Genomic DNA, 42,158 nt, shown 5'->3' on the forward strand with positions numbered 1-42,158 from the left:
TACCAGGGCGTACCTCGTCCTCTCGGCGCGCGACGTTCTCGCCATCATCGAGAAGTAAGCAGCACCGAGAAGTATCAGTCGTTCCAGCCCGCCCCGGATCCGTGTCCCAGTGACAGGGGCCCGGGGCGTGGTTGTTGGTTCACGTAGTCCGGCGGCCGGCGTGCCGTCCGCAGCCCCGAGGGAATAGGGAACATGGCGAAGATCCTGCAGTTCGACGAGGACGCCCGCCGCTCGCTGGAGCGCGGTGTCAACAAGCTGGCCGACACCGTCAAGGTGACCATCGGCCCCAAGGGCCGCAACGTCGTCATCGACAAGAAGTTCGGCGCGCCGACCATCACCAACGACGGTGTCACCATCGCGCGTGAGGTCGAGCTGGACGACCCGTACGAGAACCTTGGCGCGCAGCTCGTCAAGGAGGTCGCCACCAAGACCAACGACGTCGCGGGTGACGGCACCACCACCGCCACCGTGCTGGCCCAGGCCCTGGTCAACGAGGGTCTGCGCAACGTCGCCGCCGGCGCCGGCCCGGCCGCCCTGAAGAAGGGCATCGACAAGGCCGTCGCCGCGGTCTCCGAGCACCTGCTGTCCATCGCCCGCGAGATCGAGGGCAAGGACGACGTCGCCGCCGTCGCGTCCCTCTCCGCGCAGGACACCCAGGTCGGCGAGCTGATCGCCGAGGCGATCGACAAGGTCGGCAAGGACGGTGTCATCACCGTCGAGGAGTCCAACACCTTCGGCGTGGAGCTGGACTTCACCGAGGGCATGCAGTTCGACAAGGGCTACCTCTCGCCGTACTTCGTCACCGACGCGGAGCGTCAGGAGGCGGTCCTGGAGGACCCGTACATCCTGATCAACCAGGGCAAGATCTCCTCCATCCAGGAGCTGCTGCCGCTGCTGGAGAAGATCCTGCAGGGCGGCGCCTCGAAGCCGCTGCTGATCATCGCCGAGGACGTCGACGGCGAGGCGCTGTCCACCCTCGTGGTGAACAAGATCCGCGGCACCTTCAACGCGGTCGCCGTCAAGGCCCCGGGCTTCGGTGACCGCCGCAAGGCGATCCTCGGCGACCTGGCCACCCTGACCGGTGCCACCGTCATCTCCGAGGAGGTCGGCCTCAAGCTCGACCAGGCCGGTCTGGACGTGCTGGGCACTGCCCGCCGCGTGACCATCACCAAGGACGAGACCACCGTCGTCGACGGCGCCGGCGACGCCGAGGCCGTGGCCGGCCGCGTTGCCCAGATCAAGGGCGAGATCGCCAACACGGACTCCGACTGGGACCGCGAGAAGCTGCAGGAGCGCCTGGCCAAGCTGGCCGGCGGCGTCTGCGTCATCAAGGTCGGCGCCGCTACCGAGGTGGAGCTGAAGGAGCGCAAGCACCGCCTGGAGGACGCCATCTCGGCGACCCGCGCCGCGGTCGAGGAGGGCATCGTCGCCGGTGGTGGCGCCTCCCTCGTCCACGCCGCCAAGGTGCTGGAGGACGGCCTGGGCCTGTCGGGTGACGAGGCGACCGGTGTCGCGGTCGTCCGCAAGGCGCTCGCCGAGCCGCTGCGCTGGATCGCCCAGAACGCCGGCCTTGAGGGCTACGTCATCACCCACAAGGTCGCCGAGCTGGAGGCCGGTCACGGCTTCAACGCGGCCACCGGCGAGTACGGCGACCTGCTGAAGGCCGGCGTCATCGACCCGGTCAAGGTCACCCGTTCCGCGCTGGAGAACGCCGCCTCGATCGCCTCCCTGCTGCTCACCACCGAAACCCTCGTGGTGGAGAAGAAGGAAGAGGAGGCCGACAACGGCCACTCGCACGGCGGTCACGGCCACTCCCACTGACGCCTGATCAGTGACCGGAGGCCCGGTCCCTGCTCCTTCGGGAGCCGGGCCGGGCCTCCGGCGTTGGGCGTGTTTCAGCGTTCAACTATCAGGAGAATTTTGCATATGGCAAAGCTTGGCTTATAACTGAGGCATGATCGAGGCCCGCCATCTGCGCGTCCTGCGTGCCGTCGCCCGCACCGGCTCCTTCTCCGCCGCCGCCCGCGAGCTGGGCTGTACGCAGCCCGCCATCAGCCAGCAGATGAAGGCCCTGGAGAAGTCCGTGGACACGCCGCTGGTGGTCCGCTCCGGGCGCGGCATGCAGCTGAGCGAGGCCGGGCGGGTGCTGCTCAAGCATGCCACCGGAATCCTGGCCGGGCTCTGTGCCGCGGAGGAGGAGGTCGCGGCGATCGCCGGACTGCGGGCCGGGCGGGTGCGGCTGGTCTCCTTCCCGACCGCCAGCTCCACCCTGGTGCCGCCGGCCGTCGCCCGGCTGCGGGACGGCCATCCGGGGGTCCGCGTGTCGCTGGTCGAGGCGGAGCCGCCGGAGTCGCTGGCGATGCTGCGCGGCGGCGAGTGCGAGGTCGCGCTGGCCTTCCGCTACCCGCAGGCCCCCGGCGGCGCCCCGGCGCCGGCCGCCGCCCCCGCGCACGGCACGCCGCGCGAGGCGCGGGCCGAGGCCAATCTGGAGGCCCAGCAGCTCAGTGCGGGGACCGACTGGTCCGACCTGGTGGTCACTCCGCTGCTGGACGACCCGCTGGTCGGACTGCTGCCCGCCGCGCACCCGCTGGCCGGGCGGGGCGACGGGCCGGTGGAGCTGGCCGAGCTGGCCGGGGAGCAGTGGATCGCCGGCTGCCCGCAGTGCCGGGGGCACCTGGTGGAGCTCTGTGCGGGGGCGGGCTTCGAGCCCCGGATCGACTTCGCGACCGACGACTACCCGGCGGTGGTCGGCCTGGTGGCGGCCGGGCTCGGGGTTGCGGTGCTGCCGGGGCTGGCGCTGGAGTCGGTGCGCCCTGACGGCGTGTCGGCGGTGCCGGTGCGGACCGCCTCGGGGGCGCCCGCGGTGCGGCAGGTGGTCGCCCTGACCCTGCCGGACCTCGCCGAGGTGCCGGCCGTGGCGCTGATGCTGGAGCGGCTGGCGGGCGCGGCCGCCGGGCGCTGACCCCGGCTCACGCGGCCGTGTGCGTCCCGCCGCGGAGCGGCCGCCCGGGCGGCGTGAAGCGCCGCGAAGAAACGTTTCTCCACGGCGCGTCGCGGGCGAGCGTCTAGCGCTGCAGCCCCGTCGGCGCGGCCAGCGGCACCTCCACCAGACGGTTGCGCGAGCGTCCCATCATCTCCTCGCGCTCGTCCTCGGTCAGGCCTCCCCAGACGCCGTACGGCTCCCGGACCGCCAGTGCGTGCGCCGCGCACTCGGTGCGTACCGGGCAGCGCATGCAGACCTCCTTGGCGCTGGCCTCGCGCGAACTGCGCGCGGCGCCGCGCTCGCCCTCGGGGTGGAAGAAGAGCGAGCTGTCCACGCCGCGGCAGGCTGCGGAGAGCTGCCAGTCCCAGAGATCGGCGTTGGGGCCGGGGAGGCGGGAGAAATCTGCCATGGCTCATTCCCTTCAGAGGCTCGTCGGCCACGGGCCGGCCACCGGCGGGCTGGGCGGTGCGGCACGGCGAGGCTTCGATGCGCTGGTGTGGACACCTGGAAATATGACTTAAGGCAACTCCATGGACAAGTCACCCACAGAGTGGCACAACAGTCAATGACCATACGAAAGCTATAAAAACGGGCAAAGTGGGCATGGACTTCGGCGGGCGCAGGCGTGGCAATCGGGTGGCCGACGGGCGCACGGCACCGGGCGTCGGCGTGCGGGTCGTGCGCCGACCGCGCGCGAGCTGCACAAAAGTGCGGCGTGTGCACCGCGATGCAGCCGATCGGTAACGGGTTGGCCACGTACAGTGGTGGAGATGGCCCTGAAAGCCGTAACTCATTCGAGTGACGGTCGTTGGAAGTGCGGAGGCGGTTAGCGGGCGCCGGACGTCGGGAACGATCGCGGGGAAGTTCAGGCGATCGGCACGGAGTCCGTCGCCAATCGGCCGTGTCGGAGAGATTCGTACCAGCCAGGAGGCTCAACGTGACGCGGATCAGCTGCGGAGGACGACGGTCATGACTTCCGTTCTCGTTTGCGACGATTCCCCGCTCGCCCGCGAGGCGCTTCGCCGCGCGGTCGCGACCGTACCCGGTGTCGACCGGGTCACCACCGCGACGAACGGGGAGGAGGTCCTCCGCCGCTGGGTGGCCGACCGCTCCGATCTCGTTCTGATGGACGTCCGGATGCCCGGCCTCGGCGGGGTCGAGACGGTCCGGCGGCTGCTGTCCGCCGACCCGGGCGCGCGGATCATCATGCTCACCGTCGCCGAGGACCTCGACGGCGTCGCCCTCGCGGTGGCCGCCGGAGCCCGCGGGTACCTGCACAAGGACGCCTCGCGCGCCGAGCTGCGGGCCACCGTCACCCAGGCCCTCGCCGACCCGACCTGGCGGCTCGCCCCGCGCCGGCTGCGCAGCCCCGACATGGGTGCCGCGCCGACGCTGACGGCACGTGAGATCCAGGTGCTGGAGGGCATGAGCCACGGCCGCAGCAACGCCGAGATCGGCCGTGAGCTGTTCCTCTCCGAGGACACCGTGAAGACCCACGCCCGACGGCTGTTCAAGAAGCTCGGCGCCTCGGACCGCGCGCACGCGGTGGCCCTGGGCTTCCGCTGGGGCCTGGTCCGCTGACCACGGGCGGCGCCGCCGGGCGCGGCGCGCTGCTGGAGGTTCCTCCCGCCGGGACGTGTGACGTTACGGTCCCGAGGTTGCACCATGGAGTAGTGGAGCACCTCGGGGACCAGCGGACAGGCGCTGCGGCGGACCACGCGGCCGCAGGACACTCGGCGGACGGCGCGACGGACGGGACCGCCGACGGCGGCGGGGCGGGAGGCACGGTGCAGGAGGGGCCGGTGGTGCGCGGCGGCGCGGTGCCCGGCGCCGCACCGCATAACGTTCCGGTGCACAACTCCGGACGCGGTGCCGCGTTTTCCCGTTCGACCAGGCACCATGGACCGATGCGTGACGACGTTGCCGGTGCTGCCGGCGAGGCGGACCCGGTGGAGGCCGAGCCCTCCGGCCCGGGCGGCGCTCCGTCGTACGCGGATTCCGGCGACGGCGAGCCTGGCCACGGGTCCGACCACGGCGTCGGCGAGGACGTGACCGCCGGCGGAGCGGGCGTCGGGGGCGGGATCGGCCGGGCGCCGGTACTCGGCACCGGCGGCTCCCCCCTGGTCGGTGAGCTGGTCGCGGCGGCCGTCCGTGGCGAGGGCCCGGCGATCGACGCGCTGCTCGCCTACGTCCACCCGCTGGCACTGCGCTACTGCCGCGGACGGCTGGTGCGGCTGCCCGGCGGGGCCCGCCACCACGTGGACGACGTCGCCCAGGAGGTCTGCGTGGCGGTGCTCTGCGCGCTGCCCCGCTACCGGGACCAGGGCCGGCCGTTCGAGGCCTTCGTCTACGGCATCGCCGCCCACAAGATCGCCGACCTCCAGCGGGCCGCGATGCGCGGGCCCGGTTCGACCGTCGTCCCGCAGGACGACCTGCCGGAGGTGCCGGACGAGGCGCTCGGCCCGGAGGAGCGGGCGCTGCTCAGCAGCGACGCGGCCTGGGCCAAGGAGCTGCTCTCCAACCTGCCGGCCCGTCAGCGCGAGCTGGTGCTGCTGCGGGTGGCCGCCGGGCTGTCGGCGGAGGAGACCGGCGAGGTGCTCGGGATGTCGCCCGGCGCGGTCCGGGTCGCCCAGCACCGGGCGCTCAGCCGGCTGCGGGCGCTCGCGGAGGAGTCCTCCTGAGTCCGGCGCCCGGCCGGCCCCGCCGGAATGGTCCACGGGCGCCGGGTGTTGTCAAGGGCACACGAGTCCACATTCGCGGTGCCAGTACCATGGGGTATCGGCGCCTGGGCGGGTTGCCAAAGTTTCGCGGGTGCGAGCGGGGTTCCCCTGGAGGTTCCTCCGAAGACACCGAGCTTTCGGCGGCCTGAGCGAGTGAGCGATGACAGCGCCCCCACCCTCAGGGCGCGAGCGGAATAGGCCGGCCACGGAAGGTACCCCCAAATGTCCTACAACGCCGCAGGCGTACCCGAGAAGTTCGCGATGCTCGGGCTCACGTACGACGACGTGCTGCTGCTGCCCGGGGCTTCCGAGGTGCTGCCGAACCAGGTCGACACCTCCTCGCGGGTCTCCCGGAACGTGCGCGTCAACATCCCGCTGCTCTCCGCGGCGATGGACAAGGTCACCGAGGCGCGGATGGCGATCGCGATGGCCCGCCAGGGCGGCGTCGGCGTGCTGCACCGCAACCTGTCCGTCGAGGACCAGGCCAACCAGGTCGACCTGGTGAAGCGCTCCGAGTCCGGCATGGTCACCGACCCGATCACCGTCGGCCCGGAGACCACCCTGGCCGAGGCCGACGCGCTCTGCGCCAAGTTCCGGATCAGCGGCGTGCCGATCGCGGACGAGGCGGGCAAGCTGCTCGGCATCGTCACCAACCGCGACATGGCCTTCGAGTCGGACCGCAGCCGCCAGGTCCGCGAGATCATGACCCCGATGCCGCTGATCACCGGCAAGGTCGGCATCTCCGGCGAGGACGCGATCGGCCTGCTCCGCCGGCACAAGATCGAGAAGCTCCCGCTGGTCGACGACGAGGGCCGGATCAAGGGCCTGATCACCGTCAAGGACTTCGTCAAGGCCGAGAAGTACCCGAACGCCGCCAAGGACGCCGAGGGCCGCCTGCTGGTCGGTGCCGCCGTGGGCGCCAGCGCCGAGGCGTTCGACCGGGCCCAGGCCCTGGTCGAGGCGGGCGTCGACTTCCTGGTCGTGGACACCTCGCACGGCCACAGCCACAACGCCCTGGCCTGGATCGCCAAGATCAAGGCGGCCGTCGGCGTCGACGTGGTCGGCGGCAACGTCGCCACCCGCGACGGTGCCCAGGCGCTGATCGACGCCGGCGTGGACGGCGTCAAGGTCGGCGTCGGCCCCGGCTCGATCTGCACCACCCGCGTGGTCGCCGGCATCGGCGTCCCGCAGGTCACCGCCATCTACGAGGCCGCGCTCGCCTGCCAGGCGGCCGGCGTGCCGGTCATCGGCGACGGCGGCCTGCAGTACTCGGGCGACATCGGCAAGGCGCTCGCCGCCGGTGCCGACACCGTGATGCTGGGCTCGCTGCTGGCCGGCTGCGAGGAGTCGCCCGGTGAGCTGCTGTTCATCAACGGCAAGCAGTTCAAGTCCTACCGCGGCATGGGCTCGCTGGGTGCGATGCAGTCGCGCGGGCAGGCGAAGTCCTTCTCCAAGGACCGGTACTTCCAGGGCGAGGTCACGTCGGACGAGAAGCTGATCGCCGAGGGCATCGAGGGCCAGGTTCCCTACCGCGGCCCGCTCTCCGCCGTGCTGTACCAGCTGGTCGGCGGTCTGCGGCAGACCATGGGCTACGTCGGCGCGGCCACCGTGGCCGAGATGGAGAGCAAGGGCCGGTTCGTCCGGATCACCTCGGCGGGCCTCAAGGAGAGCCACCCGCACGACATCCAGATGACCGTCGAGGCGCCGAACTACACGAGCCGCTGACGCGCTGAACGCCGAGGGGTCCGTCGCTTCCGCAGCGGCGGGCCCCTTCCGCGTGTCCGGGAGGCGGGCCGTCGCGGCGCGCCGACGGGCCGGTGCGGGATACTGGGGGCGGCCGGGGTGACCCGGCGGGCATGAGCAACAAACCAGAAGGGCTCGAACGAAGTGACTGAGATCGAGATCGGGCGAGGCAAGCGCGGCCGCCGGGCGTACGCATTCGACGACATCGCCGTCGTCCCCAGCCGGCGTACGCGTGACCCGAAGGAGGTCTCGATCGCCTGGCAGATCGACGCCTACCGTTTCGAGCTGCCGTTCCTGGCCGCCCCCATGGACAGCGTGGTCTCCCCGCAGCAGGCGATCACGATCGGCCGCCTCGGCGGCCTGGGCGTGCTCAACCTGGAGGGTCTCTGGACCCGCTACGAGGACCCGCAGCCGCTGCTGGACGAGATCGCCGCGCTCGAGGACGAGGCCGCCGCGACCCGCCGCCTGCAGGAGATCTACGCCGCCCCGATCCGGGCCGAGCTGATCAAGCAGCGGATCCAGGAGGTCCGCGACTCCGGTGTGGTCACCGCCGCCGCGCTCTCCCCGCAGCGCACCGCCGAGTTCTCCAAGGCCGTCGTGGACGCCGGCGTCGACGTGTTCGTCATCCGCGGCACCACCGTCTCCGCCGAGCACGTCTCCGGCGCCGCCGAGCCGCTCAACCTCAAGCAGTTCATCTACGAGCTGGACGTCCCGGTCATCGTCGGCGGCTGCGCCACCTACACCGCCGCGCTGCACCTGATGCGCACCGGCGCGGCCGGTGTCCTGGTCGGCTTCGGCGGCGGCGCCGCCCACACCACCCGGAACGTCCTCGGCATCCAGGTGCCGATGGCCACCGCCGTCGCCGACGTGGCCGCCGCCCGCCGCGACTACATGGACGAGTCCGGCGGCCGCTACGTGCACGTGATCGCGGACGGCGGCGTCGGCTACAGCGGCGACATCCCGAAGGCCGTCGCCTGCGGCGCCGACGCGGTGATGATCGGTGCCGCGCTGGCCCGTGCCACCGACGCGCCGGGCCGGGGCTTCCACTGGGGCATGGAGGCCGTGCACGAGGAGCTGCCGCGCGGCAAGCGGGTGGACCTCGGCACCGTCGGCACCACCGAGGAGATCCTCACCGGGCCGTCGCACACCCCCGACGGCACCATGAACCTGTTCGGCGCGCTGCGCCGCGCGATGGCCACCACCGGCTACACGGAGCTCAAGGAGTTCCAGCGGGTCGAGGTCACGGTCAACCCGGCGCTCAACCACCGCTGAGCAGCCGTGCAGTGACGGAACGGGGCCCCGCCGGACGCGATCCGGCGGGGCCCCGTCGCGTCCGGGCCCGCCCTAGCTCGGGGTGGCCGTCCGCCGGGTGAGCAGGAAGCCGCCGATCAGGGCGATGCCGTAGAAGACGAGGTCCAGCGGGTGCCGGTCGGCGCGCCAGAGCCGCAGGGCGGCGCCGAGCAGTTCGCCGTACGGGGCGCCGGCCAGGTGGTGCAGGCGCAGCGTCTGGCCGAGCAGCTGGCCGAGGAAGAGCGCGCCGGCCGCCAGCAGTGCGCCGAGCGGGGGCAGCACGTGGCTGCGGCCGCCGAGCCGGCCGAGCGGCCAGGCGACGGCGGCGGCCAGGGCGATGGCCAGCCAGCCGATGCCGCCCTCGACCCGGGCCACGGCGGCGCCGTAGGCGAGCGCGCCGGCCAGCATCGCGACGACGGCGGCCGCGACGGCCGGACCGGTCCGCCGTCGGCGCGCGGGCCCGTCGGCGGGCGCGGGCCGGTAGCCGGTCACCGGGGCGCCGGGCATGCCGGGGGCGACGTAGCCCTCGGGGATCTCCGGCTCGGGCGCGACGGAGAAGTGCTGGGCGGTTCGCGGACGTCCCGACTGGCCGTCAGCGCCGGGTGCGGGTGCGGTCATGGGCGTCGAATCCCCCCGGAAAAGACTGTGAGCGGCCGAACGTTAGCAGCGCCCCGGGCCGGTCGGACAGAGTTTTCGATCACAGATCGGGCACGGAGCGCCGTGTTCGGCCGGGCCCGGACACGCGTGGCCGGGGGCCGGGTGGTCGCGGGCCCCCGGGACAGGGGATGATGGAGGCTTGGCGTTCGGGCCCGGCGTCGGGCCGACGCGCTGTCACCTCGACCGGCCAGCACCACATGGGGGAACGTTCCGAATGACCGAGGCGCAGGGTTCCACCGGCCGCCTTCTGGCCGGACGCTACCGGCTGGACGCGGTGCTCGGGCGCGGCGGCATGGGCACCGTCTGGCGCGCCCATGACGAGATGCTGGGCCGGATCGTCGCGGTCAAGGAACTGCGGATGCACGGCAGCGTCGACGAGGACGAGAAGCACCGGCTGATCGTCCGCACGCTGCGCGAGGCCAAGGCGACGGCCCGGATCCGGCACAACTCGGCGGTCACCGTCTTCGACGTGGTCGAGGAGGACGACCGGCCGTGGATCGTCATGGAGCTGGTCGAGTCCCGCTCGCTGGCGGACGTGATCAAGGAGGACGGGCCGCTCGCGCCCGCCCGGGCCGCCGAGATCGCGCTCGACGTGCTGGGCGTGCTGGTCGCCGCGCACGCGCTCGGCATCCTGCACCGCGACGTGAAGCCGTCCAACGTGCTGATCGGCGAGGACGGCCGGGTCGTGCTCACCGACTTCGGCATCGCCAGCGTGGAGGGGGACGCCTCGGTGACCTCCACCGGGATGTTGGTCGGCGCGCCCTCGTACATATCCCCGGAGCGGGCCCGCGGGCAGAAGCCCGGCCCGCCGGCCGACCTCTGGTCGCTGGGCGGCACGCTGTACGCGATGGTCGAGTGCCGGCCGCCGTACGACCGGGGTTCGGCGCTGGCCACCCTGACGGCGGTGATGACCGAGGAGCTCGGCGCGCCGCTGAACGCCGGGCCGCTGCGGCCGGTGATCGAGGGGCTGCTGGAGAAGGACCCGGCCGAGCGGCTGGACGCCTCGCAGACCCGGTCGATGCTGAAGCGGGTGGTGGCCGAGGCCACCGCGCGGGCGGAGTCGACCACCGAGCACGCGATGCCGGTGAAGCCGGCGGCACAGGACAAGGGCGCGGCGGAGACCGGGGACGGGGCCGCCGTGGCGGCGGAGAAGCCGGCCGCCGTGAAGCCCGCCGTGAAGCGGCCCATCGGCGGGCTGCTCGGTACCGTCCGGGTCGGCAGCCGGGCCAAGGACGCCGAGGCCGCCGAGACCGCCGGCGTCACCGGTACCACCGGTGACGCCGAGGGCGGCGCCGGGACTGCGGATAAGCCCGCGGCCGACACGGCCGGCGCGCCGGCGACCGAGCCGATCCGGCCGGTCACCAGCGAGTGGACCCTGGGCGCGACCCAGGCGGCCGGGGCCGACCCGCGCACGGGCCGGCGGCGGCTGGCCGTGGTCACCGTGGTGCTGGTCCTGGTGCTGATCGCCGGGGTGGTCGCGGTGCTCCAGGCCGTCGGCGGCTCGGACGACCGGTCGACCAAGGGCGCGGGCGGTACCGCCCCGGCGGTGGCGGTCACCACGTCCCCGACGGACAAGCCCACGTCGGCCGGCTCGGCCTCGTCGGCCACCTCGCCCACGTCCGCCTCGTCGGCCGCGACGGCCCCGGCGGGCGGCCCGGCGAGCCAGGCGGCGTCCGGCACCCCGGCGGCGTCCACCGGGACGGCGGCCCCGGTGCAGACCTCCGCCGCGCCGGTCACCCCGTCGGCCGCCCCGTCGGCCCCCACCACACCGGCCGGTCCGGCCGTGCCCGCCGGCCACCACGAGTACAAGGACCCGTCCGGCTTCTCGGTCGTGCTGCCGGACTGGCTCCAGCCGGCCGGCTCGGAGGCGACCCGCCGGACGTTCAAGGGCAACGGCAGCACCCTGAAGATCGAATGGACCACCACCCCCGGCGCGAGCGCCGTCGCGGACTGGCAGGAGTCCGAGCCCGGGCTGCGCGGCCAGGTCTCCAACTACCAGCGGGTTCAGCTCCAGACCGTCGCCTACCGCGAGTGGACCAACGCCGCCGACTGGGAGTGGATCAACGGCAACCCCCGGATGCACTCGCTCAACCGGGGTTTCGTCACCGGCACGCCTGCCAAGTACGGCTACGCGATCTACTGGACCACCCCGGACGCGGACTGGAACGCGCCGGCGAACACCCAGGCCCGCCAGGTCGCCTTCGACTCCTTCCAGCCCGCGCCGTAGCCGATCGCGGCCGGCTCAGCCGATCAGGCGCTGCTTGGCGCGGCTGAACTCCTCGGTGGTGAGCGCCCCGGCGGTGTGGAGGGCGGCGAGGCGCTCCAGCTGGTCCAGCAGCTCGGCGCCGGAGGCGGCGGGTGCCTCGGCGGGCGCGGCGGGCGCGGCGGGCAACTCCTGTGCGGCGGTCCGGGCCAGCCGGGCGGCGGCCTTGAGCTGCTCAGCGAACACCTCGGCCTTGACCACGTCCTCGAACCGGTGCGAGCCGGTCAGGGCGACCACCAGCAGCACCTCGCCGTTGAGCCGGGACCTGCTGACGGTCGCGTCGGTCACCGCGGAGAGCGGAACCGGGACGGGCGGCTTCCCGTCCTTCAGGAAGAGCAGCCGGTGTGTGGTGAGGACCAGTACGCCCTTGCGGAAATGGTCGGGGTGGCGCCCCGCGGTGGAGGCGACCGGCCTCTCGTCGCGCGCCACGTTCGCCTCCACGGTGCGCAAAGCCGCGGCCCGGGTGTCACTGTTGCTGTTGCCGGCCACGTCGAAGGCCGCGTCGATCAGATCGGTCCAGTCCATGTGATCGAGCGTAGACCGGCGGCCAACTAGGCTGGGGCGCGAGCGAGAGGAACACGCATGCGAGCGGGTCCGGTTCAGGTGCTGGCGGGGCGTTACCGGCTGACGGACCGTCCGGAGGAGCTGCGCGCCTTCGCGGTGGACGAGGCGACCGGGGGCGCGGTCCTGCTGCGCGGCCTGGAGCTGCCGGCGGTACTGACGGGCGGTCACGATCCGGACGAGATGGCGCCGGAGCAGGGCGAGCGGCTGGTCCGCCGGGTGGCGGCGGCCGGTTCGACGGCGCCCGCGCACCCCAGGCTGCTGCAGGGGGCCGGGGCGTTCGTCGAGGGCGAGCTGCTCTGGACGGTCGAGGAGCGGCCGGCCGGGGTGTCGCTGGCCGACCTGCTGGCGGCCGGGCCGGTGCCGCCGTACCGGGCGGCCGAGTTGGCGGCCGACCTGGCCGGCGCGCTGCGGGCGCTGCACGAGGCGGGGCTCGCGCACGGCAATCTGACCGCCGAGTCGGTGCTGGTCTGCGAGGACGGTGCGGCGCTGCTGGGCGGGCTGCTGCCCGGGGTGGCCGAGGAGGCGCTGGCCGAGGAGCTGGGCGGGCCCGGCGGGCGCCGCCGCTACGACGTGCGGGCCACGCTGGTCGGCCCGGTGGCGGAGCGCTGGCCGCTGGACGGCGGCCCGGCGGGCGACTGCTGGGCGCTGGGCGTGCTGGTGCAGCGGCTGGTGACCGGCCGTTCGCCGTTCCCGGACCGCGGCGTACCGGAGCTGGTCACGGCGGTGCGGGACGGCCGGCGGGAGCCGTCGGCGGTGTGCGGGCCGCTGGCGCCGGTGGTGGAGCGGCTGCTCCAGCCCGATCCGACGCTGCGGCCGACCGCGGTGGGCGTCCGGCAGGAGCTGGCGGACCTGCTGGCGGGTGCGCCGGAGCCGGCCGACGAGGAGCGGGCGGCGCGGGCCCTCGCGCTGCGGCCGGACGCCCCGCTGGTGCCGTTGACGCCGCGGCGGCGCGGCCGGGGCGGGCCGCCCGTGGAGCCGGTGGCGGCGGAGGCCGGGCCGGAGCCGGGCCGGCGGCCGCTGATACCGCCGGCGCTGCTCGGGCCGGTACTGGTGGGCGGGGTCTTCCTGTTGCTGCTGCTCGGGGTGGTGGCCGTCGTCGTGTTCGCGGGCTGATGTTCGCAGGCTGACGGTGTCCGCCGGGCCCGTGTGGACGACCGGGTGGGCGGGGGAGATTACCGGGGTGCGGTCGGTGCGCCTAATGTGTGCGTCAGATCTGTTCGAAAAGTGGTCTGCACGGGCCCTCCCGTCGAGGTGACGGCAGGTGGAAGAGGGGGAGCAGTCGCCGATGGGCGTGCAGGACCGGCCGGAGGCGGCCGAGGCGGAGCGGCTGCTGGCCGGACGCTACGAGCTGGGCGACCGGCTGGGCCGCGGCGGCATGGGCACGGTCTGGCGGGCCTGGGACCGGATGCTGGACCGCGAGGTCGCGGTCAAGGAGCTGACCGTCAGCCACCTCCCCGAGGAGGAGCTGCAGATCCTGCACGCCCGGATGAAGCGGGAGGCCAGCGCGGCCGCCCGGATCAAGCACCCCGGCGTGATCACCGTGCACGACGTCCTGGAACAGGACGGCCGGCCGTGGATCGTGATGGAGCTGGTCGACGGCCGGTCGCTGGCCGACGTGATCAGCCAGGACGGCACGCTCCAGCCGCGCGCCGCCGCCGAGGTGGGCGGCCAGGTGCTGGCCGCGCTGCACCGGGGCCACCAGCTGGGCGTGCTGCACCGGGACGTGAAGCCGGCCAACGTGCTGCTGGAGCGCGGCACCGGGCGGGTGGTGCTGCTGGACTTCGGCATCGCGACGTACGAGGGCTCGACCGAGCTGACCCGGCCGGGCGACCTGGTCGGCTCGCCGGACTACCTGGCGCCGGAGCGCGCCCAGGGCGACCGCCCGGGCCCGGCCTCCGACCTGTGGGGCCTCGGGGCGACGCTGTACGCGGCGGTCGAGGGCGAGTCGCCGTTCCGCCGGACGTCGCCGTTGACCACGCTGGCCGCAGTGGTCGGTGATCCCCTGCCGGAGCCGCGCCGGGCCGGGGCACTCGGGCCGGTGCTGGCCGCGCTGATGGCCAAGGATCCGGCCGACCGGCCCTCCGCGGACGAGGCGGCCCGGATGCTGGCCGAGGTGCAGGCCGGGCACACCATGGGCTTCAAGCCCGTCGCACCGGTGAAGACGCCGACCCAGTCGGTGCCGGTGGTGGACCGGACCGAGGTGCCGTCCGTACCGGCGCCCGCCGCCGAACCCGAGACCACGGCCGGGCCGCCCACGCCGCCGGCCACCGTGACGGACGCCGAGCCCGCCGTCGCGGGACCCGGCGCGTCCCCCTCCGTTGGGGCGCCCACCGGGCCGACCGCGCCGGTGGTGCACCCCGTCGCGCCCGCGCGCGGGCCGACCGGACGCCGCAACGCGCTGCGGCTCGCCGCGATCGGGCTGACCGTCGCCGTGGCGGCCGCAGGGGTGACCCTCCTGGCCACCCGGCACACCGGCACCCCGGTCGCCGACCCCGGTCCGACCGCCACCGGCGTGCCGCAGCCCACCGGGTCCGGCGACGCCGATCCCGCGCCCACGGGCTTCCGCTGGGTGGACGACCCGGCGGGCTTCCGCTTCCCGCTGCCGGTGGCCACCCCGCCCTGGCAGCGCAGCACCGACACCGCCAACCAGATCTTCTACAGCCCGGACAACAAGTCGCACTACCTCCAGTTCGCCGTCACCGTCGGCCAGTCGGTCAAGCCGCTGGAGCACATGCGGCAGATGGAGAGCACCGTCTCCAAGCTGAAGGAGTACCGCCAGCACAAGCTGACCAGCGTCGCGGTGAACGGCCACGACGCGGCGGTCTGGGAGTTCAGCTACGCGGCCAAGGAGGGCGGCCGCCGGCGGGCGATCGAGGCGGAGTTCATCGACGACGACGGGACCGGCTACGCCGTCTACCTGTCCTGCCCCGACACGGACAAGGACTGGCCGGAGGGCGAGCGGCGGTTCACCACGGTGCTCAACCACTTCACCCCGACCCGCTGACCCGCCGGCCTCCGACCCGCTGACCCGCCGGCCCCCGACCCGCTGGGCCCGGCCGACCCGCTGGGCCGAGCCGGCCGTCCGGCCCCCGGCCGTCCGACCCGCGGCACGGGCGGTTTCTTGTTACCCACGGGTACCGAACCGGCCGCCGAGCGCCTAGGCTGCGCCGTATGACGGACCTCACAGCAGATGACTCGGCCCTCCGGCACCCCGGTGCAGGGGCCGCGGACCGCAACCCCGCCGCCCCCGGGGGCGGTCGTACGGTCGCCGCGGCCGTCCCGTCGTCGCTGGTCGCCCGTCTCGCCGGCGGGATCACCGCGACCGGCGAGCCCAGCCTGGTGGAGACCGTCGCCCCGCTGACCGGCGAGCGGCTGGCCGCCCTGCCGCGGTCCACCCCGGCCGACGTCGAGGTCGCCTACGAGCTGGCCCGCCGCGCCCAGCCGGCCTGGGCCGCGTTGCCGGTACGCCGGCGCGCCGCCGTCCTGCTGCGCTTCCACGACCTGCTGCTCAGGCGCCAGGACGAGGTGCTCGACCTGATCCAGGCCGAGACCGGCAAGGCCCGGCTGCACGCCTTCGAGGAGGTGATGGCCGTGGCCGGGGCCGCCCGGCACTACGGCCGCGCCGCGCACGGCTACCTGCGCGACAAGCACCGCGCCGGCGCCCTGCCGCTGCTCACCCGGACGATCGAGGCCCGCCGGCCCAAGGGCGTGGTCGGGCACATCTCGCCCTGGAACTACCCGCTGGAGCTGTGCATCGGCGACGCGCTGCCCGCCTTCGTGGCCGGCAACGCCGTGGTCAACAAGCCGGACACGCAGACCGCGCTGACCGCGCTCTGGGCCCGCGAACTGCTCGTCGAGGCGGGCCTGCCGGCCGACCTCTGGCAGATCGTGATCGGCGACGGCCCGGTGATCGGCCCGGCCGTGGTCGAGGGCGCCGACTACGTCTCGTTCACGGGCTCCACCCGCACCGGCCGCGAGGTCGCCCAGCGCGCCGCCGCCCGGCTGGTCGGCGCCTCGCTCGAACTCGGCGGCAAGAACGCCATGCTGGTGCTGGCCGACGCCGACCTCGACCGGGCGGCCGAGGGCGCCGTCCGCGCCTGCTTCTCCTCGGCCGGCCAGCTCTGCATCTCGATCGAACGACTGCTGGTCCACCGCTCGGTGGCGGACGAGTTCCTGGCGAGGTTCGCCGAGCGCACCCGCGCGCTGCGCCTCGGCGGCGGCCTCGCGTACGGCGCCGACATGGGCTCGCTGGTCTCCGTCCGGCAGCTGGACGCCACCACCCGGCACGTGGAGGAGGCGGTCAAGGCGGGCGCCACCGTGGTGGCCGGCGGCCGGCCCCGGCCGGACCTCGGCCCGTTCTTCCACGAGCCGACCATCCTGGACGGCGTCACCCCCGAGATGGCGGTCTGCGCCGAGGAGACCTTCGGCCCGGTGGTCTCGGTCTACCGCTTCGACACCGAGGACGCGGCGGTGGACGCCGCCAACTCCACCCCGTACGGGCTCAACTCCAGCGTCTGGACGAAGGACCTGCGGCGCGGCCGGGCGGTCGCGGCCCGGCTGCGCACCGGCACGGTGAACATCAACGAGGCCTACGCGGCGGCGTACGGCTCGGTCGCCGCGCCGATGGGCGGCATGGGCGACTCCGGGCTCGGCCGGCGGCACGGCTCCGAGGGCATCCTGCGGTTCACCGAGGCGCAGACCATCGCCGGCCAGCGGCTGATGCCGCTCGCGCCCTCGTTCGGGCTGGACGACAAGCAGTTCGCCGCGGTGTTCACCGGCGGGCTGCGGGTGCTGAAGGCGCTGCGGTTCAAGTAGGCCGGTCCGGCTGTCGGTTCACATCTCTCCCGAAGGAGCAGTGGCACATGGTGGGGTCCCGCAATGAGGCCGGGTTCGACTACGACGTGGTCGTGATCGGCTCGGGCTTCGGTGGTTCGGTCTCCGCGCTGCGGCTGACCGAGAAGGGCTACCGGGTCGCCGTCCTGGAGGCCGGGCGGCGCTTCGAGCGCGACGAACTGCCCAAGAACTCCTGGGACCTCGCCAACTACCTGTGGGCGCCCAAGCTCGGCATGTACGGCATCCAGCGGATCCACCTGCTGGCCAACGTGCTGATCCTGGCCGGCGCCGGGGTCGGCGGCGGCTCGCTGAACTACGCCAACACCCTCTACGTGCCGCCGAAGCCGTTCTTCGAGGACCGCCAGTGGGCCCACATCACCGACTGGCAGGAGGAGCTGGCGCCGTTCTACGACCAGGCGCAGCGGATGCTGGGCGTCCGGATCAACCCGACCGTCACCCCCTCCGACGTCCACCTGCGGGCGGCCGCCGAGAAGATGGGCGTCGGGGACACCTTCCACATGGCGCCGGTCGGGGTCTTCTTCGGCGACGGCAAGGACTCCGACGGCGCGGCCAAGGCGGCGCCCGGCGACGAGATCGCGGACCCGTACTTCGGCGGCGCCGGCCCCACGCGGCGGGCCTGCGTGGAGTGCGGCGAGTGCATGACCGGCTGCCGGCACGGCGCCAAGAACATGCTCACCGAGAACTACCTCTACCTGGCCGAGCGCGCCGGCGCCGAGATCCACCCGCTCACCACGGTGGCCCGGATCCGCGAGTACGCCGACGCCGACGGGAACCAGGGCTTCAAGGTGGACGTCCGCCGGACCGACTCCCGCTCCACCACCGACCCGGTGAAGGCGGGGGCGCGGACCATCACGGCCGCCCGGGTGGTGGTCGCGGCCGGCACCTACGGCACCCAGTCGCTCCTGCACCGGATGCGCGACGGCGGCCACCTGCCCGGCATCTCCGCCCGGCTCGGCGAGCTGACCCGGACCAACTCCGAGGCGCTGGTCGGCGCGCAGACCACCGACCGGCGGTACGGCGCGAAGGCGGACTTCACCAAGGGCGTCGCGATCACCTCCTCGATCCACCCGGACGAGAACACCCACATCGAGCCGGTGCGCTACGGCAAGGGCTCCAACGCCATGGGCGCGCTGTCGATCGCCCAGGTCAGGGGCGGCGGCCAGGTGCCGCGCTGGCTGCGCTACGCGGGGACGACGGTGCGCCACCCGGTGACCTTCGCCCGCTCGATGAACAAGCACCGCTGGTCCGAGAAGACGATCATCGGCCTGGTGATGCAGTCGCTGGACAACTCGATCACCGTCTCGCTGAAGAAGAAGGGCCTCGGCAAGGGCCAGCTGACCTCCACCCAGGGCCACGGCGCGCCCAACCCGACCTGGATCCCCGCCGCCGAGAAGGGCGCCCAGGCGCTGGCCGAGGAGATCAACGGCTTCGCGGGCAGCGCGGTCGGCGAGATCTTCGACATCCCGATGACCGCCCACTTCCTCGGCGGCTGCCCGATCGGCGACTCCGCCGAGACCGGCGTGGTCGACCCTTACCACCGGCTCTACGGCCACCCCGGGATCAGCGTGGTGGACGGCTCGGCGGTCTCCGCCAACCTCGGGGTGAACCCCTCGCTGACGATCACCGCGCAGGCCGAGCGGGCCATGTCGATGTGGCCGAACAAGGGCGAGGACGACCGGCGCCCGGCCCCGGGCGAGGCGTACCGGCGGGTGGAGCCGGTGGCGCCGGTGCGCCCGGTGGTGCCGAAGGAGGCCTTCGGGGCGCTGCGGCTGCCGTTGCTGGCCGTCCCCGAGGTGCCGAAGAAGCGTGGTGCGCAAGCCTCCTGACCCCTCGCCGGGGCCGGCCGACGACGCGCCGCAGCCGGTTGACAGCGGTCCGCGCACGGTGGGATAAACGGGCTCCCTGGGGGACCAGGGGCTTGTTCTCACGGGGGGATCACAGTCCATGGCCATCTGCGCATCGTGCGGCGCGGCTTCGGCGGAGGGGGCGCTCGGCTGCGCCTCCTGCGGACGGCCGATGACGCCGCCCCCGCCCGCCACGGCACCGCCCGCGCCCCCCGCGGCACCGCCCGCCCCGCCCGTCGTGCCCCCGGCGCCGCCGTCCGCGCCGGGGTACCCGCCTCCGGCGGCGCCCGTCCCGCAGGCCCCGTCCGGCCGTCCGGCTCCCGTCCCGCCCGGTCACCCGGCGCCCGGGTACGCGCCGCCGGCCGTCCCGCCGGCGGTGGGCAGCTGGGGCACCGGCCGGCCGTACGACCCGGCCGTCGCGCAGCCCGCCGCACTGCGCTGGCTCACCGGCGAGGACTGGCGCCCGGCGCTCAAGGCGGTGGTCGCGCCGGTCGCGGTGCTGCTGCTGGCCGCGCTGATCGCGGCGATCCCGGGCGACTACGAACTCGGCTACGGCAACTCGCCCGAGTACGGCGATCGGTTCGGCACCGCTCTGGCGATGGCGCCGGCCGCCCTCGGCGCGCCGTTCAAGCTGGGCCTCACCGGCCGCGTGTTCCGGGGGGAGGGCGGCCCGTCGATCCTGGTGCGGACGGTGCCGATGACGGTCACCGCGCTGTGGCTGCTCGCGCTCTGGCTCGGCCTGCGGGCCGGCGTCCGCCTCCGCCAGGCCCGCACCGGTGAGCAGCAGACCCGGGCGCAGGCGGCCGGCGAGGCCGTCCGCACCGCCCTGGTCACGGCCGGCGCGACGCTGCTGGTCGGCCTGGTGGGCGGTGCCGACTGGAGCCCGTCGGGCGCCCGCGGACCGGACTTCGGGAGTTACTACGGGGACGTGCAGTACGGCTCGGACTCGGGCTGGCTGGAGGCGGTCGGCTGGAGCGCCCTGCTGGCCGGGCTGCTCGCCTTCACGGTGTACGGGACGGACGCGCTGCGCTGGGCGGCCTGGCGCAACCGCGCCGTGCGCGGCTGGGCGGTGGCCGGGCTGGCCGCGGGCCGGGCGGCGGCGGTGTCGACGGGGCTCGCCGCGCTGGTCGGGTTCGTGCTGATCGCGGTGCAGGACGAGGGCTGGGCGACCGGCACCTCGGTGGCCTTCCTGCCGAACGTCGGCCTGACCCTGCTCGGTCTGGGGTCGGGGGCGACCCTCCGGGCGGCCGACGGCACCGGCCGCTACGACGGCTACTACGAGGACGGGCCGGGCTTCGGCTCCGGCGGCCCGGGCGACGAGTTCTCGGTCTTCGACCTCCACGGCGAGACCGCCGACTGGCGGTGGACCCTGCTGCTCGCCCTGGCCGCGGCGGCCTACCTCGGCTGGACGGCCCACCGGCGCGGGCTCGACGCGGCCGACCGGATCCGGCTCGCCGTCGTGTACGCGGCCGGGCTCACCCTGCTGATGGCGGTCGCCGGTTTCGCGGCGACGTCGGGCAGCGGCTCGTTGAGCGGGCGCAAGGGCGGCGTCGGCGACTTCTCGGTCGGCCTGCTGTTCGGGAGCCAGCTGGCGGCCAACGTGGTCTGGGCGGCGCTGGGCGCGCTGGCCGTGCCGCCGCTGCTGGCGGCCATCCGCGGCGGCCGGACCGCCGGCCGGCCCGGTGCGGTGCCGCCGCAGGGCGGCCCGTACGACGGCGCGGTGCACCCGGACGTGGTCCAGGACGGCGGCGTGTTCGTGCCGGGCCAGGGCCAGGGCGGGGGCCAGGTGGCGGGAGTCGGCGAGGTGACCGGCTCGTACGAGGCGACGCCGCCGCCCGGCCCCGCCGCACCGGGGGCCGGCGGGGAGACCGTCGACCCGGGTGTCCGGCGCAAGCAGCCGTAGCGCGAGCCGGGGGCACGGGCCCTGACGGCCCGCGCCCCTCGCGCGGGCCCGGCGCCCGCCCGCCGCGACGGCGCGAGGCCGCGCCCTGGCCGCGGACAGCCGTGCGCAGGCCGCACGAAGCGGTGCGCAGGCCATCGGGCGGCCCGGGCGCGCCCGCACGGGGCCGGACAGGGCCGGACAGGGCAAAGGGCCCCGCGGGGGAACGGGGCCCTTTGTCGCTCAGCACGCGGCGCCAGGGCTGCGCCGGTGCTGGGTGACGGCGCCGGGGGAGGAGCGCCGTCCTGTCGGTTGGCTTCTGGGACCGAGCCGTCGCAGCGCCGGCGTGGGTGTGCCGGTCGCGCGGGGCGCGCACGCTCACGGTGCGGCGGGCCGGTGCGCATGGCTGCGCAGGGCCTTCGCTCACGGAGCGTGAGGTGACAATCGTTGCCACCAAGGGTCTCGGCGGCACCGGGGCGGGCCTCCGTAGTGGACCTTCGGCCACGGGAGAACCTCTTCCAAGCAGCATCGTGCTGGACGAAGGGCTTGCTCTGCAACCGATTCGGCATGATTCGGCACAGTCCATTTTCGGCCCGGCCGGTCCGGGGCGGTCTGCCGGGAGTCGTCGGGCGGCCCGCCGGGAGGTCCGGGAAGGCGGGTTCGATGATCACGGTGTGTAGTGGTGCGGGCCGGAGCGCACGGGGACGCGCGTAGCGGCGCGGGACGGTGAACGGTGTGCGCCTGGGTCGCGCCGGGGTGCGGCGGCCGGCCTCCGGGCGTCCCCGGGGGCCGACCACCCCACCTCCTTGGTCCAGTCGCGGCCGGGGTCGCTGTCCCCTGCTGCCCGGCCGCCGCACCCGCGCACGGTCCCACGGCGCACCGCTCCCGGCGGGGCCGGGACCGCGGCGGCGCCACGCGCGCCGGTGGACTGGGTTGAGCTCCACGCGTGGTCCTGCACGTCCGTACGGCGGCGCCCCTGGCCGGGGCGGAGGCGGCGCACCTGGCAGGTGCGGCGCGGTCGTACGGTCGTCAGAAGCAACGAACCGACGGCCCGTGCGGTCACGGTCTCTTGGACGGGCAGACGAGTGAAAGCGGCCCGCCCGGTAGACTCGACCTCAGACCCCCGCTCGTCGCCCGCCGCCGCCCTTCGGAGGAAGTGCTGCGCGCGACACCTTTCGTACCGCTGCCGGAAGGCCGTCCGTGTCCTCTGCTATTCCCGACCAGTCCGTACCTGAGACCGACACCGTCCTGGTGGTCGACTTCGGTGCCCAGTACGCCCAGCTCATCGCCCGCCGGGTGCGTGAGGCCCGGGTCTACAGCGAGATCGTGCCGAGCAGCATGCCGGTCGCCGAGATGCTCGCCAAGAACCCGAAGGCGATCATCCTCTCCGGCGGTCCCTCGTCGGTCTACGAGGAGGGCGCGCCGCAGCTCGACCGCGCGATCTTCGAGGCCGGGGTTCCGGTCTTCGGCATGTGCTACGGCTTCCAGCTGATGGCCAAGACGCTCGGCGGCACCGTCGACAACAGCGGCGCCCGCGAGTACGGCCGCACCCCGCTGACCGTCTCCCGCACCGGCTCGACCCTGTTCGAGGGCGTCCCGGCGCAGCACTCGGTCTGGATGTCGCACGGCGACGCCTGCTCGGCCGCCCCCGAGGGCTTCACCGTCACCGCCTCCACCGACGTGGTGCCGGTCGCGGCCTTCGAGAACGACGAGGCCCGGCTCTACGGCGTCCAGTACCACCCCGAGGTGCTGCACTCCGACCACGGCCAGCAGGTCCTGGAGCACTTCCTCTACCGCGGCGCCGGCATCGCGCCGACCTGGACCACCGGCAACGTGGTGGACGAGCAGGTCGCGCTGATCCGCGCCCAGGTCGGGACGAAGCGTGCCATCTGCGGCCTCTCCGGCGGCGTGGACTCCGCGGTCGCGGCCGCCCTGGTCAACAAGGCCATCGGCTCGCAGCTGACCTGCGTCTACGTCGACCACGGCCTGATGCGCAAGGGCGAGACCGAGCAGGTCGAGAAGGACTTCGTCGCGGCCACCGGCGTGCAGCTGAAGGTCGTCGACGCCCAGGAGCGCTTCCTGAACGCGCTCGCCGGGGTCTCCGACCCCGAGGAGAAGCGCAAGATCATCGGCCGTGAGTTCATCCGGGTCTTCGAGCAGGCCCAGGCCGAGATCGTGGCCGAGGCCGGCGAGCACGGCGAGTCGGTGGAGTTCCTGGTCCAGGGCACCCTGTACCCGGACGTGGTGGAGTCCGGCGGCGGTACCGGCACCGCCAACATCAAGTCCCACCACAACGTCGGCGGCCTGCCCGAGGACCTCCAGTTCGAGCTGGTCGAGCCGCTGCGCAAGCTGTTCAAGGACGAGGTCCGGATGGTCGGCCAGGAGCTCGGCCTGCCGGAGGAGATCGTCCAGCGCCAGCCGTTCCCCGGCCCCGGCCTGGGCATCCGGATCGTCGGCGAGGTCACCAAGGAGCGCCTGGACCTGCTGCGCGAGGCCGACGCGATCGCCCGCGAGGAGCTGACCGCGGCCGGCCTGGACCGCGAGATCTGGCAGTGCCCGGTCGTGCTGCTGGCGGACGTCCGCAGCGTCGGCGTCCAGGGCGACGGCCGCACCTACGGTCACCCGATCGTGCTGCGCCCGGTCTCCTCCGAGGACGCCATGACGGCCGACTGGTCGCGCCTGCCGTACGAGGTGCTGGCGAAGATCTCGACCCGGATCACCAACGAGGTCAAGGACGTCAACCGCGTGGTCCTGGACTGCACCAGCAAGCCGCCGGGCACCATCGAGTGGGAGTGACCACTCCCGCCGGACGGCCGTGAAACGGCCCTGATCCGGTATTGAACGGCCGCGCCGTCGTTCCCGTACACCAGGGAGCGGCGGCGCGGCCGTTCGCGGTGGGCCGGGGGCCCATCGGGTGGGACCTCCCACCGAAAACGTTCACAAGCGTGCAGAATGCGACCGGACCTGTCAGGCGGTTGGCAGGCCGCGAAGGAAGGTGTGAGGGATGACGGAGGCCAGCAGCCCCACGGTGGCCGGCGGCCCCGCGGAGGCCGGCAGCCCCACGGTGGTCGGCGGCTCCGTGGCGACCGGCGCGGGGGCGACCGGCCCGGGGGCGGACGGCTGGGCCGGACGGGCGGCGCGGCTCAAGGCGACCGCCTCGCGGTACGCGCTGCTGCCGCTGCGGATCTTCCTCGGCGCCACCTTCGTCTACGCGGCGCTCGACAAGCTCTCCGACGCGCACTACCTGGCGGGCGCGGGGGACCCGGCCTCCTTCGTCTCGCAGACCCGGGCGGTCAAGGGTTCCAGCCCGATCTCCTTCCTGCTCGGCACCGCGCTCGACCACCCGACCCCGTTCGCGCTCGCCGTCGCCTTCGGTGAGCTGGCGGTCGGCCTCGGCACCCTGCTCGGCCTCTGGGGCCGGATGGCGGCCCTCGGCGGAGCACTGATCAGCCTGAGCCTCTGGCTCACCGTCAGCTGGAACGTTTCGCCGTACTACCTCGGCAACGACCTCGCCTACCTGATGGCCTGGACCCCGCTGCTGCTGGCCGGCACCCCGTACCTCTCGCTGGACGGCTACCTGGCCGAGCGGGCCGCCCGGGACCGCGCGCGCGGGCTGGCGGAGGGCCACGCCCGGCGGCGGGCGCTGGTGGACGGCGGGATCGCGGCCGTCGCGATCGGTGGCGCGGGGCTGCTCACCGGATCGCTGACCGCCACGTTCGGGCGGGACAAGAAGGCGGTCGGCCCGTCCGCCACCCCGGCCACGACCGGGAAGACGCCCGCCGGACCGCCCGTCTCGGTGGCCGCCGCGAGCGTCCCGGTCGGTGGCTCGGCCCAGGTCAAGGACCCGGCCACCGGCGACGCGGTCTACATCGTCCAGCCGAAGGCCGGTCAGTACTGCGCCTTCTCGGCGGTCTGCACCCACTCCGGCTGCGCCGTCGACGCGCCGAAGAACGGTCAGCTGTACTGCCCGTGCCACGGCTCCCGGTTCGACGCGGCCACCGGCGCCGTGGTCAACGGCCCGGCCACCAAACCGCTGCCCAAGTACGGCGTCACCAAGGACGGCGACAAGCTGAACCTCGGGCCGCTGCAGAGCTGAGCGGCGGGTCCTAGTCGAGGGTGCCGTGGTCCGGCGCGTCGGTACGTCCGCGCCGGGCCACCGCCGCGACCGCCCCCGCCAGGCCGCCTATGCCCAGCACGATGAAGGTCACCGGGATGACGATCCGGCCGTTCACCGACATGTCGTTCAGCGCCGCCACCAGGTAGAGCACCGCGATGACGGTGAACAGCCCGCCCGCGATCAGCGAGAAGGGATCGAGTTGGTGCTTCCTCACGACTGGACCACCTTGATGCTGCCGAGCCCGACCGTCAGCTTCAGGTCGAGCGTGCCCTTGGATGTCTGACCGTTCAACGGGTGGTACTGGTACGTGCGGCTGACGTTCTCGGTGGAGACCGGTTCCCCCGGGGCCTTGACGTCGCCGAGCAGGACCCGGGTGGTCAGGTTGACCGTGACGTCCGACGGAAGGGTGACGGTCAGGTCGCCGGCGCCGAGCTGCACCGTGGTCGCCACGGTGGCGCCCGCCGGGTCCAGCCGGCCGAGGTCCAGCCGGATCTCGCCGGCGCCGAGGGTGTAGCGCTCGTTCAGGTCGTCCGCCGAGACGACGGTCCAGCTGCGTTCGCCGGCCGCGTTCTGCATGGAGTCCGGCGCGTGGCCGACGAAGGCGAGCGCCAGGGTGAGCAGCAGCCCGGGCACGACCAGCCGGCGGGCCCGGCCGAACTTCGCCCCGACGAGCAGCGTCAGGCCGACGACCAGCAGGGCGGTCGCCAGCACGGCCGAGCTCACCACGGTGACGCTGTGGTGCCCCTCGGCGGCGGCCCAGACCGCGCTGGCCGCGCCGACCGCCAGCAGCACGCCGATCAGACCGAGCGGCGAGTGCTCGCGGTGGTGGTGGCGCACCATCACCGGCGGCCGGGGCGGGACGGCCGGGCCGCCCTTGCGCAGCGGGTCGCCCTGCGGCAGGTCGGCGCGCTGCCACCACGGCTGGGCCGGGCCGCCGGGCGGCGGGGCGGCGGGGCCGTGCGGGGCGGCGCCGGTGTCGCCGTACGGGTTGCGCTCGGGGTGGCGCGGGTCCCAGAGGTAGCCGCTCGGGCTGTCGGCCGGCATCGCGCCGGCCGCCCGCTCCCGGGCGTGCCGCTCGTGGGCCCGCTCGTCCCCGCCGGCCCGCGCCTGCTCGTCGGTCAGCGGCCAGGAGTAGGCGGAGGCCGGTCCGGACTCGGGGAAGTAGCGGTCGTACGGGCCGTGGCCGCGGTTGCGGCCGCGCCGGCGCCCGCGCTGGCGGCCGTGGCGGCGCTCCGGGTCGTACCGGACGGCCAGGAAGACCAGGCCGGCGAGCAGCATCAGCGGGAACATCTGGTCGCCGTCGCCCATCGAGGCGAAGAAGACGCCGGTGCCGATCACGGTCAGCAGCACCGCGCCGACCGACTGGCCGTCCACCCGGCCGGTGAGCACCCGCTGGAGTTCGGTCCGGCCGGGCCGGCTGCCGCCCTTGCCGTCCGCGACCGGCTCGGTCGGGACGATCAGCCAGGCCAGTCCGTACAGGAAGAGACCGAGGCCGCCGGAGAGGCAGAGCACCACCGTCACGACGCGGAAGACCACCGGGTCGATGTCCAGGTGCCGGCCCAGGCCGCCGCAGACACCGGCGACCACGCGGTGGTGCTCGGTCCGGTTCAGCGGAGGGCGGTCCGGTGCGGGCGGGGCGCTCGGCCCGGCCTCCTGGATGCGGTGGTCTTCGGTCATGGCCACCATCCTGGTGGCTCCCGGGCGCCCGCCCAACCGGTGCGGCCCCTGTCCGTACCCTGACTTGTCCCTGAGAACAGCCAGGGATCCACCCTGATGCGTCCGGGCCCGCCCGCGTGGAACCATCGGTGGCGTGGCAGCCCCTGGTACCGATCCCCGTCCGCTCGTCCCCGACGCCCCGCCGTCGCAGGGCGCCGATCCTTCCGTGCCCGGCGACGGGCGGGCGCCGTACCGCAGGCTCTACCGGAGCCCGCAGGGCCGGATGCTCGGCGGTGTCGCGCACGGGCTCGCGGTGCACCTCGGGCTCCCGGTCGCCTGGGTCCGGGGCGCCTTCGTGCTGCTCTTCTTCGCCCAGGGCATCGGCGCGCTGCTGTACGCGGCGTTCTGGTTCGTGGTGCCGATAGGCATCGGCGAGCCCGCTCAGCGCGGCGGCGCGCACTGGGTGTACGTCAACGGGGCCTTCGTACCGGCCGGGTCCTGGCAGGCCTCCGGCGCGTCCGGCGCGGAGCTGAGCAAGGGGCGGCGCGGCTGGATCGGCCGGCTGCGGGAGCTGCTCCAGCACGCGCTGCAGGGCGAGCCCGCCGCCGAGCCCGGCGCCGAGCCGACGCAGGTCCGGGCCGCCTCGAAGGGCCAGGGCGGCCTGGGGCAGCTCGCCGCGCTGGTCATGGTGGTGATCGGCCTGATCGCCCTGCTGAACGCGCTCGGCGTGCAGACCGCGCGGCCGTACACCTGGCCGCTGCTGGCGATCGGCGTCGGCGTCGCGCTGGTCTGGCGGCAGGCCGACGACTCGCGCTGGCAGCGCTGGTTCGGCCTGGAGGAGGGCGAGAAGCGGCGCGGCGCCTACACCCGGGTCGGCGGCGGTGTGCTGCTGGTGGTGGCCGGCACCATCGCCTTCCTCGCCATGCAGGGCAGCGGCTCCACGCTCGGCTCGGTGATCGAGGCCTCGCTCGCCGTGCTGGCCGGCGTGCTGGTGCTGGTCGGCCCGTACGCGCTCCGGATGTGGCAGGACCTCGGCGCCGAGCGGACCGCCCGCATCCGCGCCCAGGAGCGCGCCGAGATCGCCGCGCACGTCCACGACTCGGTGCTGCACACGCTGACCCTGATCCAGCGCCGGGCCGAGGACCCGAAGGAGGTGCTGCGGCTCGCCCGGGCCCAGGAGCGCGAGCTGCGGCTCTGGCTCTACCGTCCGGAGGCGGCCGCCGAGGAGGCGCCGGACACCATGGCGGAGAGCCTGCGCGCGGTGGTCGCCGAGGTCGAGGACCGCCACGGGGTCCCGGTCGAGCTGGTGATCGTCGGCGACTGCCCGATGGACGAGCGGATCGCGGCACAGATGCAGGCCGCGAGGGAGGCGACGGTCAATGCGGCCAAGTACGGTGGCGGGGGACCGGTCCAGGTCTACGCCGAGGTCGAGGGGAGGACGGTGATGGTGTTCGTCCGCGACCACGGTCCCGGCTTCGACCCCGACACGGTGCCCGAGGACCGGATGGGTGTCCGCGAGTCGATCCTCGGCCGGATGAAGCGCAACGGCGGCACCGCACGGGTGCGGCCGGCGCCGGACGGCGGGACCGAGGTCGAGCTGGAGATGGAGAGAACGAATGACTGAGGCAGCGCCGATGGGGGTGCCCCCCGAGGGGCGGGTCGCGCGGGTCGTGCTGGTCGACGACCACCGGATGTTCCGCACCGGGGTCCGGGCCGAGATCGGGCGCACCGAGGCGACCGGGATCGACGTGGTCGGCGAGGCCGACGACGTCGAGTCGGCCGTCCGGGTGGTCGCCGAGACCAGGCCGGACGTCGTGCTGCTCGACGTCCACCTGCCCGGCGGGGGCGGGGTCGAGGTGCTGCGCCGCTCGGCCGGGCTGATGGGCGAGCAGGGCGGGGTGAAGTTCCTCGCGCTCTCCGTCTCCGACGCCGCCGAGGACGTGATCGGCGTGATCCGCGGCGGTGCCCGCGGCTACGTCACCAAGACCATCACCGGCACCGACCTGGTCAACGCGATCTTCCGGATCTCCGACGGCGACGCGGTGTTCTCGCCCCGGCTGGCCGGCTTCGTGCTGGACGCCTTCGCCGCCACCGACACCCCGCCGGTGGACGAGGACCTCGACCGGCTGACCCAGCGCGAGCGCGAGGTGCTGCGGCTGATCGCGCGCGGCTACGCGTACAAGGAGATCGCCAAGCAGCTCTTCATCTCGGTGAAGACGGTGGAGAGCCACGTCTCGGCGGTGCTGCGCAAGCTCCAGCTGAGCAACCGGCACGAGCTGACCCGCTGGGCCACCGCCCGCCGCCTGGTCTGACGCCCGCTCCGCGGTACGACGTGGGCCCGCCCCTCCCCTTCCGGAGGCGCGGGCCCGCGTCGTACCGGCTCCCGGGAACCGCCTGCTCCGGAGGGGGGCGGAGGCGGCCCCGGTGAACCGGCCCGGGCTTGTCGGTGCGTGGCCATAGACTCGGAGTGCCATGAGTAGCCTCTTTGACGACCTCCCGCTCCCCGGTTTCGAGGCCCCCGCCGCCGGGCCCGCCGCCGGGTCGAAGCAGCAGCCCGCCGCCGCGCCCATCGACGAGGAGCCGCCGCCGTACGAGGACGACGTCCCGTACGACGCGTACGAGGAGGCGATCCCGGAGGGGCTCTTCCGGACCGACCACGCCGCGGAGACCGAGCGGGACTCCTGGTACCGCAACGGCGCCCCCCGCACCGTGGTCGACCCGGCCCAGCTGCTGGAGGGGATGAACGACCCGCAGCGCGAGGCCGTGCTGCACGCGGGCTCGCCGCTGCTCATCGTGGCCGGCGCGGGCTCCGGCAAGACGCGGGTGCTGACCCACCGGATCGCCCACCTGCTGGGCGCCCGCGGGGTGCAGCCGGGCGAGATCCTGGCGATCACCTTCACCAACAAGGCGGCCGGCGAGATGCGCGAGCGCGTCGAGCAGCTGGTCGGGCCGCGGGCCCGGGCGATGTGGGTCTCCACCTTCCACAGCGCCTGCGTGCGGATCCTGCGCCGCGAGTCCAAGCTGCTCGGCTTCACCTCGTCGTTCTCGATCTACGACTCGGCGGACTCGCAGCGGCTGATGTCCCTGGTCTGCCGGGACCTCGACCTCGACCCGAAGCAGTTCCCGCCGAAGTCCTTCACCGCGAAGATCAGCAACCTGAAGAACGAGCTGATCGACGAGGAGACCTACGCCGACCAGGCCGCCAACCCGATGGAGAAGAAGCTCGCCGAGGCGTACTTCCTCTACCAGCGGCGGTTGCGCGAGGCCAACGCGCTCGACTTCGACGACATCATCATGACGACGGTGAACCTGCTCCAGGCCTTCCCCGACGTCGCGGAGCACTACCGGCGGCGGTTCCGGCACATCCTGGTCGACGAGTACCAGGACACCAACCACGCCCAGTACATGCTGGTGCGCGAGCTCAGCGGGGGCGCCGTCGCCAGTGCCCCGAAGCGCACCGCGGACGGGGACTTCGTGAACCCGGCGGCCGGGCGGCTGGCCGAGGTGCCGCCGGCCGAGCTCTGCGTCGTCGGTGACGCGGACCAGTCGATCTACGCCTTCCGCGGCGCGACGATCCGCAACATCCTCCAGTTCGAGGAGGACTACCCGAACGCGACCACGATCCTGCTGGAGCAGAACTACCGCTCCACCCAGACCATCCTGAGCGCCGCCAACGCCGTCATCGAGCGGAACACCAGCCGCCGGGAGAAGAAGCTCTGGACGGCCGGCGACCACGGCGAGAAGGTCGTCGGGTACGTCGCGGACGACGAGCACGGCGAGGCCCAGTTCATCGCCGACGAGATCGACCGGCTGACCGACGCGGGCGACGCCAAGCCCGGCGACGTCGCGATCTTCTACCGGACCAACGCGCAGTCCCGCGTGTTCGAGGAGGTGTTCATCCGGGTCGGCCTGCCCTACAAGGTGGTCGGCGGGGTGCGCTTCTACGAGCGCAAGGAGGTCCGGGACGTCCTGGCGTACCTGCGGGTGCTCTCCAACCCGGAGGACACCGTGCCGCTGCGCCGGATCCTCAACGTGCCCAAGCGCGGCATCGGCGAGCGGGCCGAGGCGATGATCGACGCGCTGGCCTCGCGCGAGCGGATCTCCTTCGCGCAGGCGCTCCAGCGGGTGGACGAGGCGTACGGGATGGCCGCGCGCTCGGCGAACGCGGTGCGGAAGTTCAACGAGCTGATGGCCGGGCTGCGGCAGGTCGTCGCCTCGGGCGCCGGGCCGGCCGCGGTGCTGGAGGCGGTGCTGGAGGAGACGGGGTACCTCGCCGAGCTCCAGTCCTCGACCGACCCGCAGGACGAGACCCGGGTGGAGAACCTCCAGGAGCTCGCGTCGGTGGCCCTGGAGTACGAGCAGGACCCGGGCGAGCGGCCCGACGCGGGCGAGGACGGTGCGCCGCCGGTCGGCTCGCTGGCCGACTTCCTGGAGCGGGTCGCGCTGGTCGCCGACTCCGACCAGATCCCGGACGAGGACGAGGAGGGGCAGGGCGTCATCACGATGATGACCCTGCACACCGCCAAGGGCCTGGAGTTCCCGGTGGTCTTCCTGACCGGCATGGAGGACGGGATCTTCCCGCACATGCGGGCGCTCAACCAGGTCAAGGAGCTGGAGGAGGAGCGGCGGCTCGCGTACGTCGGGCTCACCCGCGCGCGGGAGCGGCTCTACCTGACCCGCTCGGTGCTGCGCAGCGCCTGGGGCCAGCCCTCGTACAACCCGGCCTCGCGGTTCCTGGAGGAGATCCCGGAGAACCTGGTGGAGTGGAAGCGGACGGGGGCGGCCCCGGTGCCGGCCTCGCGCGGGTACTCCTCGGGGTCGTCCTGGGGCGGCAGGTCCACCGGCTCGGGCTTCGGCGGCTCGGGTGGTTCCGGCGGTTCCTCGCGCGGTGCCGCGCGCGGCGGGGCGGCGGCCTCGCCGAAGGCGGGCTGGGGGCAGTCGGCGCGGCGGGCCGGCGCGGCGGTCGAGCGGGAGGTCGTGGCCCTGGCGGTCGGGGACCGGGTCACCCACGACACCTTCGGGCTGGGCACGGTGGTGGCCACCACGGGCGTCGGGGACAAGGCGCAGGCCACCGTCGACTTCGGGACGGAGGGGCGCAAGCAGCTGCTGCTGCGGTACGCGCCGGTGGAGAAGCTCTGACGGCCGGCGGCCCGGGGGCCGCGGGCCGGGCAGCCGGGGGCTGGACGGCCGGCGGCCGGCTCAGCGCGGGTCCAGGCCGTTGGCGAGGAACCACGGCAGCGGGTCGACCGGCCCGCTGCCGCCGGACGGCCGGATCTCGAAGTGCAGGTGCGGCCCGGTGCTGTTGCCGCTGCTGCCGACGAAGGCGATGACGTCGCCCTGCTTCACCGGCCCCTTGCGGATCTTGTACGCCCGCAGGTGGCAGTACCAGGCCTCGGTGCCGTCGGACATCTTCAATATCGTCATGTAGCCGTACGACGGGTTCCACTGCGTGCGGATCGTGCCGTCGGTGACGGCCATGACCGGGGTGCCGCCGTCGACGGGGAAGTCGATCCCGGTGTGGCGGTTGGCCCAGTGGGTGCCGGCCTCCCCGAACAGCTCGCCGAGGCCGTGCTGGGCGACCGGCATGACCACCTTGGGCTGGGCCGGTTCGGCGGTGGGTTCGGCGGCCGGCTGGGCGGCCGGGGCGGGGGCGGGCTGGTCGCCGGAGAGCGGCTGGCGGGCGTTGCCGCGGGAGGCCTGGCCGGCGCCGTCCACGGCGAGCGCCTGCTGGGCGGCGGCCCGGGCGGGCGCGTTGTCCGGCGCGTCGGCGGCCGTGGCCTGCTCGGGAACCAGGCCGGCGGCCTGTGTGCGCTGCTGGCCGGCCTCGCCCTGGACGGTGACGGCGGCGGCCGCCGCCACTCCGAGCGCGGCCACCGAGGGCAGGGCGACGCGCAGCAGCGCCGTCCGGGTGGCGGCCTTGGCGGCGCCGCGGCGCTGGGCACGCGACTGCTCGCGGGCGGCCAGGCGCAGCTCCGCCCTGGTCGGGCGGGCGTCGGCGTCGGGAGCCATCGGGGGCTGCCTCCTCGGTGGGCCTCGGGCACGTCGTCGGGCGAGGGGAAAACTGCCGAGACTGTAGCCGTAACGCCGACATCCGGACAAAAGTCCGTAAGTCAAGAGGGGAGTTGGCGGGCTGTGGACGGATTTCGCGGGCCCGCCGGTGGAAGACTTGAGGTGACCGGCCGGTAGCAAGCGGCTGGGCTGTGATTTTCCCCTCCTCTTGAGGGGCGGCACGGTCGGGGGGGCCGGGTGGCGCTAACCTCCCCTCAGGTTTGTTATCGGTGGTTAACCGCGCCCGTGCCCGACGAGGTCTGGGGTGGTGGACGACGAAGTCCAGGAGGCAGTGATGGGTGTGTCAGGGCCGATCCGTGTGGTGGTCGCCAAGCCCGGGCTCGACGGTCACGACCGCGGCGCCAAGGTCATCGCGCGTGCCCTGCGCGACGCCGGTATGGAGGTCATCTACACCGGCCTGCACCAGACGCCCGAGCAGATCGTCGACACCGCGATCCAGGAGGACGCGGACGGCATCGGGCTGTCGGTCCTCTCCGGCGCGCACATGACGCTCTGCGCCCGGGTGCTGGAGCTGCTGAAGGAGCGCGAGGCGGAGGACATCAAGGTCTTCTGCGGCGGGATCATCCCGGACGAGGACATCGTCGAGCTCAAGGCCATGGGCGTCGCCGACATCTTCACCCCCGGCACGCCGACCCGGGACGTGGTGGCGTGGGTCGAGGCGAACCTCCGGGCCGCCGGCTAGGAACGCCGCCCGACGGGCCGGTGCGGGGATCACCCCCGTACCGGCCCGCGTGCGTTCCCGGGTCGGACGCCGAGCTCGGCGAGCATGGCCTCGCGGAACCGCAGCGTGCCGGCCAGCCGGGTGAAGGTCTCGGCCCAGGCGGTGGCGGGGGCGGTGCCGGCGGCCAGCGCCTCGACGGCGGCGGCGGTCCCGGGGGCGAGTGCGCGCTCGGTCATCCCGAGCACCCCGCTGTGGCTCCACGGGTACGCGCCGGAGGCGGCGGCCCGGGCGAGGGCGGCGACCACGGCGGTGGAGAGCGGCGGCGTCCACGGGGTGGCGCAGGCGCCGAGCAGTTGGAAGGCCTCGCCGAGGCCGTGCACCTCGATGAACGCGGCCGTCCAGGCGGCGCGTTCGGCGGGGGGCAGGACGGAGAGCAGCTTGGCGGGGGCGCCCGTCGTCCGGGGCGGGCGGGCCCGCCGGTGGTCCGGTGCGGGGGCGGGGGCCGGGCCGAGGAGCGCCCGGGCCCAGCCGGCGTCCTGCTGGCGGACGGCGGCCCGGGCCCAGGCCTCGCGCAGGTCGTCGGCCCAGCTGCTGTTGGTCTCATCGATGCTGTCGCCGACCCGCAGGGTGAGGAGCTCGCCCGGTGTCAGGCCGGTGGTCTCGTGCCAGACGGCCAGCGGTGCCGCGGCGATCACCTCGCCGAACCACCAGGCCCGTTCGCCGCGCCCGGTCGGCGACTTGAGCGGTATGCCGTCGCGCTGCATCGCCGGGTCGCATTCGGCGGGCGGGGTGACCAGCAGGTGCGTGCCGCGCTCGGAGAGGCGGACGGCGGCCCGGGCGCGTTCGGCCATGCGGCCGGCGAGGGTGGAGCCGGGGAGCGTCGAGAGCAGTTCGGCGGCGGTGGCGCGGACGTTCTTGCTGCGGTCGCCGAGGGCGGCTTCCAGGAAGGGCTCGTCCGCGAGGGAGAGGCCGTCCTGGAGGGCGTCCAGGAAGAGCAGGCGGTCCTCGGCGCGCTCGCCGGGCCAGGTGCTCCGGAGCAGGGCGAGGCCGGCGGCGGGCTCGCTGCGGCGGAGCAGCGTGAGGTGGGTGACGCGCTCGGCGAAGAGGCCCTCGTGCCAGAGGCGGTCGTCGCCGGGCCGGGCCGTGCCGGCGGGCGTTCCGGCGGTGGTGCGCAGGACGAAGCGCCAGTCGGGGTTGCGGGGGGCGAGCCAGCGGCCGAGCGGGCCGGCCAGGGCGACCGCGTCGGGGCGCAGCTCGCTGCGGGCGCGGGCGGCGTCGAGCAGCGCCGGGACGAGCACGGCGGGCGGGCGGAAACCGCGGGCCCGGGCGGTGGCGAGCCACTGGGGGAGCAGTTCGGCGAGGCCGGCGAGGGCGGCGGTGCTGGTGCCGCGGGTGCCGAGGAGGAGGGAGAGGCGGTGGGCGGCGGGGGAGGGGAGCTCGGGGCGGTCGTCCTCGGGAGCGGGGTCGGCGGGGGGCCCGGCGACGGGGGTGGGGAGGGCGCCGGCCCGGCGGCGGACGGTCTCCAGGGCGGCGAGTTCGAGGAGGGCGGTGGCGGGGTCGGTGCGGTCGACGGCCTGGTGGGCGGGGGACTCGCCGTGGAGCTGCGGGAGCGCGCGGCGGTCGGTGCCGAGGAGGGCGGTGGTGCGGAGGGACTCCCAGGGGTCGGGCACGTGGGCTCCTGAGGTTGTGGTGTGGGTGGTGCGGGCGCTCGGCGGGCGCCGGTTACGGGGTGGTGAGGTTGATCGGGCGGTGGTCGGGGCCCCAGGCGGTGACGGGGGTGAAGCCCCGGTGACCGTGCTCGCCGAAGACGGTGAGGGGGCGGCCGGTGGAGACGGCGGCGAGCCGCCAGAGGGCGGGCTCGGGCGTGGCGGCGCGGTGGACGGGGAGGGTGTGCCGGCCGTCGGTGAGGTGCCAGCCGTCGGGGGTGAGGACGGGGACGGCGGCGGTGAGGACGGTGGGCCAGGCGTCGAGCCAGGGGTCGTCGGCGACGGCGGTGCCGTACGCGGCGACGGCCTCGGCGGCGGTGAGGCCGGGCGGCGGGGTGGCGGGGCCGGGTTCGGGGGCGCCGTAGCGGGTGCCGAGGACGGCGCGCAGCGGGCGGGCACCGGGGTGGAAGGCGAGGTCGGCTTCGAGGACGTGGCCGGTGGGGAGGGCGAGGTCGGGGGCCTGGCCGGGGCGGCCGAAGGCGAGCAGGAGGGCGGTGCGGCCGGTCTTGGCGCCGCGCAGCCAGAGGCGGCGGGTGGTGAGGCGGTCGTCCGCGCCGCCGTCCATCGGCGAGGTGCGGCTGCCGAGGACGTGCCAGCGGTCGCGGACGGTCGGGCCGGCCAGGAGGTCGGCGGTGTCCGTGGTGTAGCCGACCCGGGCGCGGACGGTGGCGGCGAGCGGGGCCGGCAGGTCGTCGACCCGGGTGGCGGCGGTGGCGAGCAGGTGGAGCATGGCGTATTCCTCCAGGAGGTGCTGCTGGGGGGTGCTGTCGAGTTCGCGGACGCGGGCGGCGAGGCCGGTCGCCTGGGCGTCGACCATGCGGGCCGCGACCTCCTCCCAGGGGCCGCCGGCGGACCGGTCGGCCAGGCCGTGGCGGATCCGGTCGGTCAGCCGCAGCCGCAGTTCGGCGGCGCCGGCGGCGACCCGGGCGGCGCGCTTCTCGGCGCGCCGACGGGCGGCGGCCGGGTCGGCGGGGGCCTCGGGCCGGACGGGGCGCCGCCCGGCCCGTTCCCGCCGTGCCGTCAGCCAGTCGGCCGCCCAGTCGGTGGGCTGGGCGGCCGGGACGGCCCCGGGGGTGCCGCTCCAGAGCAGCAGCAGCCCGAGGGCGTGCTTGCAGGGGGACTTCCGGCTCGGGCAGGTGCACGTGTAGGCGGGCGTGGCCAGCTCGACCACCGTGCGGTAGGGCGTCCGCCCGCTGCCGCCGCACTCGCCCCAGAGCGCGCTGCCGTCGGTGCCCGTGGCCGACCAGGGCGCGGGCGAGGAGAGCTTGCCCGCGGCCTTGCGCGAGGCGGCGTCGGGCGCCAGGGACAGGACGTGTTCGGTGCTCCAGCGTTCCTCCATGCCGACGACGGTAGGTCCGGGGACTGACAGTCCCAGTGGTCGAACTGAGGTCCGGTCGGGATTGTCAGTGGGCCGGTGCAGGCTTGTTCCCGCAGGCCGGGACGCCGGCCTGGCTCCCCCCGATCACCTCGCCGCCCGCCACGGGTGTGTCTGGCGGCCGACCCGAAGGAGCCCCTATGACCGACGTTCTGCGGCAGCACGCGGAGCACGCCTTCGCGGCGGAGCTGGCCGCGCTGGCCGCGCAGGACGACCGTCCGCGCCCCGAACGCTGGAAGCTGTCCCCGTGGGCGGTGGCCACCTACCTGCTGGGCGGCGAACTGCCGGACGGAACGGTGGTCACGCCCAAGTACGTCGGGCCGCGCCGGGTGGTCGAGGTCGCCGTGACGACGCTGGCGACGGACCGCGCGCTGCTGCTGCTCGGCGTGCCGGGGACGGCGAAGACGTGGGTGTCGGAGCATCTCGCGGCCGCGGTCAGCGGCGATTCGACGTTGCTGGTGCAGGGCACGGCCGGCACGCCGGAGGAGGCCGTCCGGTACGGGTGGAACTACGCGCAGCTGCTGACCAACGGGCCGAGCCGGGAGGCGCTGGTGCCGTCGCCGCTGATGCGGGCGATGGCGGACGGGAAGATCGCCCGGGTCGAGGAGCTGACCCGCATTCCGGCCGACGTGCAGGACGCCCTGATCACCATCCTGTCGGAGAAGACGCTGCCGGTGCCGGAGCTGGGCGGCGAGACGCAGGCGGTGCGGGGCTTCAACCTGATCGCCACCGCCAACGACCGGGACCGCGGCGTGAACGAGCTGTCGAGCGCCCTGCGCCGGCGGTTCAACACCGTGGTGCTGCCACTGCCCGGCTCGCTGGAGGAGGAGGTGGAGATCGTCACCCGGCGGGTCGGCCAGCTCGGCCGCTCGCTGGAGCTGCCCGAACTGCCCGGCGGCGCCGAGGAGATCCGGCGGGTGGTCACCGTCTTCCGCGAGCTCCGGGCGGGGGTCACGGTGGACGGCCGGACGAAGGTGAAGTCGCCGAGCGGCACCCTGTCGACGGCCGAGGCGATCTCGGTGGTGACCAACGGCATGGCGCTGGCCGCGCACTTCGGGGACGGCGTGCTGCGGGCCGGTGACGTCGCCGCCGGTGTGATCGGGGCCGTCGTGCGCGATCCGGCGGCCGACCAGGTGGTGTGGCGCGAGTACGTCGAGGGCGTGCTGCGGGAGCGTGACGGCTGGAAGGACTTCTACCGCGCCGCCCGAGAGAACGCCCGCTGATCGCATCGCAGTTCGAGGCTGGAGGAGGGAGGGCGCGATGAGTGAGCGGAACAGCGCAGAGGTGACGCTGCTGGGGGTGCGGCACCACGGGCCCGGTTCGGCCCGTGCGGTGGCGGCCGCGCTGGAGCGACTGGAGCCGGACGTGGTGCTGGTCGAGGGCCCGCCGGAGGCCGATCCGATCATCGGGCTGGCGGCCGAGAAGACGATGGTGCCGCCGGTCGCCCTGCTCGCCCACGCCGTGGACGACCCGGCCCGCGCCGCGTTCTGGCCGTACGCGGAGTTCTCCCCGGAGTGGGTGGCGATCCGGTACGGCGTCGACGCCGGACTGCCGGTGCACTTCATCGACCTCCCGGCGGCGTACGGCCTCGCGGAGGACACCGGCGCCGGGGAGGGGACCGGCGGCGCGGGCGCGCAGGAGCGGCCGGGGGACCCGATCGGGCTGCTCGCCGAGGCCGCCGGCCACGACGACCCGGAGCGCTGGTGGGAGGACGTGGTCGAGCACCGCTCGCCCGGCGCCGACCCGCTGGCCCCGTTCGCCGCGGTGGCCGAGGCGATGACGGCGCTGCGCGAGGCCGGGCCGGCCGGCAGCGCCGCCCGGCGGGACGACCTGCGCGAGGCGTACATGCGCCGGCAGATCAGGGCCGCCAAGCGGGCCGGGCACCGGCGGATCGCCGTGGTCTGCGGCGCCTTCCACGTGCCCGCGCTGGCCGCCATGCCGACCGTCGCCCACGACCGGGCACTGCTGGCCGGCCTGCCGAGGAAGGTGAGGACCGACATCACCTGGGTGCCCTGGACGCACCGCCGGCTCGCGCAGTCCAGCGGCTACGGCGCCGGGATCGTCTCGCCGGGCTGGTACCGCCACCTGTTCGCGGAACCGGGCGACCCGCTGCCCTCCTGGCTGACCAGGGCCGCCGAGCTGCTCCGGGCCGAGGACCACCCGGTCTCCTCCGCCCACGTCATCGAGGCCGTCCGGCTGGCCCGGACGCTCGCCGTGGTCCGCGGCCGCCCGCTGGCCGGCCTGGCCGAGACGCTGGACGCCGTCCGCGCGGTGATGTGCGACGGCTCGGACGTCGCCCTCGCCCTGGTGCAGGACCGGCTGGTGATCGGCGACGCGCTCGGCGAGGTCCCGGACGGCGCCCCGGCGGTGCCCCTCCAGCGGGACCTCGCCAGGCTCCAGCGCTCGCTGCGGCTCAAGCCCGGGCCGGAGCCGCGCGAGCTCGACCTGGACCTGCGCGAGGAGACCGGCGCGGCCCGCTCCCGGCTGCTGCACCGGCTGCGGCTGCTCGGCATCGACTGGGGTGTGCCCGGCCGGTCCGCGGTGAGCTCGACGGGCACGTTCCGCGAGAGCTGGCGGCTCTGCTGGCAGCCCGAGTTCGCCGTCCGGGTCGCCGAGGCCGCCCAGTGGGGCACCACGGTCGAGGACGCGGCGGCCGGCAAGGCCGTCGCCACGGCCCGGGCGGCGACGGAACTCGCCGAGCTGACCGGCCTGGTGGAGACGTGCCTGCTCGCCGGGCTCGGCGGCGCCCTGCCGGCGGTGATGCGGGTGCTCGCCGACCGCGCCGCGCTGGACACCGACGTCGCCCACCTCGCCGGCGCGCTGCCCGCGCTGGTCCGCGCACTGCGCTACGGCGACGTCCGCGGCACCGACGACGGTGCGCTCGCCGGGGTCGCGGCCGGCCTCGCCGACCGGATCTGCGCCGGCCTGCCGCCCGCCTGTACCGGCTTGGACGCCACCCGCGCGGCGGCGATGCGCGGCCACCTCGACGAGGTGCACCGCTCGATCGGCCTGCTGGCACCGGACGGCGACCTCGCCGAGCGGTGGGCCGCCACCCTGCGGGCGGTCGCCCGCCGCGAACCGGCCGGCGGCCCCGCCACCGGCGCCCCCGGCCTGCTGCGCGGCCGCGCCGTCCGGCTGCTGCTGGACGACGGACGGCTCGACCCCGAGGAGGCCGGCCGCCGGATGGGCCTGGTCCTCTCGGCCGCCAACGCCCCGGCCGACGCGGCCGGCTGGATCGAGGGCTTCCTCGCGGGCGGCGGCGCCCTGCTGCTGCACGACCCGCGCCTGCTGGGCCTGCTCGACGCCTGGTTGACGGCGGTGCCGGCCGAGGCCTTCACCGACGTGCTGCCGCTGCTGCGCCGCACCTTCTCCGCCCTGGAGGCGGGCGTCCGGACCACCGTCGGCAGCCGGGTCGCGGCCGGCCCGTTCGGCGCCGAGCCGACGGCGGACGACGACACCGGTCCCGGGCTCGACCGGGCCCGGGCCGACGCCGCCCTGCCGGTGGTCGCCACACTGCTCGGCCTGCCCGGCTGCCCGGCCCACCCCGGCGGCGGCCCGGCGCGCATCCCGCGCCAGGCCGCCGGCCGCGACACCTGACCGCAGACCACAGAAGGAGCACCGATGGCAGTGACCACCCCCCTCGCCGCCGAGGAGCGGCTGCGCCGCTGGCGGCTGGTGCTCGGCGGCGAGGCGGACGGTACGGGCTGCACCCTGCGCGGCCGGGACGCCGCGATGGACGGGGCGCTCGGCGCGCTGTACCGCGGGGCGCCCGAGGAGGGCCGGGCGGGCCGGGCGGGCCGCCGCGGTGCGGGCCTGGGCGCCTCGGCGCCGCAGGTGGCGCGCTGGCTGGGCGACATCCGCGCGTACTTCCCGTCCACCGTCGTCCAGCTGATGCAGCAGGACGCCATCACCCGGCTCGGCCTGGACCGGCTGCTGCTGGAGCCGGAGATGCTGGAGGCCGTCGAGCCCGACGTCCACCTGGTCGCCACCCTGCTCTCGCTCAAGCACGCGCTGCCCGAGACGACCCGGGAGACGGCCCGCGCGGTGGTCGCCAGGGTGGTCGCCGAGCTGGAGCGCCGGCTCGCCGGCCGCACCCGCGCCACCCTGGGCGGCGCGCTGGACCGCAGCGCCAGGGTGAACCGCCCGCGCCACCGCGACATCGACTGGGACCGCACCATCCGGGCCAACCTGAAGAACCACCTGCCCGAGCACGGCACGGTCGTCCCCGAGCGGCTGGTCGGCCACGCCCGGGCCCGGCGCGCGGTGAGGAAGGACGTCATCCTCTGCGTCGACCAGTCCGGCTCGATGGCCCCGTCCGTCGTGCACGCGGCCGTCTTCGGCGCGGTGCTCGCCTCGATGAGGTCGCTGGAAACCCGGCTGGTCGTCTTCGACACCGCGGTGGCCGACCTCACCGAGCAGCTCACCGACCCGGTGGACGTCCTGTTCGCCACGCAGCTCGGCGGCGGCACCGACATCAACCGGGCGCTCGCCTACTGCCAGTCGAGGATCACCCGCCCGTCGGAGACGGTCGTGGTGCTGATCAGCGACCTCTACGAGGGCGGCGTCCGGGACGGGATGCTCAAGCGGGTGGCGGCGATGAAGGCGGCCGGCGTCCAGTTCATCGCGCTGCTCGCGCTCTCCGACGAAGGCGCCCCCGCGTACGACCACGCGCACGCGGCGGCGCTGGCCGCGCTCGGAGTCCCCGCGTTCGCCTGCACACCCGACGCCTTCCCGGAGATCATGGCGGCGGCGATCGAGCGGCGGCCGATCCCGGTGCCGGAGCGGGAAGCCTGATCACCCGGGGTGCGGATTCACCCGGACGAGCGAACCCGCACCCGCCCGGACCTCCCGATCCGCCCGCCCGCTGAGCAGGGCGCGCGACACGCGGAGGCAGGCTCGCTGTGACGGTTCTCACCCAAGACGGGCCGGTCCCGGGCGAAACACTCCCGTCGTCCGGGGATAACCTGCCAGACGGACGTGACGCGCGTGTTGATTGACGTGTGCGCCCGTGGCTGTGTGGGCCGCAAGGCCGTACTTCTGCGTACCCGCACCGCCCCGACGACCCGCAGCGAAGATCCTGCCGTGGCACGCTCGTAGAGACACAATCCGCGACCACGAACAAGGACAAACACGTGGACCTGTTCGAGTACCAGGCGAGGGACCTCTTCGCCAAGCACGGGGTTCCCGTGCTTGACGGTGATGTCATCGAGACCGCCGCAGACGCTGCCGCCATCGCGGAGCGCTTCGGCGGCCGCGCCGTCGTCAAGGCTCAGGTGAAGGTGGGTGGCCGAGGCAAGGCCGGTGGCGTGAAGCTCGCCGCCGACCCGGCGGACGCCGTCGCCAAGGCCGAGGCGATCCTCGGCATGGACATCAAGGGCCACACCGTTCACAAGGTGATGCTGGCCCAGACCGCGGACATCAAGGACGAGTACTACGTCTCGTTCCTGCTGGACCGCACCAACCGCACCTTCCTGGCCATGGCCAGCGTCGAGGGCGGTGTGGAGATCGAGGTCGTCGCCGAGCAGAACCCCGACGCGCTCGCCAAGATCCCGGTCGACGCCAACGAGGGCGTCACCCCGGAGAAGGCCGCCGAGATCGTCGCCGCCGCGAAGTTCCCGGCCGAGATCGCGGACCAGGTCGCCGACGTCCTGCAGAAGCTCTGGGTCGTCTTCATCAAGGAGGACGCCCTCCTGGTCGAGGTCAACCCGCTGATCAAGTCCGGCGACGGCAAGATCATCGGGTTGACCTCGACCAGGAGGGCGTCCTCCTTGATGAAG

30 protein-coding genes and 1 pseudogene are annotated in these 42,158 nt (G+C 74.5%); 23 read left to right on the plus strand and 8 right to left on the minus strand.

Annotated features, from left to right (window positions below; genetic code table 11):
• Window positions 1-192: 192 nt before the first annotated feature.
• Together groL and C2142_RS23215 are read left to right on the plus strand one after the other, a co-directional pair.
• Window positions 193-1,821, plus strand: a complete 1,629-nt coding sequence (gene groL / locus C2142_RS23210) for a chaperonin GroEL (protein ID WP_148644415.1) — start codon at window positions 193-195, stop codon at window positions 1,819-1,821.
• 133 nt (window positions 1,822-1,954) lie between these two features.
• A complete protein-coding gene (locus tag C2142_RS23215; protein ID WP_148644416.1) occupies window positions 1,955-2,962 on the plus strand; it encodes a LysR family transcriptional regulator in 1,008 nt (335 codons plus the stop codon).
• 103 nt (window positions 2,963-3,065) lie between these two features.
• On the opposite strand, the gene C2142_RS23220 is transcribed toward C2142_RS23215, so the two are convergent.
• Window positions 3,066-3,392 (minus strand): WhiB family transcriptional regulator, encoded by a 327-nt coding sequence (locus C2142_RS23220; protein ID WP_148644417.1) that lies wholly within the window; start codon window positions 3,390-3,392, stop codon window positions 3,066-3,068.
• A gap of 560 nt (window positions 3,393-3,952) precedes the next feature.
• Between C2142_RS23220 and C2142_RS23225 the strand changes: the two genes are divergently transcribed.
• The 4 genes from C2142_RS23225 to C2142_RS23240 all read left to right on the plus strand — a co-directional run bounded on the left by C2142_RS23225 (window position 3,953) and on the right by C2142_RS23240 (window position 8,718).
• Window positions 3,953-4,564, plus strand: a complete 612-nt coding sequence (locus tag C2142_RS23225; protein WP_014136228.1) for a response regulator transcription factor — start codon at window positions 3,953-3,955, stop codon at window positions 4,562-4,564.
• Window positions 4,565-5,103: 539 nt separating this feature from the next.
• Window positions 5,104-5,664: an RNA polymerase sigma factor ShbA gene (gene shbA, locus C2142_RS23230; RefSeq protein ID WP_206671019.1), complete on the plus strand. Its 561-nt coding sequence runs from the start codon at window positions 5,104-5,106 to the stop codon at window positions 5,662-5,664.
• Between the two features lie 261 nt (window positions 5,665-5,925).
• A complete protein-coding gene (guaB, locus tag C2142_RS23235) occupies window positions 5,926-7,428 on the plus strand; it encodes an IMP dehydrogenase (protein ID WP_148644418.1) in 1,503 nt (500 codons plus the stop codon).
• A gap of 162 nt (window positions 7,429-7,590) precedes the next feature.
• A complete protein-coding gene (locus C2142_RS23240) occupies window positions 7,591-8,718 on the plus strand; it encodes a GuaB3 family IMP dehydrogenase-related protein (protein WP_148644419.1) in 1,128 nt (375 codons plus the stop codon).
• Between the two features lie 72 nt (window positions 8,719-8,790).
• On the opposite strand, the gene C2142_RS23245 is transcribed toward C2142_RS23240, so the two are convergent.
• Window positions 8,791-9,354, minus strand: coding sequence for a hypothetical protein (locus C2142_RS23245; RefSeq protein WP_148644420.1), 564 nt, complete (start codon window positions 9,352-9,354; stop codon window positions 8,791-8,793).
• 253 nt (window positions 9,355-9,607) lie between these two features.
• Between C2142_RS23245 and C2142_RS23250 the strand changes: the two genes are divergently transcribed.
• Window positions 9,608-11,620 (plus strand): serine/threonine-protein kinase, encoded by a 2,013-nt coding sequence (locus C2142_RS23250; protein WP_174315681.1) that lies wholly within the window; start codon window positions 9,608-9,610, stop codon window positions 11,618-11,620.
• Window positions 11,621-11,635: 15 nt separating this feature from the next.
• Here the strand turns inward: C2142_RS23250 and C2142_RS23255 are convergent, their stop codons facing one another.
• Window positions 11,636-12,181, minus strand: a complete 546-nt coding sequence (locus C2142_RS23255; protein ID WP_148644422.1) for an SHOCT domain-containing protein — start codon at window positions 12,179-12,181, stop codon at window positions 11,636-11,638.
• Window positions 12,182-12,238: 57 nt separating this feature from the next.
• Between C2142_RS23255 and C2142_RS23260 the strand changes: the two genes are divergently transcribed.
• From C2142_RS23260 to C2142_RS40280, 8 genes and pseudogenes are all read left to right on the plus strand, one after another.
• Window positions 12,239-13,333 carry a hypothetical protein gene (locus tag C2142_RS23260; protein WP_148644423.1) on the plus strand — a complete coding sequence of 365 codons (1,095 nt, stop codon included), beginning with the start codon at window positions 12,239-12,241 and terminating at the stop codon, window positions 13,331-13,333.
• 148 nt (window positions 13,334-13,481) lie between these two features.
• Window positions 13,482-15,224, plus strand: coding sequence for a protein kinase (locus C2142_RS23265; RefSeq protein ID WP_148644424.1), 1,743 nt, complete (start codon window positions 13,482-13,484; stop codon window positions 15,222-15,224).
• Window positions 15,225-15,391: 167 nt separating this feature from the next.
• A complete protein-coding gene (locus C2142_RS23270) occupies window positions 15,392-17,035 on the plus strand; it encodes a succinic semialdehyde dehydrogenase (RefSeq protein ID WP_148644425.1) in 1,644 nt (547 codons plus the stop codon).
• Between the two features lie 47 nt (window positions 17,036-17,082).
• Window positions 17,083-18,900: a GMC family oxidoreductase gene (locus tag C2142_RS23275; RefSeq protein WP_148644426.1), complete on the plus strand. Its 1,818-nt coding sequence runs from the start codon at window positions 17,083-17,085 to the stop codon at window positions 18,898-18,900.
• Between the two features lie 394 nt (window positions 18,901-19,294).
• A complete protein-coding gene (locus C2142_RS23280) occupies window positions 19,295-20,821 on the plus strand; it encodes a hypothetical protein (protein WP_148644427.1) in 1,527 nt (508 codons plus the stop codon).
• A gap of 1,176 nt (window positions 20,822-21,997) precedes the next feature.
• Window positions 21,998-23,593: a glutamine-hydrolyzing GMP synthase gene (gene guaA / locus C2142_RS23285; protein WP_148644428.1), complete on the plus strand. Its 1,596-nt coding sequence runs from the start codon at window positions 21,998-22,000 to the stop codon at window positions 23,591-23,593.
• A 208-nt stretch (window positions 23,594-23,801) separates the two neighbouring features.
• A pseudogene (locus C2142_RS40275) lies at window positions 23,802-24,386 on the plus strand (DoxX family membrane protein); the annotation flags it as partial.
• A 207-nt stretch (window positions 24,387-24,593) separates the two neighbouring features.
• On the plus strand, window positions 24,594-24,893 hold the full coding sequence (locus C2142_RS40280; RefSeq protein WP_174315727.1) for a Rieske (2Fe-2S) protein: 300 nt from the start codon (window positions 24,594-24,596) through the stop codon (window positions 24,891-24,893).
• A 10-nt stretch (window positions 24,894-24,903) separates the two neighbouring features.
• Here C2142_RS40280 and C2142_RS23295 read toward each other — a convergent pair whose 3' ends face one another.
• Together C2142_RS23295 and C2142_RS23300 are read right to left on the minus strand one after the other, a co-directional pair.
• A complete protein-coding gene (locus C2142_RS23295; protein WP_148644430.1) occupies window positions 24,904-25,128 on the minus strand; it encodes a hypothetical protein in 225 nt (74 codons plus the stop codon).
• Window positions 25,125-26,591, minus strand: coding sequence for a PspC domain-containing protein (locus C2142_RS23300; protein ID WP_162002524.1), 1,467 nt, complete (start codon window positions 26,589-26,591; stop codon window positions 25,125-25,127). The genes C2142_RS23295 and C2142_RS23300 overlap by 4 nt, the downstream gene beginning before the upstream one ends.
• 205 nt (window positions 26,592-26,796) lie before the next feature.
• Between C2142_RS23300 and C2142_RS23305 the strand changes: the two genes are divergently transcribed.
• From C2142_RS23305 to pcrA, 3 genes are all read left to right on the plus strand, one after another.
• On the plus strand, window positions 26,797-28,194 hold the full coding sequence (locus C2142_RS23305; protein WP_277347339.1) for an ATP-binding protein: 1,398 nt from the start codon (window positions 26,797-26,799) through the stop codon (window positions 28,192-28,194).
• Complete coding sequence (locus tag C2142_RS23310; RefSeq protein WP_148644432.1) at window positions 28,187-28,882, plus strand: response regulator transcription factor; 696 nt, start codon at window positions 28,187-28,189, stop codon at window positions 28,880-28,882. The genes C2142_RS23305 and C2142_RS23310 overlap by 8 nt, the downstream gene beginning before the upstream one ends.
• Window positions 28,883-29,042: 160 nt before the next feature.
• Window positions 29,043-31,709, plus strand: coding sequence for a DNA helicase PcrA (gene pcrA, locus C2142_RS23315; protein ID WP_241002738.1), 2,667 nt, complete (start codon window positions 29,043-29,045; stop codon window positions 31,707-31,709).
• Window positions 31,710-31,769: 60 nt separating this feature from the next.
• Here the strand turns inward: pcrA and C2142_RS23320 are convergent, their stop codons facing one another.
• Window positions 31,770-32,579 carry a M23 family metallopeptidase gene (locus tag C2142_RS23320; RefSeq protein WP_148644433.1) on the minus strand — a complete coding sequence of 270 codons (810 nt, stop codon included), beginning with the start codon at window positions 32,577-32,579 and terminating at the stop codon, window positions 31,770-31,772.
• A 334-nt stretch (window positions 32,580-32,913) separates the two neighbouring features.
• Here C2142_RS23320 and C2142_RS23325 point away from each other — a divergent pair, with 334 nt between their 5' ends.
• Entirely contained in the window at window positions 32,914-33,321 is a 408-nt protein-coding gene (locus C2142_RS23325) for a cobalamin B12-binding domain-containing protein (protein WP_148644434.1), read from the plus strand.
• Window positions 33,322-33,350: 29 nt separating this feature from the next.
• On the opposite strand, the gene C2142_RS41680 is transcribed toward C2142_RS23325, so the two are convergent.
• Window positions 33,351-34,970: a DUF5691 domain-containing protein gene (locus C2142_RS41680; RefSeq protein WP_148644435.1), complete on the minus strand. Its 1,620-nt coding sequence runs from the start codon at window positions 34,968-34,970 to the stop codon at window positions 33,351-33,353.
• A 52-nt stretch (window positions 34,971-35,022) separates the two neighbouring features.
• Window positions 35,023-36,345 (minus strand): SWIM zinc finger family protein, encoded by a 1,323-nt coding sequence (locus C2142_RS23335; RefSeq protein ID WP_148644436.1) that lies wholly within the window; start codon window positions 36,343-36,345, stop codon window positions 35,023-35,025.
• 176 nt (window positions 36,346-36,521) lie between these two features.
• On the opposite strand from C2142_RS23335, the gene C2142_RS23340 reads away from it, so the two are divergent.
• From C2142_RS23340 to C2142_RS40290, 4 genes are all read left to right on the plus strand, one after another.
• Window positions 36,522-37,604 (plus strand): AAA family ATPase, encoded by a 1,083-nt coding sequence (locus tag C2142_RS23340; protein ID WP_148644437.1) that lies wholly within the window; start codon window positions 36,522-36,524, stop codon window positions 37,602-37,604.
• A gap of 37 nt (window positions 37,605-37,641) precedes the next feature.
• Window positions 37,642-39,978: a DUF5682 family protein gene (locus tag C2142_RS23345; RefSeq protein ID WP_241002739.1), complete on the plus strand. Its 2,337-nt coding sequence runs from the start codon at window positions 37,642-37,644 to the stop codon at window positions 39,976-39,978.
• 24 nt (window positions 39,979-40,002) lie between these two features.
• Complete coding sequence (locus C2142_RS23350) at window positions 40,003-41,175, plus strand: VWA domain-containing protein (protein WP_148644438.1); 1,173 nt, start codon at window positions 40,003-40,005, stop codon at window positions 41,173-41,175.
• A 338-nt stretch (window positions 41,176-41,513) separates the two neighbouring features.
• A partial coding sequence (locus C2142_RS40290; protein ID WP_241002740.1) for an ATP-grasp domain-containing protein occupies window positions 41,514-42,158 on the plus strand: 645 nt, incomplete at its 3' end.

This window comes from Streptomyces sp. CB01881, assembly GCF_002953255.1.
Lineage (GTDB): Bacteria > Actinomycetota > Actinomycetes > Streptomycetales > Streptomycetaceae > Kitasatospora.

Bases quoted from the DNA above. Each gene is read 5' to 3' on its own strand.
- groL (WP_148644415.1), top strand. From the start codon at position 193: ATGGCGAAGATCCTGCAGTTCGACGAGGACGCCCGCCGCTCGCTGGAG.
- C2142_RS23215 (WP_148644416.1), top strand. From the start codon at position 1,955: ATGATCGAGGCCCGCCATCTGCGCGTCCTGCGTGCCGTCGCCCGCACC.
- C2142_RS23220 (WP_148644417.1), bottom strand. From the start codon at position 3,392: ATGGCAGATTTCTCCCGCCTCCCCGGCCCCAACGCCGATCTCTGGGAC.
- C2142_RS23225 (WP_014136228.1), top strand. From the start codon at position 3,953: ATGACTTCCGTTCTCGTTTGCGACGATTCCCCGCTCGCCCGCGAGGCG.
- guaB (WP_148644418.1), top strand. From the start codon at position 5,926: ATGTCCTACAACGCCGCAGGCGTACCCGAGAAGTTCGCGATGCTCGGG.
- C2142_RS23245 (WP_148644420.1), bottom strand. From the start codon at position 9,354: ATGACCGCACCCGCACCCGGCGCTGACGGCCAGTCGGGACGTCCGCGA.
- C2142_RS23250 (WP_174315681.1), top strand. From the start codon at position 9,608: ATGACCGAGGCGCAGGGTTCCACCGGCCGCCTTCTGGCCGGACGCTAC.
- C2142_RS23255 (WP_148644422.1), bottom strand. From the start codon at position 12,181: ATGGACTGGACCGATCTGATCGACGCGGCCTTCGACGTGGCCGGCAAC.
- C2142_RS23260 (WP_148644423.1), top strand. From the start codon at position 12,239: ATGCGAGCGGGTCCGGTTCAGGTGCTGGCGGGGCGTTACCGGCTGACG.
- C2142_RS23270 (WP_148644425.1), top strand. From the start codon at position 15,392: ATGACGGACCTCACAGCAGATGACTCGGCCCTCCGGCACCCCGGTGCA.
- C2142_RS23275 (WP_148644426.1), top strand. From the start codon at position 17,083: ATGGTGGGGTCCCGCAATGAGGCCGGGTTCGACTACGACGTGGTCGTG.
- C2142_RS23300 (WP_162002524.1), bottom strand. From the start codon at position 26,591: ATGACCGAAGACCACCGCATCCAGGAGGCCGGGCCGAGCGCCCCGCCC.
- C2142_RS23310 (WP_148644432.1), top strand. From the start codon at position 28,187: ATGACTGAGGCAGCGCCGATGGGGGTGCCCCCCGAGGGGCGGGTCGCG.
- pcrA (WP_241002738.1), top strand. From the start codon at position 29,043: ATGAGTAGCCTCTTTGACGACCTCCCGCTCCCCGGTTTCGAGGCCCCC.
- C2142_RS23320 (WP_148644433.1), bottom strand. From the start codon at position 32,579: ATGGCTCCCGACGCCGACGCCCGCCCGACCAGGGCGGAGCTGCGCCTG.
- C2142_RS23325 (WP_148644434.1), top strand. From the start codon at position 32,914: ATGGGTGTGTCAGGGCCGATCCGTGTGGTGGTCGCCAAGCCCGGGCTC.
- C2142_RS23335 (WP_148644436.1), bottom strand. From the start codon at position 36,345: ATGGAGGAACGCTGGAGCACCGAACACGTCCTGTCCCTGGCGCCCGAC.
- C2142_RS23340 (WP_148644437.1), top strand. From the start codon at position 36,522: ATGACCGACGTTCTGCGGCAGCACGCGGAGCACGCCTTCGCGGCGGAG.
- C2142_RS23345 (WP_241002739.1), top strand. From the start codon at position 37,642: ATGAGTGAGCGGAACAGCGCAGAGGTGACGCTGCTGGGGGTGCGGCAC.
- C2142_RS23350 (WP_148644438.1), top strand. From the start codon at position 40,003: ATGGCAGTGACCACCCCCCTCGCCGCCGAGGAGCGGCTGCGCCGCTGG.